Genomic DNA, 57,671 nt, shown 5'->3' with positions numbered 1-57,671 from the left:
GCCCGGCAGGCGCTTGCGTTGCTTCCCATCGTCAGGGAGGCCGTGAGCGGGCCGACGAAGCCTCATGTCTACATCGATACCGACACGGCGAACGAGATCGACGATCCGTACGCAGTCTTTCGCGCCCTGGTCGCCCCGGAATTCCAGGTCGTCGGCCTGTCCTCAATGAGTTGGGGAGGCAATCCCGACTTTGCCGCCGGCACGCGCAAGAGCCAGAAGATGAACGAGGACGTGCTTGCGCTGATGCAGCTCACGGACCGTATTTCGCATCCGCTGGGGGCGCTGAGTCCGATGCCGGACGCGTCCAAACCTGTTGATTCGCCCGCCGCAAGAGACATCATCGCCAAGGCGAAGGAGTTGCCGGTTGGTGAAAAGCTCCAGGTCTTCGTGCTCGGGGCGTACACGAACGTCGCGTCCGCACTGCTGCTCGACCCGAGCCTCAAGGACAAGTTGGCCGTCCATGTGATGGGGTACAACTTCGTTGACGGCCGGCTCAAGACCGACGAGTTCAACTGCCAGGGCGACCTCAACGCCGCCTCCTACCTCCTCAAAAGCGGCGTTGAACTGTACGCGATGCCGGCCAATATCCTCTGGGGCTTCCTCTGGACCAAGGCCGACGTGGACGCGCACTTCAAAGGTAAGGAAGGAGTCCGCGACTATCTGGTCAAGCGGTGGGAGGCCCACGCCCCGAACGACCCCAGGCGCATCCTGTGGGACATCGCCGTGTTTGAAGCGATCTTGCGTCCGAAACTGGCGATCCGGACCGAGGTCGTTCTCGAGGGCTCCCGAATTCAGGTCTGGACCAAGGTCGACGGCAAGGCCATGCAGGCCGACTACTGGGCTGCGACGCAGCCGAGCAAGATCGAGCCGGTGCCCGCGCCCTCACCAACACCTGCAGCCGTTACGTCGAAGCCGCAAGCGCCACCCGAACCGATCGTGATTTCCAAGGGTAAAGAAGCGTATGGGTATCAAGCCTTTCCCGATGCCTGCCGGCTGAAAAACGGCGACATCGTTGCGGCTTTCTATGCCGGCTATACCCACGTCTCACTCGCCGCCGACGATTTTCCGCTCGGGGGCCGCCTCTGCATCGTTCGCTCGTCCGACGAGGGACGCACCTGGACGGAGCCGGCCGTTTTGTTCGACGATGAGGATGACAATCGCGACCCTCACCTCGCGCAACTCGATGATGGCTCGCTGATCTGCACCTTCTTCTCGATTGCGGAAAAGGACCACAAGCGTCTGAAGAGCTTCAAGGACCCGAAACTCTTCGACCAGGTGCGGAAAGACAGTGGCGTCCAGATGATCACGAGCCGCGACAACGGCAAGACGTGGGACACCAAGGCACGCTCGGTTTTCCCGGATTGGGTCTGCTCCGCTCCGGTCCGCCAGCTTCCGGACGGCACCTGCGTGCTGGGTCTTTACCGCGGAGATGAAAAAACAGGTCTCAGCATCGCCGGTACCGCGCGTTCGACCGACCGCGGTCTGACCTGGGAAACGCCCGTTGCGATCAAAGCTCCGCCCGGCATCGGACTGAATGCCGAGACCGACGTCATCCGCCTCAACGATGGCCGACTCTATGCGGCAATGCGTTCCTTCACGGACGATATGTACGATGCGATCAGTGATGACGAGGCCAAGTCTTGGTCGGAGGCCAAGAAAGCGGGCTTCCCAGCCCATGCGCCGCATCTGACCCGGCTCGGCACCGGCGCGATCATTCTGAGCCATCGCCTTCCAAAAACAGCGATTCATGTCAGCGGCAACGACACGAAAACATGGAAAGGGCCATTTCCAATCGATTCGTGCATCGGCGCATACACCGCGACGGTCGAGTTAAAGGATGGCAGCGTCCTGATCGTTTATTATACCGAGGGCGGAGGCAGCGTCATCCGGGCCCGTCGATTCAAGCTCAACGCGGATGGGATCGAGTTCCTGCCCCTCTAAACGAAGAAGACGACGTCCCCCTGTTTCGATCAGCAGGGCGAACCGCTCTGGGAGGGTGCGAGCCATGCGTGTCCCGTACTTCCGTGTCTTGGAAAGGACGATCAAATCGATGAGTGTTGATGTTCGTGCTTTGTTGGGTCTGGTGATTCTGTGTGCCGTCAGTCTTGGCCACGCCGCGGCGTCGGAGCTGCAGTGGAAAGATGCGACGTCGCTTGAGATCGAAGGAAAGGGTTGGGCGAAGACCGCCGGTCCGTTCGATCGGCTGCCGGATTCCGCTCAGCCTAAGGTCAATGAAGTCGCCAGGGCTCAAAGTAAGGATAGCGCCGGCATTTGCATTCGCTTTGTGACGGAAGCCCCCTCGGTCAGCGTGCGATGGTCGCTGAGGAACGTCGCGCTGGACATGCCGCATATGCCCGCGACCGGATGCAGCGGCCTGGATCTTTATTCCCGGGTCGGCTCTGGCGCGTGGCGGTTTGTCGGGAACTGCAGGCCGGGCAAGCAGGAAGGCAATCTCGCGTCGATTGAGTTTGCCGACGGCGGTAAGGCGAACCGCGAGTGCCTGCTGTACCTTCCTCTGTACAACGGCACCACCTCGCTGGAAATCGGGGTGCCGCCGGGAAGTCATCTGGACAAACCCCCCGCGCGTCCCGACGCTTTGCGCAAGCCGATCGTGATCTATGGGACATCCATCACGCAAGGCGGGTGCGCGTCGCGACCGGGGATGGTCTGGACCTCCATTCTGGGCCGGATGCTCGACCGGCCGGTGATCAACCTGGGGTTTTCCGCCTCCGGCGATATGGCCGCGCCCGTGGGCGAAGTTTTGGCCGAGCTGGATCCGGCGGTCTATCTCATCGACTGCGCGTGGAACATGGGGGATTCGCAGGATGTGTACTTTGCCCGCACCACTCAGCTCGTGCAGACCCTTCGGAAGGCGCATCCGGTCACGCCGATCCTTTTCATCGGGCAGTCGCTGATCCGACCGGAGGCGCATCCCACGGAGCTCACCCGGAGGCAGGAAGTCGCGGTGCAGCGTCTGCAGAAGGAGGGTGTCGAGGGACTCATGATGATCGGCGGGACGGACCTCATCGGTACCGATGGCGAAGGGACCGTCGACGGGGTTCACTACAACGACATCGGGATGCAGCGCCAGGCTCAGTACCTGTTTCCGATCGTCAGCAAGGTCTTGAGCGAGCCGACGACGACTACGTCGGCGAAACCACGCGTCTACATCGACACCGACATGGCGGCCGAGGTCGATGACCCATATGCCGTGTTTCGCGCCCTGGTCGCGCCGGAGCTGAACGTCGTCGGCTTGTCCGCAATGGGTTGGGACGGTCCGCTTGACTTCGTGACGAACACGCACGCGAGTCAGAAGATGAACGAGGAAGTGCTCGCGATCCTGAAACTGACCGATCGGGTGTCACATCCGATCGGTTCGCTGCATGCGATGAAGGACGCGACCACGCCGGTCGAGTCACCCGCGGCGCGGGACATCATTGCCAAGGCGAAAGAAACGCCGGCCGGTCAAAAGCTTCACCTGTTCACGCTCGGGGCCTACACGACGGTGGCCTCCGCGCTCTTGATTGACCCAAGCATCAAGGACAAGGTTGCGGTTTATGTGATGGGATATCTCTACAAGGACGGGCGGCTGATCCCGGATGAGTCCAACACGATGGGTGACCTGCATGCCGCGGGCCATCTCCTCAAGTGCGGTGTTGAACTTCACGTCATGCCGAACACCTCGCTCCGCAAATTCCAGTGGTCCAAGGCCGACATGGATTCCCATTTCAAAGGCCGGCCCGGGGTTCCCGACAAGGCCAGCGCGCATAGCTGTACGGTTTAGGCGGTCTAGCGCGAGAGGATTCAACTCGATATCCTGAGATACGGTTTTCGTGATCGCCTGCCTCGACACTTGGCGCGTGGAGGTTGGACACGGACCGAACTCAGGATCTCGTCTCATGGCCAAGTTTGTCGACGTGGCTTCGATCGGTTCCTACTTCGAATCGCTCTCCGATCCCCGTCATACACGCAATCGCAAGCACTTGCTGGTCGATATCGCCGTCATTGCGGTCTGCGCCGTCATCTGTGGCTGCGATGGACCCACCGCCATCCATCGATGGGCCAAGAACCGAGAATCCTGGCTGGCCCTGCATCTCACTCTGCCCAACGGCATCCCCTCCCGGGACTGCATCCGACGCTTGCTCATGACGCTCAAGCCCGAAGCGTTTCAACGCGTCTTTCAAGCCTGGATCTGTGAGGCGATTCCGGTCGACGTCAACAATCCCCACCGTCTCGTCGCCATCGACGGCAAGGCTTGTCGCGGGTCGCACGACAAGGCCAAAGGCCTCGGCAATCTCCACATTGTCAGCGCCTGGGCCAGCGAGGAGGGCATCGCACTGGGCCAGGTCGCCACCGACGCCAAGTCCAACGAGATCACGGCGATACCGCAACTCCTCAACCAGATCGACCTCGCCGGTACGCTCATTACGATCGACGCGATGGGCTGCCAGAAAGAGATCGTCAAGCAGATCGTCACTGGCAAGGGCGACTGCGTGATCGCCGTCAAAGACAACCAGCCGAAGCTTGCAGCAGCGATCCAGTCGTTCTTTTCCGACCACATGGAACGCGACCTGGAAGACCTCCGGTATCAATATCACGAGACCCGCGATGACGGGCACGGCCGCATCGACGAACGGGCCTATCTTCTGGCCAAGGTGCCCAGTGATTTCGCCCCGGGGAAAGAGTGGCCGTGGGTCAAAGCGATCGGCTATTCGGTGCGAGTCACGCGGCATGCCGACGGTACGGAGTCGGAGGAGATGCGTTACTATCTGAGCACTTGCGATCTCAGTGGCAAGCGGTTCGGCGAAGCGGTGCGCGGACACTGGGGCATCGAGTCGATGCATTGGGTCCTGGATGTCAACTTTCGCGAGGACGAGCACCGCACTCGCGAGCGAACTTTGGGGAACAATTTGAGCTGGCTTCGGCGGTTCGCCGTGACGCTCCTGAAGCGTCATCCCGACAAGGATAGTCTTCGCGGCAAGATGATGTCCTGTATGATCAATACGGACTATCTTACACAAGTTCTTTCATTGCAGCCACTTTGATATGCGCTGGCCTTGGGGTTCCCGACTACCTCATCAAGCGGTGGGAAGCGTACTCCCCGAACGATGCCCAGCGCACCGTGTGGGACATCGCCGTGTTCGAGGCTTACCTGCGTCCCAAATTGGCGACCGAGACGCAGGTCGTTCAGGATGGCGTGACGATCCATGTCTGGACGGCCGTTGATATCCCAGGCATGAAGGCCGACTACTGGGCCGCGACGAAGTCGGAATGAATGATCCGATCTGTAAAGGATTGCCGTACGTCGAAAAGGATAAAGCACTGTCCGTTTCAGCGGTCTACCGTCTGTTGGCCTTCGCCCTGAGGTTGGAGACCCCAGCGACAATGACGCCGCCTGTTCTGAGCGTTCTCTGTCGCCGGGGTCCGTGCCCCCTGGTCTGTTGGCTTTCGACCCGGGGTCGGAGACCCCAGCGACAAGGACGTGAGCGACTCGAGGGCAAACCGCTGTCATTCCACGAAAGTTGTCTGGGGCGAGACCCCGCCTCCTTGGCTCATCCGTGATTCGGTTCTGGAATCGGGAAGTGCTTGCTTGTTGAGTCGTTCCGCGTGGCGGAGTCAGCGATCTGGGCTGCGTTCGGCATCTTGGGACGGCCATCGGGAAGTGATTTGCGTCCCGTTCCGAATTGCTCCTCAAAACGACAGGACGTCTATGACTGTGACGAAAACCGATTGCGCGGCGTTATCGCAAAAAAACACGATCTCAATATCATAGACTGAGCCATCGCCCGATACCGCACGTAGGACTTGCGTTCTCATCTGTCCTGATGGAGTGGGAGCGTGAGCTACTGTGTCCAAGAAATCATCAACCGATTGTTTGGCATTGTTTGGAAGACTTGCTCGTGCGGTCGCAGCGTCGGGAGCAAGTTGAATGTCATAGGGCATTCTACGCTTCCGACCGCTGAATCATCTGGAGCGATGATGATCTACCGGCTGTAATATCTTCGGTGCCTTTTCGAATCGCAGAGGGATCGATATCAAAACGCCGCTTGCCGTCTTCCCCGTAGATTCGCCCCTGGGAGTCGACTGTAATCGTCTGAGACTTGTTTTCTCGCTTTGGTTCGGCAGCGGCCAATCGGCGGGCGAGCTGGAAAATGGACCTTTGTTTAGCCTGAACGTTCCAGGCTTCGGCTTTCTCAAAGACCTGGTTTGCGGCATCGATTACCGAGGGAGGCAACTCGATAGGATGTGAGAGCTTGCTCCATGTAAGTAGCACATCAGTCGCGTGCGACAAGCTTTCAAGAAGCATCCTCGTGCATTCGCGAGTATCATCATCCACTTCTGTTTTCTGGGGATCGCTTTCCTCTCCGCACTCCTGGATCAGACTCTGAACGTTTATGGCCCAAATCAGAAGGGTATAAAGGAGGTGGTGTTCCTTCCACGCAAGCGATGGAACATCATTTTTCTCGTCAACATCGTCGGGTGAGAAAATTGACCAAGTTCTTTTGTACGCGAGGTATTGGAGGATATCTGGCGATGGAAAGTGTGCGAGCATTTCAGTTCCCCACCTCGGGCGGAGTGCCTTCTGTTGGCTACAGCCATTGTCGGCGATCTGTCGCCTTAAATCAAGTCAGGCCCTGGTCTTGTTTCGAGGGACACGCGGTTGCCGTCCGAATTTTTGTGGTTTGCTGATCTGCTGCTCGTGGATCGATCAGCACCCGCTTCAGGTGGGCATTGTCCTTGTCCACATGCGAGTCGACCGACCCATCCGCATGCCCCATCAGGGCCGCGATGGTGAGGTGACCGTGCCCCTGGATCAGCTTCCTGGTCACCGGTATCCCGACCAGAATTCCCATGACCATGACGACCTTGCCAGGGCGAATCGGGCTGTGAGCGACTTCTCGTCGGACCATTCCCAGAGGATTGCCACATCGATTAGCCCCTTGGGAACGGGACGTAAATCGCTTCCTGATGGACGCTCCGAGATACCGAGCGCAACCCGATCGCTTACTGCGCTGCGTGCGCGGCTCGGTTTAAGAAAATGGGTTGCTTACCCTTCGGTGAGTTGACGGACGGGTTCGACCCTCCGGGGTCCGGGTCGGCCGTTCCTCCTCAACGCATCAAGCACTCACCCGGTTGCGGCCCGCGCGTTTCGCGGAGTAGAGTTGCAAGTCGGCGAGCCGGATCAGCTCCTCCGGCTCGAGCGGTTCGTTCCGGACCACCGTGGCCACGCCCAGGCTGATTGTGACCTGGAAGCGACGTCCCTCGGATTCGAACGGGTGGAGTTCCACGGCCCGGCGCAGCTTCTCGGCAATCTCGATCGCGTCGTGCCGGGAGGTCTCGCTCAGGACCACGGCGAACTCCTCTCCGCCGTAACGGGCCAGCAAATCATATTTGCGGACGTTCGGCCTCAGGCAGAGCGAAAGCTCGCGCAGGGCCAGGTCGCCTGCCAGGTGGCCCATGGTGTCGTTGATGGTCTTGAAGTGGTCCACGTCGATCAGGATTAGCGCCAGTGGGCGTTCATGGCGAGTGGAACGGTCGATCTCGCGCTCGAGGTGATCGAGCAAGTAACGTTTGTTGTGCGTCCCGGTCAGGCCATCGAGGATGGCCATCCGGTACAGTTCTTCGTGGTATTCCGCCTCCACGTTACCGCCGGCCAGGAACCGGAACAGGCAGGTGCCCAGGCGGACGTAATCACCATCGGTCAACTTGGTCCGGTTCGCTGGAACATTGTTGACGAACGTGCCGTTGGTGCTCTGGAGGTCGGTGATCCGATAGCCTCCAGCGGTCGATTCCAGGCGTGAGTGGCGGCGAGAGATGGACGGGTCATGGACCGTGATGTCGCAATCATCGTCACGACCGAGGATGGCGTCCTTCTCGTTGAGCGGGTGGCGCGTGCCGATGGTCAGTCCGGTCGGATAAATCTGGATCAGGCAGGCATCTTTGTTGGAAGGAGACGTGGGCCGGGTCACAACCACGGGCCGTGTCACCAATCGACTATCGGTGGGATTATCGCTGGGCACGATGCACTTCCTTCTCCAGAATCGCCCTTCTCAGCCGATCATCGTCTCTCGATCCAACGACGGGGCGAGCGAGCCAGGGCACGCGCCCAGCCATTATAGCGCAGGGTGGGGGGAGAGGAAAATGGGCGGAATCTGATCAATTAGAATGTTGTGATGATTTGCTGGGTTTGGATTGGGCCGCATTGGCCAAGATTGCCTGGAATCGGGGATCCTGTCTGATTGCGGTCAGGTCGGGATCGTTATCGGCCGTCAGCTCGGTCCCGAGTTCCAACGCTTTCTTCAAGAGGTCGAGTGCCTTGTCGATCGCTCGGGGATCTGGGTTGCCTCGCGCAGCCAGGGCGGAGACGCAGGCGGCCGTGTAGACCGAGTCGCCGGAGTCGGGCTCATGCTCGAGGCACCACTCGACGTCGCGGTTGGCTCGCTCGTGATCGTTGAGCCGGGCCAGGACCACCGCGCGACTGCGCCTGGCTTGGGTGAATCTCGGGTCCGAGTCGAGGGTTCGACTGAAAAAATCAAGGGCTGTGTCGAGCTGGCCATCGCTCATCGCCAGCATGGCACGGCCGTAGAGGGCCTGGGGGTGACGTGGGGCGTCGCGGAGGACTTCGTCGAACGCTGCCGTCGCGGCTGCGGGCACCCGGTTGGCCACGGCGAAGCCGTACGTCCAGAGGAAGCGAGTGCGCTCGGCACCAGGACCGGGCGCGACCCGGTCGAACGCCTCGCGAAATTCAAAGTCGGCCTCGACGTGACGTGCCAACGCTTCCAAGGCGATCCCTCGGCCGGCATGGATCACCGCGGTTCCTTTGGCCAGCGCCAGGGCTGCGTCGAAATCGGCCAGGGCGGGGGTGTACTGCCTGAGCTCGAGGTGGGCGAGCCCCCGGTTGGTCAGGGCCGCCACAAACTGTGGGGCTCGTTCCAGCGCGGCGGTGTAGTCGGCGATGGCCTCCACCTTCATCCCGCTCCGGTCGAGCACGTGGCCACGATTGAAGTAGCTCCAGGGATGTTCCGGCCAGAGTCCCGTGCCGATCCCGAAGTCTCGGACGGCCAGAATCCGTTCGCCCAGCTCCATATGACAGATCCCGCGTTGGATCACCGACCAGTAATGCCGCGGATTCAAGCGGAGCGCCTCACCCAGCTCGGTCACCGCATTTCGATAGCCCGCAATTGTCCGCGTGCGGGCATGTGAGATTGCCAGGAGATAGTGGTCGCGGGCCGATGTGGGCTGGATTTGATCGGCCAGGCGCTGAGCGGTTTTCGCCTCGTCGTGGTTGCCGAGTTGGTCGAGGTAGGCCGCGCGGTCGAGCCAGAGCGCTTTGGAGCGCTTGAGGCCGTGGAGGGCCTCCGCCCTATCGAGCAGGGCGAGCGCTGCTTGCAATTCTCGAGGGTCGTTCGGGGCGAGCCGGACCCTGGCCCCCGCCAGCAGGAGCAGCAGCTCCCGACGATCCTCCGCAAGCGTGAGCCGCTCGGCCGGGGCAAGTCGGACCCAGTCGGGATGCTCTTGCGCGGACCGCCCATCCGCGAGGGCGTAGAGGGCCAGAGTCTGTTCGCAGACGGCGATCCCCTGACGAAGGTGAGTGTCGTCGCCCAGGATCGTGTTAACGAGGCCCTGGCACTGGAGAACCCCGGAGTCGTGGGCACGTTTTCGGTCCCGCGCCTGGGCTTCCATCAAGCGCGTTCGGGTTTCGGCCAGGTGGGTTTGCGCTCCGAGAAACGCCCAGCCAACGGCCAGAAAAAGGACCAACGAAACCGCCGAGACCGAGCTAAATGTGAGCAGTCGTGGATTCCGGCGGAAGAACTTCCGGACGCGCTCCACCCGGCTCAATTCGGGGGCGTAGGTCAAAGGGCGATCGTGAAGGAATTGACGGAGGTCGGCCGCCAGGTGGCCCGCCTGCTGATAGCGCTTGGCCGGGTCGGGCTCGAGGCAGCGGCGGACGACGCTCTCCAGGCTCCAAGGGATGTCCGGGCGGCACTGTCTGAGCGAAGGGATCCCCTTGCTCCGGTCGGCTACCATGGCCTCGAGCTGAGCGGTCGGGACCGAGTAGCTCCCGTCGCGCGCGAAGGGGCGTTGGCCGCTCATTGCCTCGACGAGGACCATGCCGAGCGAGTAGATATCCGACCGCCTGTCGACCGCCTGGAATTGATCCAAGGTGCAGAGGGAGAGCGCGCGAAGGTGCTCCGGGGCGGCGTAGGCGACGGTCCCGCCCAGCAGCATGTGATCGGCGTCGGAGGTCGCGTCGATCGAGACGTTGAAGTCGAGCAGGAGCGGTTGCCCCTCGGCACTCAGCAAGATGTTGGACGGTTTGATATCTCGGTGGATGACCCCACGTTGATGGGCATGGTCAAGGCCTTCGGCAAGTTGGGCCACGACCCAGGCAACCGCCTGGATGTATCCGAGGCTCTCCATCAGGGTGAACGGCGTGCTGGGTTCGCTCGGTCGTTCCCGCGCGCTGAGCCGGCTCCCACTTCGGGGCTCAAAGGCTTCTCCCCAGGCTTCGGACGCGGGCGAGCCAACGGCTTTCAGGGCTCCGACCAACTGGTCGCCACGGGTCGGCCGTTCCTGGCCGGACCAAAGTTGCTCCAGGACGCTGGAGAGATTGGCGCCTCCGAAGTAGGGCATGCATACGGCCCGGAGCCCGGTCCTGGAATCCTCGTGGACCGAGTAAATCGGCACGATGTTGGTGTGCTGCAACCGCGATAAGGTCTGGGGCTCGATCCCCTCGATGCCCGAGATCTTCAGCACTACCGGCCGATCGGCCAGGTCGGCCTGCTGAGCCACGAACACCCGCGCGAACGCCCCTTGTCCCAGGAGATGGGACAAGTGAAATCCAAAGAGGACATCCCCCGCCTGGATGAGTTCCAGCCGGTTGCCGGTGAACGGTGGTCGGCCGCGTCGCGCGACGAGCGTGTCGTGCGGCCGGAACGGCGCGGTGGCCCGGTCACCATTCGCGGCGGCGGCCCATTCCGCCGCGTCAGGAGCCGCTTCGACATCATGTCGCCGATGCGCGTGGGCCGGCGATGCCTCGGCCGCCGACTCCGGAGCATCGTCCCGCGGCTGGCGGTGGAGCCGCGTACGCTCGGCCGTCGGCGCTCGGACACACAGTGTCTGGGCATCATCCTTGGGGGCAATCGGGTCGCTCATGCCGATCTCGTACCTCGGTGAGCCCGCCTCGGCTCCAATCTCACCGCCCGCGTAAGTCCGCGCTGCTTGGCCGATCGATTTCGCCTGGGGCGTTGACGCCGGTCCCCCAGGGCTTCTCCGCCACCAGGTCATTTGCCGGGATCACTGCCGAGCGACGCACGGCTCAACCAGCGGGGTCTGAACGACTCCCAATACCTGAGGTACGCGAGGCTCGACAGGCCGGTGATCGCCAGCAAGGCCCATCCCAGCTTCCAGGAGGGATGGACCTCGGCTCGGTCTTCATGTTCGGAGCGAGTCGCGGCGCTGGTGCCGGCCGGTCCGGCGGCTTCCGGATCGGTTCCCAGGTTGTCGTCCCCGGCTGGCACGGGAACAGGGGCCGGCTCGGCCGTTGCCTCAACGGGGACGACGGCACGTTCCGCGGCCTTCGCCGCGGCCAAGGGCTGACTCACGACCGTCGGCGCGTTGAGCTCCGGAGTCCGTGTCTCAAGGCCGCTTCCAGCCATGGGCCGGTGAGTGTCGAAATGGTCGGGATCCGGAGCCCAAGGAACGGGCGTTTGGGGCACAATCCCCTTGAATCCGGCGGAGTGCGTGCGAATTGCGTTCCCCTGCTCGAGACGAGGGGACACCTGGCCGGTCGCGACCTCGGAGGGAACTGTGGGCGCGAGGCCGAGCACCATCGGCGTCCGCAGGGCCACGCCCTGGCTCGAGAAGGTGGAACCGGCCATGACGACAACCGACGTGGGCACGGCCCGCCCGGGTTGCGTGGCCCGTTCCGGTTCGATCCGGCTTGCGCCACCCACCGGCTGGAAGGCCAAGACCGACAGATCCGTGGAGGATGAGATTGCGGCCGCCGGCTTGTTCTGGAATGGGGGCGTGATGGCGGGCGTCCCCCCGCCCGGCGGTCTGTCGATCATCACGGGAGCCGAGCTGTTGCCCGGGGATGTCGGATCGTGGATCGAGATGCCGCTACCCGTGCCGGGTTGGTTCGGCAGCGGGGGGGCATCATGACCGACGATGGGGCGATCACCTCCCGAGGTTTCGCCCTCTTCTCCGTCGTCAGGAGGGGAAATCGGAATTCGGCTATAGGGGGACACGGCCAAGGAGTCGGAGCTGGTGTCGGGGCTGAGGAAGAGGTTCAAGACATACGGGCCCGTGCCCCCGCCCATGAAGTTGCTATGCGAAATGCTGGGATCATAACCCCAAGGATTCCCCGACGAGACGGCGAGGTAGTAGTCTCCCGCATCCAGGTCAGCGACCATGGTCGTGTCGCGCAACTGGGGCAGGAAGTCACGGTCGGAGCTGGGGACGAGATTGTAGAGGAGAGCCGTGACGTCGAGGAGTTCGAGCGGTTCCGTCGCGGCATTGCGTCGGTAGAGACGCAAGCCGGCGCCCAGGGGGGAGCCGATCCGACCGGCAAACACGTCGGCCGCGAACCGGTGCGGTCCCGGCCCGTTCAGCCGAAAATGGTAGAGGTCGACATCATTCCCGAGGTCGAATCGCCAGGAAAAGTCGTTGGGATCCAGGGGGGTTGCAGGATTGTAGTAGGGATCGTCGCCGATTGCGCCCTCGACCCGAATGGGCGCCGACGAAGTCAGGTCGCCCAGTTCATCGGCTCCCGCCGGTGTATCGTTGGCAGGTCCGCCGAGACTGCTGTTGCCCTCGATTCCAACCACTTGAAACCGGAAAATCGAATCCTGGCCGGCTAGGTGCAAGTGGTCGCTTCCCAGAGGAGTCCCATCGACGCCGGTCAGCCCCAGACCGCCAGTTCCGGCGAGGACGACCCGGTAGAACCCAGGAGCAAGGGGGGCCGCGGGGGAAAGTTGGAGTTCACAAGCGGAAGTTGAGAAGGTCAGGTCGGCCAGGGGGATGACCTGGGTCCCCTCGGTGCTGAACGTTCCGTCGGGGCTGTACGCCAGTTGGACGGTCCGGCCCGCTTCGATCGTGGACGGATCGAGCGGACGGCTCAGATCGATCCGAATCACGAGCGGAGCACGGGTCAGCGAGGCCTCGGGGGCGGGATCGCTGGACAAGACCGAAGGCCCATCCGTGGACGCCGAGCCCGCATCAATGGCACTGAAGCTCAGAGCGAACTCGCCCGTGGCGCCGGGCAGCCCGGTGTGGGCCACGACCGGACTAAAGATTTCATTCCCCGCGCCGCTGACAGCCAGGTTGTAGGTGCCGGGGCCGATGATCCGATCGATCGCGGCGACCCCGTCCCCCTCGTTCGCAACGGCCAAATCGAGCCGGCGAAGCCCTTGTGGGTTTGTGAAGTCCACAAAATCGAGGTCCGTATTGAACAGGCTGAGGGCGCCTCGGAACGAAGAGTCGGGCTGCGCGGCTTCGAGCCGTAAGGTCACTCGGGCAGGACGATCGAGCACGAAGCGATACCATTCGACATCCCCTGCGCCTGCGTCATCCGCGCTCAGGGTTCCGTGCCGCGTGATCGCGGGGGTCGCCCAGAGATCACCCAGGTCCAGGGCCTGATCGGAGGTCTGGTTCGGCGAGTCGAACGTCGGTTCGTCGACGGCTGGGTCCCCGAACGAACTGGGGACTCGCCTCGCTTCGAGTGATTCGAACCGTGGCGTCGTGGCGGTCATTTGTCTCCGACGTGACCCGGCCCGAGACCGGGCGTCACGCAGAACTTGCGGTTTCGGCTGGCCGGTGTGCATCTGTGGAAACATCTTCCTGAATTGGCCCACTCCGGAGCAACGTCGCTCGGAGACCTCGGGCCGGCAACCACGGCGACCCGAGCAGACAACGACTGGACCCGGCCGTTCGCAGCAAACCTGCTGATCTCGGAGCCGTCGATCCTGCCGCGGACTTTTCCTTCTAAGAAGGTTACACCATGTTTTTCAATCGTGTGCGATTTCTCCTGAACTTTCAGAGTCGGGACACTCGTGCCCGTTCAACATGCAAGGAAAAGCGTGAGCTTAGGGTTCATTCGGCACGAGTTCACCAGTGGGATCATTCCCGAACGTTTGGAAAGCATCGGACGGAGCCTGGTTCGGGTCTGGTCGCCTTGGGGTGGTTTTGTGGAGTTCGCGACGCGGGTTGTGGCGAGCGTCCGGTCGCGATCCCGAACGCGAAGGGTTTGGTCTGGAGGCTTTAAGTTAGCCATTTTGGTGAGACGATGAGTGGCTTCACGGTCTCGAGTGTGCGTGCGTAGGACGGTGGCACGCGACGTATTGGCTCACTCTGCTTGCCTGCCGGTCAAGCGGGCCGTTGCGCTCCGCCCGTGCCGTGCCGAGAGCCAAGCCCGTTGGTCCGGAGTCGATGAACAAAAGAGGTTCGTCGCGGTCGTCAAATCGGTCAGTGGTGGCTCCGGAAAGCACGAAAAAGTTGAGAGTGTCGCCACCTTGCCGGGTTTTTCGCCCGCCCCAGGCCACCTGGATTCATCCCCCCTGGTGCCGTTGCAATAGGGACCGTAGTCCGAGGAATATTGAATTTTTCATTATTCAAAACATTGTGAATTTTTGCATTGAATTGGATTTGCAATCGTGAAAAAATGTTGAATTGTTATTTGTCGAAACCTGGGCGAAGTCAGGAGGTGCGGCACGATCGCAATGGGAAGGCAGAGCCGTCAGGTTTGGTTTGGTTGGCCAGGAAAATGGCAGGGTATAGGCAATGTTGTTAAGTGTGTGTTTGATCGATGTCTGTTGGTGGATGCAGGTTTCTTAAAAGCAACAAAAATATTGGCCTGTTAAAACAATGGATATCCTGTTTATCATGGTCGATTACTTCTCCGGCCGGTATTGGGTAGGGCTGAAATCGGCACCGCGCCGGACCCTAACCCTTCGAGTTGGAGAAGGGGGGCCATGTCATGAGCTTGAAATCTCACCTCTTGTTGACGGCCACTCGTGCTCGTGGGGTCGTCGGTATGCTCCTCGTGCTGACCGTGATGGCGACGCCCGCGCTGGCTTGGGATCATCACGGTCACCACAGAGACAACTGCTGCGACGACAGAGACGGGTGCGGTCCACCGATCAGCGCGCCCGAGATCGATCTCGGCTCGATGCTCGGGGGGATGACTCTTTTGGTGGGCGGGGCCTTCATCCTCGCGGATCGACGTTGTCGGAGTAAGCCGCGGGTCGGGCTCAACTGACCAACCAACGGACACCTCGTCGCACCTGGAATGTTGGGGTGTCCCGGGGACCTCGGAATGGGGCCGTGACCGCCAAGAGTTCTCGACTGCGGGACTCCTTGGACTTCACCCTGGCCACGACCCCATGGATGTGTCTCGGCTGGAAACCGGGAGGTGCTGGGCCAATCGGCCGGGTTCCCCTCTTCATCGTCCCAATCTGCGGGGGCGAGCGAACCGGATTGAGCGCCCGGGCCTTGGCTGTGGAGGGCCTTGTGACGTGATGGCAAATGTCCGGCTCACCGATCCTTGTGATACTCTGCTTGCGGCCCCCGCCTCCCCCCTGACCGGAACCCGGTTCGGCGGCCTCATGATCCTCCTCGTTGCCGAGGGGGTGCTCCTCGCCGTCCGCTATCACTGGACTGTCGTCGACGAGGAGCGACTGCAGGCGATTCGATTGTTAGTCGAGCCGGCCTTGCCGGCGGCGCTGGCGACCGCGATTTTCAGCACCTCGCTTCGGCGGGGCCAATCCCGGAAGACGCCCGAACCGCAACGCTCATCCCTCCCTCGGTGGCCGTTCCTGCTCGCCCACCTGCTTGCCTTTGTGAGCTTCGCCCGGGCGGTCGCCTATCTCGTGGCTGGGGACTTGGCCACGTCGCCCTATCCCGATGCCTGGGTGGTCGCCCGGCTGTTCGGCGATCCCTGGTCGCTTCCCCTTCGGACGTACTGGATCGGGGGCACGATGCTTCTGGGGGTGGTGGTACTGTTTCTCTGGGAGGCGACTGTTTTCCCCCTCCCTCATCGGCGCCGCCAGTGGGGGAGTTGGCAGGGATGGGAGCCTTTGCTGGGTGGAATCACGATCGGGGGCGCGATCATCGCCACCGGTTGGATCACGCGAGGCGCCTGGAAGGGACTCGGTGGGATAACACTCTGGACAGTGCATCATATGTTGGGGTTGATTTTTCGGGATGTCGTCTATCGGGTGCCCGACGGAGTGGTCGGCACCCCCGCCTTCACCGTCTGGATCGCCCCGGCATGTTCAGGGTACGAGGGGATCGGCCTGGTCCTGATTTTCCTCGGCACTTATCTCTGGCTCGACCGCCGCAACCTCCGGTTTCCGCGGGCCCTCTTGTTACTGCCGATCGGCGCGGCGGTGATGTGGTTCGCCAACGCGATTCGCATCACGGCCTTGGTGGCGGTCGGCGTCTGGGTGTCGCCGAAGGTGGCCGGCCAGGGCTTTCACGTGCAAGCGGGATGGCTTGCGCTCAACGTCGTGGCCTTGGGGTTGGTTGGGGTGGCGCAATGGACTCGGTTCGCCCAGGCTCGGCCGGAAAAAGTGGGAGACTCGCCCGCCACCGCCGCCTATCTGGTCCCGCTGCTCGCCTTGGTGGCGACCGGGATGATCACCCGCGCGCTCTCCGATGGTTTTGATTCACTCTATCCGCTGCGCGTGCTGGTGGCGGTTGCGGCTCTGGTCTACTTTCGGCGGGCTTACGTCGGACTGCGCTGGTCCTGGTCCTGGCCCGCGTTCGCGCTGGGTTGTCTGGTGTTTCTCCTCTGGGTGGCGGTGGAGCCGTCCGGTGGCGGTACGGGCGGCGGCACTCCCGAGGCCTTGGCGGGCCTGTCGCGAGCGTGGGCTGTGGCCTGGCTGATCGGGCGTGTGGTTGGATCCGGTTTGGTGGTGCCGCTGGCTGAGGAGTTGGCGTTCCGCGGCTACCTGGTTCGCCGCCTAATCGGGGCCGACTTCGAAGCCGTCTCGCCCAGCCGGCTCACCTGGTCGTCGTTGCTGATCTCGTCGGCCTTGTTCGGGGCGCTCCACGGTCATTGGCTCGCCGGAACGGCGGCCGGCGCGGCGTACGCCCTGGCCCAGCGGCAGCGCGGGCAGTTGGGCGACGCGGTCCTGGCGCACGCGACGACAAACGGCCTTCTGGCGGCCTACGCCCTGGCGACCGGAAACTGGTCGTCGTGGTCCTGACAGGCCGCCGCAATCGACGTGGCGCACAAAGCAACTGTGTCACACGATTGGTTTGATTCGATTCAGTTCGTTGAATTCCCCTGGGACCGCGGGCGTCCCGCCCGCATTTCAATTTCAATTTCAATCCAAGAGCGGGCGGGCGCCCGCGGTCCCAGGGGAATTGAATGAATTGAAGCGTGGGCGGGGCCCCACGATCCCAGGGGTGAGTCCCGTGCGTCATTTTATCGTATCAACCCACTTCTCACATACCCAGGCCGGCCGTATGCTGATCCGGGGCGCGGGCCGTCTGCGCCGACCACCCTCTCCCCCGATCGTGAGGCGATCCTATGAAGTGGTTCCTCGGAGCGGCGCTCGTCGCGGTGTTTGCAGTCGCGGGCGGCAGTGTGCGGGCCGATGAGCAGGAGGCCAAGGCCATCATCGAAAAGGCGATCAAAGCCGTGGGCGGCGAAGAAAAGCTGGGCAACGCCGAGGCGGCCACCTGGAAGACCCGGGGCAAGATGACCTTCAACGACAATACGAACGACTTCAACAGCCAGGTGACGGTTCAAGGGGTCGATCACTCCCGGTCGGAGTTCGAGGGCGAGTTCAACGGCAACGCGATCAAGGGCGTGACCGTGCTGGCCGGCGACAAGGGGTGGCGGAAGTTCGGCGACAACCTGAACGAGTTGGAGGGGAACGCCCTCGCCAACCAGAAGCGGACGGTTTACCTCCAGGTCATTCCGGGAAACTTGGTGTTGCTGAAGGCCAAGGGCTTCAAGGCCGAGTCGACGGGCGAGGAGAAGGTTGGCGACAAGTCGGCCGCCGTGCTGAAGGTGACGGCTCCGGACGGCAAGGACTTCAAGCTCTTCTTTGACAAGGAGAGCGGCTTGCCGGTGAAGTTGGTGGCGACGGTGGCCGGCTTCCAAGGTGGTGAGTTCACCCAGGAGACAACGTTCGACGCTTACAAAGACTTTGGTGGGCTGAAGAAGGCCACGAAGATCGAGAGCAAACGCGACGGCCAGCGGTTCCTCGAACAGGAGGTCACGGACTACAAGGTCTTGGACAAGGTGGATCCGGCCACGTTCGACGAGCCGAAGTGAGGTCGAAGTCACCGAGTCATCATCGAGACGCCCGGCACTTCCCTCATGGTGGGTGCCGGGCGTTCCTTATTAGGATTCGTTTCTCATCAAGTGATTCTCTATTAACACCGTGCCCAACTCTTGGGCCTTGGGCGACCGGCACCCGAGCGATCCCCCACCGGTCGCTTTCGTCGCGACTTACCTCAGCGCCACGCATTCCGAAAGTCGGCGCTCGATCTCGGCGAGCACCCGGGCATATTCGACGCCGTTGATGCCTCCGTATTGCGACTGGAGTTCGGCGGCCGTCAGGTTTTCGGGAAGATCAGCGGCTTCCGGGAAGACGGCGTCGATCGGGAATTCGACCGCCGGCCGGGCTTGCATCGCCCGCGCTGAGTCAAGATTATATGGCGAGGCGCGGGCGAGCAGAATCCCTGCCCGGTTGGCGGCGAGATCGCTGAACGAGAATCCCGTGCCGCCATCTTCCGCATCAAGGGCCTCTTTCAGTAGGCCGATCTTGCCGCTTGTCCCCTCGCAGGCAATGAGCGCGATTGCGGCACTGACAAAAAAGTGTTTTGTCCAATCGCCGCGGCCACGCAAGGTGATGCCTGTCAAATGACGCCCGGCGAGCGCGCTGAGCCGGTCGTCGAGCACCGGTCTTCGTCGATTGACCGATTCAACAGTGGCAACCCAAGGGACGATTCGTCAATACGTCCACGATCTCGTCGGAGTTGGCCAACCGGTCCCTCCTGCAGATCCGGCCAAGGTTCGCGCCCCTGCGTTCCGAAGCGACAGAAGTCCCAACTCGTGAACGCGTACGGAATTGAAATGTTAAGGCATGAACAGGAAAATGGTTTTGGATTTTGAGTCAATTGGATGTAACGGGGAGGACGGCAAAGCGATGGAAATCTTGTGCAGCGGCGGCCCTACCATTGACCGGAAGTTTCTTTACGATGAAGAGCAGACGCTGATCGCTCCGTAGGCGAGAAAGCAACGCGGCGGTGAAAGTCCGCGCGTCCGACCGAGAGACGGGACCAATGACGGATCGGAGGCTGGCCATGGCAGAAAGAACGGGAGATGATCCGCACGAATTGAGCCGCTTCGTGGATGCTCAAGTCGTTGATTACGACCAGGCCCTCGCCGAGATCAAGAGCGGGCTCAAGCGTTCGCACTGGATCTGGTACATCTTCCCGCAGATCGAGGGGCTGGGGTTCAGTTCGATGTCCCGACGCTATGCGATCAAGTCCGTCGCCGAGGCCAGGGCGTACCTGGATCACCCACTGCTCGGGCAACGTCTGGTCGAGTGCGCCGAGGCGGCCTTGGCAGTCGAGGGGCGGTCGGCATCCGAGATCTTCGGTACGCCCGACGACATGAAGCTGAAGTCTTGCGCGACCCTGTTCGAGAACGTTTCGCCCACGGATTCGGTCTTCGCCCGCTTGCTCGACAAGTATTTCAAGGGCGAACGGGACGGCAAGACGCTTCAGCTTATCGGAACCGTGTCGGGTGATTGAGCCGCCTACCCAACTCAGCCGTCAGTGGCCCGACCACTCAACTCAGGCCTTCACTTGGAGTTTGTTCGCGAGGTAGAGCCGCGTCATGTCTCGCAGTTCCGTCGCCACCCCCGGGTCGTCCGCGAATTCCTTCATGGCCTTCATGTTGTTCAGCAGGATCACCGCCATGTGCTCGGCCGTCTCGGGGGGATCTGAGGCGATCGGAGCGTCAGGGTCCGGGCGATGCGCGTGAGGGCCGCATCACGGAACTCCTGCCGCTTTGCCGAGAATTCGGCTCGGGCCTCCAGCAGAGCACGCATGGCCTTCGACTCCCCCTGGATCTCGACCAACAAAGAGACCAGGGCGTCCGCCAGCGACTCGTTCGTCATCGCACTGACCTCGCGATCGATCCTGGTGAAAGCCTCGTCGACGATTCCGCCATAGCGCTGGATTAAGGCGTCGGCGAGCACTTCCTTGTTCGGGAAGAAGTGGTAGAGCGAGCCGACCAGCGCACCGGCCCGTGAGGCGATCTCCGCCATCGTCGCGGCCTCAAAGCCCCGCTCGGCGATCACGGTGGCGGCCGCCTCCATCAGAGCGGCGACACGCTCCTTACCGGGCCGACGCTGGGGTTCCAGAGCACCACGCCCCGAGCGGGGCCTTGACTTATTTGAGGCCATAGTCAATTATTCCGTTGCTTGAGTCATTGCTCAAATAGTCTAGCGGGAAGTTTCGTTTTTGTCACCTCAGGCGGTTGGGCGTGCGACGAAGTCCTGGCTTTAGGACAGAAAGATCGCCCCCACGCCCCCAACGGAAATGGAGGTTTCATGCAGTCAGAGAGACGTTGGTATCACGATATTGCTTACTTCTTCGGCGGCGTCTTCCTCGCCAACACGATCCCCCACCTGGTGGCTGGCATGTCGGGCAGCCCGTTCCAGACCCCGTTCGCAACGCCGCCGGGGAAGGGCCTATCCTCGGCGACGGTCAACGTCCTGTGGGGGATGTTCAACCTGGTCGTGGCGTACCTGTTGGTCGTCCGGGTCGGTCGCTTCGAACTGCGCCGGACGAGGGACGTCATTGTCCTGGGACTCGGGGCGCTCCTCATTGCGCTGAATCTCGCACGTCACTTCGGCGCGTTGCACGGCGGTAACCTCTGATGGAATCAAACGGAGATCATCATGACCACTCAGCAGAAGCCGATTCCGTCGAAATTCGGATTCATTTCGACCGCCGAGGAAGTGCTCGGAGGTCAAGACCTCTCCGGCAAGACCGTCATTGTCACCGGCGGCTATGCCGGACTCGGGCTTGAGACGACGCGCGTCCTGAGCGAGGCAGGCGCAACCGTGATCGTGCCCGCACGCTCGGCTGAGAGAGCCCGCGCCAATCTCGCAGGCTTGCCACGAGTCGAACTTGGGGCCCTCGACCTTTTGAACCCGGAGTCGATCGACGCCTTCGCGGAAGGTTTCCTCGCCAGCGGCCGGCCGCTCGACCTGCTGATCAACAACGCCGGTATCATGGCGTGCCCGCTCGCGCGCGACAGCCGCGGGAATGAAAGCCAGTTCTCGGCGAACCATCTCGGCCATTTCCAGCTCACGCTCCGGCTCTGGCCCGCACTGATCCATGCCGGCGGGGCACGGGTCATCTCGCTGACGTCACGCGGCCATCGCTTCTCCGAGGTCGTTTTCGACGACCCGAATTTCGATCGCCGGCCTTACGACAAGTGGAAGGCCTACGGCCAGTCCAAGACCGCCAACGCCCTGTTCGCCATGGGCCTCGACCGGCGCGGCGAGGCGCAAGGCGTTCGGGCCTTCTCGGTGCATCCCGGCGGCATCCTGACCGATTTGACACGTCACCTCACCATGGACGACCTGAAGGGCTTCAGCCTGTCCCGCCAGCCTGATGGCAGCCTCCTCCAAGATCCGGGGAGCGATCGCCGATTCAAGGACATCCCGAAGGGGGCGGCGACGACGATCTGGTGCGCGACCAGCCCGCAGCTCGACGGCATGGGCGGCGTCTATTGCGAGGATTGCGACATCGCCGAGGTGATCCAAGGCGATATGACGGTCCAAACGGGCATGGCCCCCTACGCGTGCGACCTCGAGCTGGCAGAAAAACTCTGGACATTGAGCGAAGCGTTGACCTGCGTGCGAATCTGAATCCGAAACCCGCAAGTTTGCCGAGCCTCCGCGAAACACGAACCCATTCATCAAACGAAGGGGAAAGGGAATCAAAGGGTTCGTTGCTCGTAAAGCTTCGCCGAACCCGTTTCCCCCTGGTTCGACGCGATCGGCCGAGGTGTCATCCCGAGTCCAACGATTCCGGGAGCAAGTGGCCAGGCACTTCGATCCAGGCCCCCCCCGATTTACCCGCTTTGGGTGCCTGACCATTGATTCAGTTTAGTAGACGATTGTAGTTGTTTGTGTGTTGTTGGTGTGAGAAATCAGAGTTGGAATGCGAACCTTCGACGTTCATCCCGGCTCTCAGAATGTGGAGGGTGGTGCAGATAAGGGTTACTTAGGCTGTTAACCTCGTGGTCGCGGGTTCGAGTCCCGCCCGGCAGATCGACCTGCCGGTAGCTCAGTTGGTAGAGCACGTACGTTCCTTTATCGTCTCTTCCCCCTCCGCTTGAACCATCGTGCGGGGGTGCAGGATCGGCATACTTTGTGTAACAGGTTCGAATCCTGTATCGACGCAAGTCGATTCGCTCAATGGGTCGAGCAAAAGTCCCGAAAGGGAATGCTGATTCGAACCTTCCCCGCACGGTTTCCGCAACAGGGTGGTGGTGCAGGATCGGGTTACTTTTTGGTAGACACCGGCTTGCCGGTGGCGGGTCCAAACCCCGCGAGCCCCTTTCCGGTTCTACTCCGCCCGCTTTTGATGTGGGTGTTTTTATGGCTACGCTGAACCGACTCCCAAAGATTTTCACCCATGAAGGCGCTCCCGCCGCCCGAATCGACTCGCTGGCTCAGCTCGAACGCTCCGTCATGTCCTGCCTGCTCTGGGAGTCAGAGTTCTACGAGGGCGGCCAGACCATCGGCCAGCGGATTGCGGAGCTGGTGAAAGTGATCCCCGCTGAAGATGTCGCTCGCGTCGCCATTGAGGCCAAGGAAGAGATGCGCCTCCGCCATGTTCCGCTCCTGCTCGCTCGCGAGCTGATGCGGACCAAGGATGGCCGCACGCAGGCCAAGGGTCTGTTCCCTCGCGTCGTTCTCCGGCCCGACGACATCGCCGAGTTTCTGTCCATCTACTGGAAGGACAACCAGGACGAGCCGCTGGCCAAGCAGGTCAAGCGTGGGCTGGGCGACTCTTTCCGTAAGTTCGACGAGTACCAACTGGCCAAGTACAACGGCGGCCAGAAGGCGGTGAAGCTGCGCGACGCCCTGCGAATCACCCGTCCCAAGCCTGCCGACGAGGCTCAGGCCGAGTTGTGGCGCAAGCTTGTCAAGGGCGAGCTGGCTACGCCGGATACCTGGGAAGTCGAGCTTTCCAAGGGGGGTGACAAGAAGGCCTCGTGGTCGCGGCTGCTCGCTGAGAACAATCTGGGCGGTCTGGCCATGCTTCGCAACGTCCGAAACATGACCAAGGCAGGCGTGGCCGACGAGGATATCCGTGCTGGAATTCGTGGTGTGAAGGCCGGACGACTCCTGCCGATCAACTTCATCGCCGCGGCGCGGCACAACCCTCAGTTCGAGCCCGAGTTGGAGGCCAAATTCTTCGAGTGCTTCGCTGAAAAGGAGAAGATCGCGGGTCGCACCATCATCCTGGTGGATATTTCGCCATCGATGGCGGCCAGGCTATCTGCACGGTCGGAGCAGTCTCGAATGGATGTGGGTTGCTCGCTTGCCATGATTGCTCGTGAGATGTTCATCGACGTTCGGATCTTCAGCTTTTCCAACCAGCGCATCGAGGTCCCTACTCGTCGTGGCTTCGGCCTTCGTGACGCGATCCTGAACTCCCAGCCGAGCAACGGGACCTTGTTGGGGGCTGCATTGAAGGGGTTGCCGCAGCACGATCGTCTCATCGTTCTCACGGACGAGCAGAGCCAGGACGGCGTCCCCCAGAGGAAGGGCTACTTGATCAACGTCGCGAGCAACCAGAACGGTGTGGGCTACGGCCAGTGGGTTCACATCGACGGCTGGTCAGATAAGGTGCTCGATTATATCGTCAAGTACGAATCGAATGTCGCCCCGTGAACTTCGCAGCATATGCGACTCTCTGAACGACGAACCCGGAACGGAGGCCAGCCGAGCTTGCAAAATGGCTCGGCTGGTCGTCCCGTACCATGCGCCGGAAGTTGGCGGGGGATTCGGCTTTTGATGGGGATGAGGCGCTAGCCGTCTTGGGCCTCCGTCATTTCGCCAGGCGGGCTTGCTCGAGACGATCAGGTCGGACGGCGAACACGGCGGGGCCGACCTGGATGGTCCGGTAGCCTCGCCTCGGCAGGAACTGAGAAAGGGCAGCCACCTGGCCCGCCGTGTAGGAGACCATCCGCCAGTCGCCCGCGATGGCCACGACGGCGGGAGGATGGGCCTCCAACTCCTGGAGGAACCGGCCCGGGGCGACGTTCTCCCGATAGGTCGGCAGCCTCGACAGGATGCGTTCCGAGTCGAACCCGCCAGGGTCCGAGGTGTTGAACCAGACGAAGAAGGTGTCGAGCCGGTCGATCGGGTGGAGCGGTGGCGATCCGATCACTCGGTCCTCGGGGGCCGCGACCTGGTTCATCCAGCGGATCCGCTCTTCTTGCAACCGGGCCTCGTCCTGGTGGGACCAATCCAGGGCCGACTGGACCGTCCCGAATCCGGTTGCCACGCACGCCGCGAGGAACGCGACCATCCGGGCCCGCCCCAGCCAGGTCGAAGACCCCTGGCCGAGGTCCCCGAGGTAGGTGGAGGCGAACAGGAACCAGGGCGCGAAATACTGTTTGTAGGGATAGGCGACGAGTATGGCCTGCGCCGACAGCCAGGCGAACAAGGCCGTCTCATAAGCCCCGGGCCAGGCCTTCCGGCGGAGCCGATCGATCGCCCAGGCGATGACCCCGGCGAGCGTCAGCCACGCGAGCGCCTTCTGCTGGAGGATGCCCTGGGCCAGGCCGAGATGGAAGCTCGCGTTGGATCCCGAGACGGCATGATATCGGACCAGCAACTCGAACATGCGGCCGAAGTCGATTCCCTGCGACGTCAGGAAGAGGACGAAAAGGCCGACGGCAACACCGACCCCCGCCGAGTAGGCCAGGATGGACCGGAATACCCGCCGGGGCGTCCTCAAGGAACCTGTCTGTCCGAACGCGACGACCAGCGCCGGCAAGATCGTCAGCTTGGGGCAGAACAGCAGGGTGGCGATCCCAGTGAGGATCCCAACCTCGAAGTCGCGGTAGGAACGATCGGGGGCAAGCCGTCGATGGCGGTAGAGGCTCCAGGCCGCGAGGGCATAACCCCACCCGTCGATCCGGAATTCCACGAGGTACTGGAGGACGGCGGGATGAAACGCCACGACGGCCAGACCGAGCCAGGCCCATCGCCGCCCGGTACCCACCAGGGACGCCCCGAGGGCCGCAAGACCCCCGAGGAACAGCAAGTTGCCCACCGCCGCCACGCCCCGGAGCGTCTGGAGAATGTCGACGGGAGCCAGGCCCCGAACCAGCGGACCCAGCAGCGCGAAATAAGGGGGATGACATTCGAAGAAGTCGTTATACGGGCGGAGTCCTTGCGAGGCCAGCCAGGCCGAGTGGGCGCGAGTGACCTCGTCATAATCGTACCCCAGCATCCGTAGACCTACCGCCCAGGCCCCGAGTCCGCAGGCGATCGTCAGCGTCAGCGACGCGACCTCGAGCCGGACGATCGGACTCCGGGACGGTCGGGGTGAGTCGAGGGCCGCGGTCTCGGTCGTGGGTTGTTGGGTCATTTCGGGCAATACCGGTCTCCGTTCTCGGCCAATAAGGGAGCGCCCAACCCGTCGGACCCGCAAGGGTCGAGGCGGAGGCCTCCCTCGTCGAAGAGCCGATCGCGGCGGAGGCCCCAGCGATGGAGTCGATATCGCCAGGCGGTCTCGAGCACGCCCAGCCCGTAGATCACCGATCGCCGGAACCCGATCGAGGAGGCCTCGGCGAAGTAGCGCGTCGGGCACGAGACCTCGCCGATCCGGAAGCCCGAGGCAATGATCTGGGCGAGCATCTGGTTGTCGAAGACGAAGTCGTCGGAGTTCTCGCCCAGAGGGAGCCGCTCCAGGACCTCCCTCGAGAACGCCCGGTAGCCGGTATGGAACTCGGAGAGCTTGGAACCCATCAACACATTCTGGGCCAGCGTGAGCATCCTGTTGAAATAATACTTATAGGTTGGCATCCCGCCGGATCGGGCCTGCCCGCCCAGGATCCGGCTGCCGATCACGCAGTCGTAGACGCCCGACGTGATCATCGTGGCCATGGCCGGAATCAGGAGCGGGGTGTACTGGTAGTCGGGGTGGACCATCACGACAATGTCGGCGCCGAGTCGCAAGGCTTCGAGGTAGCAGGTCTTCTGGTTCCCGCCATAACCCCGATTCCGGGGATGGACCAGAACCCGAAGGCCGAGCCTTCGGGCCACCTCCACGGTTCGATCCCGGCTGGCGTCGTCCACCAGGATGACCTCGTCGACCAGTCTCCGGTCGATCTCCTGGTAGGTCCGGACCAGGGTCGCCTCGGCGTTATAGGCCGGCATCACGACGACGATCTTCTTGCGGTTATACATCGTCGTGCGTTGATCCTTCGCCGGCCCGGGCGCACACGATCAGCGTCCCGCCCTGCCCGATCCGGCTCTCGACCCATGCCGGCAGGGCCGCGAGCCCCGAGAGGCCCAGGCCGGCGACGACCTGGAACCGGCCGAAGCGGCTGGTCGTCTCGCGGGGCCGCCCGGACGCCGCCTTGAAGAATTCATTGCGGCCTCCGAGCCAACGGTTCAGAAGGCTTTGCGACCAGCCGATCACGTCGTACTCCCACTCCCCCTGGAAGGTTCCGGCGACCCGGAAGCCCGCCGCCTCGAACGTCCTCGCCAGCGCGCTCGGCGTGAAATGGGACAGGTGCCGTGGGATGTCCAGGTGGATCCAGGAGGCGCCGGTCGCCCTTGCCTGCCACGAGCCAAAATTGGGCACCGCCGCCAACACGACGCCCCTCGGCTTCATCCAACGCCTGAGGTCGCCCAGGGCCCCGACCGGGTCCTCAAGATGCTCCAGGACGTGCCAGAGCGTCGCGCAGTCGAACCGCATCCCCTCGTCCAGCTCAGCAAGGCTCGAGACCACGGGCAGGCCGTCCCGGACCGGCTCCCGGCCATGCCGCTCGATCCCCCGGCCGTTCCACCCGCGAGCGCGAGCCTCGGCCAAGAAGCTGCCGTCGCCGCAACCGAAGTCCAGTAGCCACCGACCTGCCCCCGCGCTCGGCTCTGCCCCCTGTCCCACGATGCGCTCGACGATCCGGAGCCGCCGGCGCAGGCACAACCGGGCCGTCAGCCCGTGCCGTCCCCCGTAATACGACGCCCCGTAGTAAGGAGCCAGGTCGGCCGGAACCGGCACGGTACGCCCCAGGCCGCAACGCGGGCATGCGTCGACCCCAAACCTCGCTCCTGTCTCCTCCGCCTCGATTTCCCGGAATCTCTCCCGCAGGTTGAGAGAACAGAGGGGGCAAGGGCCTCCAGCCACATAGGTCGCGATCGATCCTCCGGACCAGACCTCGCTCGCCATGAGTCGTTGACTCTATGAGTGTAATGAATTTGGAATTAACATAACAAACCACATCCTAGAACCCTGGTCAAGTAGGAGGTGAGCAATTGGCCAGGCACCTTATTGGTTTTTCGACCCTCCTGTCTGGGAGAATGCTCGACTGAGGATTGTGATTGTCAGAGAACTGCTGTCACCCTACTTAATTGTCGAAATAACCTTGGTCCAGCTCGCGATCCCAGAGTTCATCCGTCCTTGAATCCGCTCCCGATGACTCCCTTAAGGGCCAGGCACCTTGTTTGGGTGTGCTGAGAGATTTAGAGAAGCTGGGTGCATGGCTGCAGACCCCGTTGTACTGTCCAAGCCCCCTGATTCACCTCCCCCCACCCCTTTTTTTTGGGGGGGGGGGGGGGGGGGGGGCTGGCCACCGACTCCGTCTCAATTCCAACTGTCAAGACGCTTGCTGCCGAAGATCGGTTCAAAGCAAACCTTCATTGGCGTTGATGACGGTCTCTGTTAATGTCGGGGAGCATCGGCTCGACCGATCCCTTGCCTGTCCCGGATCGGAGGGGGTAATCGATCGCACGACAAAAGGGGTGTAGATGAGTTGGGAACCCGTGATCAGGCAGTCGGGCGAGGGTGAGAAGATCCTTTTCAAGATCGGCTTGATGACCTTCAAGGTCTCGTCTGCCCAGACCAATGGCCATTTCATGATCAGTGAGACCGAGTTACCGCCGAAGGCAAGTGTGGAACCACACCATCACCCCGAAGCCGAGGTCTTCTACATCCTCAGCGGCCAGTTCATCTTTTATGTCAGCGACATGAACCGACCGACCCCGTGCGGCCCCGGAGCGTTCGTCTGCGTTCCCCCTCACGTCCTCCATGCCTTCGCGAATTCGGGGGATTCCTCGGGTCGAATCCTTGGCCTTATGATGCCTGGCGGGTCTGACGGCCTGGAGAGCTTCTTCAGACAGGTCGGCGTGCCGGTGGTTTGGGACAAGGACGTTCCGGACCTCAACCAGCCCGTCGAGCATCTTCAGGCGGTAATAGCAGAACGCAAGGGCGGGAACCGACCCGAGTCCGTCCCGGCCTCTGGTTAAAGCCGAGAGGAGCGGCCCATTACCCTGCTTCCCGCCAAAGGTCGGCGACGTTGATGGGCTTCTGCATGAGGGCTTCCGGATGGAGGTCCTCAATCTACCTCTCCTGGCGGGCATCATCCGTACCTGTGCAGGTGCAAGTGGCCAGGCACTTAATTAGGGAGGGTTGAGAGATTTAGGGATGCTGAGTGCGGTGCAGGTGCAAGTGGCCAGGCACTTAATTAGGGAGGGTTGAGAGATTTAGGGATGCTGAGTGCGTGACTGCGGACAGGGTTCACTATTCAGGCCTCCCCACCTTGGGTGTCTGGCTACCGACTCCATAATAAACTGCCCAGAATCCCTTTCGTGCCTGTCTTGGGTGCCTGGCCTCGGATCCACATGGAGAAACCATCTGGAGGGTCATATCAAGGCGAAGTCAGTTAGATGTTCTCGGCGCTGTCGACTGCAGTTATTTGCAGGTAAAATCCGATCTTCGGCCGGAGCGTTAAGCACGGGGATTGAAGCGTTGTCGACTCAGGGTTCGGAATCTCGTTCGGGAGCGTCGGGCAGAAGAGCGGCTTCCGCAGTGTTTTCGGCATCAGGAGCGAGGCCACATGGGTTCTGCGATCTGGATCGAGATCGTAAGCGCTCGAAATAGCCAGTCTTGTGCCGCCTGATAGCCTGGAAGACGGACCATTTTGTTCGTCCTCCGGAGTCAGAAGATGCCACGTGCCGCCAATCCTGCCCTCCCAGTCCTCTGGCGTCGGCGACTGCAACAGCAGTCCGACAGCGGTCTCACCATCGGCCAGTTCTGCCACGGCCAAGGGATCTCGACCGCGTCTTTCCACGCTTGGAAGCGACGCCTCGCCTCGGATTCGCCTGGCCCTGTCCCCTCTCCGGCTCGCGAACCGGCATTCGTGCCGGTCATCCTCGCCGCCGCCCCCGAGTCGCGATCCGGCGATTCCGCTGAATTCCTCACCATCCGACTCCCCGACGGCGGACGAATCCTCCTGCCCATCGCCGCGGGCGACGAACTCGTCTGCCGGGTCGTCGAGACCGTCGCCCGCGTCGCGGCGAGGATGGAGGACACCTCATGTTGAGCGTCCCACACACCGTGCGGATCCTCCTTCACGCCGACTCCGTCGACCTCAGAAAAAGCTTTGACGGGCTCTCGGGAATCGTCAGCCAAGCCTTCCCTCAGGAGGAGCTCCTCTCCGGCCATCTCTTCCTCTTCCTGAATCGCCGACGTGATCGCATCAAGATCCTCTACTGGAATGTCGATGGCCTGGCGATCTGGTACTATCGCCTCGAAGCCGGCTCGTTCCAGGTCCCCCTCCGGCCCTCCTCCGACGCCCCGATCGAACTCCGGTCCGCCCAACTCGCCATGCTCCTGGGCGGCATCGACCTGGGGAACGCCCAGCAACGAAAACGATACCGGAGGCCTGAGAAAAACAGGGAGAATCCCGGGAAAACCACTTGAAATCAGAGGTGAGCATGCGATAATTCAAGTGATGACTATTCCTCTCGGTCGAAATGCCCAATCCGGCCCCGAATCGCCCGCGTCGCCGCCAGTCTCTGGCGACGCGGCCCCTCCCGTCGATGCGATGCAGCAACGGATCCAGGACCTGCTCGCCGCACTCGATCAAGCCACCAGGGCCAATGAGGAGTTGGCGCAAGAGAACGACCGCCTGCGCCAGGAGTTGGAGCGGTACCGCCGCTATGTCTACGGGCGACGTAGCGAACGATGCGACGATCCCGGACAAGGTCATCTCTTCGCGTTCGGCGAGGACCTCGAGGTGACTCCCGAGGCCGAACCGGAGGCCCCGACGCCGGCCGCTCCGAGGAAGTCCCGGCCATCGCGGACGCTGGATTTCAGCCGCCTGCCCCAGGTCCGCATCGAACATGACGTGCCCGAGGCGGACAAGACTTGCTCATGCTGCGGCCGGTCCAAGGCACGCATCGGCGAGGATGAGCGGCGTGAGCTCGAATTCATCCCGGCTCGCCTGGAGGTCCGGGTCCACGTCCTTCCCAAGTACGCGTGCTCGCACTGCCACGACGGTGTGAAAAGCCCCGACGGACCGGAGCGGCCGCTCCCGGGGTGCATCGCGGGAGCGGGTCTGCTTTCGCAATTGCTGATTTCCAAGTTTATCGATCACTTGACCCTGTACCGCTTCGAGGACATCTCGGTTCGCTACGGTTTGCACCTGCCGCGTGCGACGCTGTGCGATTGGGTCCGCAAGGCCGCCGAGTTGATGGGGCCGCTCTACGACCTCCAGAAGCAGCTCGTGCTCCAATCTCCGGTGATCTGGACCGATGACACCCCCGTCAAGGCGCTGGGCGGCGAGGCTCCCGGGAGCCTGACGACACGGTTCTGGCTCTATCATGGGGACGAGGATCATTCCTACGACGTGTACGACCATACGGCGAGTCGCAAACGCGACGGGCCGGCGACGTTCCTCGCCGGCTTCGCGGGTTATCTTCAGGCTGACGCATATGCCGGATATGACGGACTCTATCTCGGGTCGCCTTCGGCGATCCTTGAAGTCGCTTGCTGGGCGCACGCCCGCCGCAAGTTCTACGATGCGCGGTCGTCGTCGCCGGGGAACGCGGGTTTGATCCTGGAAGCGATCCGCCGGTTATACGACGTGGAGGATCGCGCCCGAGGGTTGTCCGTTGAGGCGAGACAGGCCCTGCGTGCGCAAGAAGCGGTGCCGATCCTGGAACGGCTTCGAGGGGACCTCGATCGGCTTGCGGACCAGTCGCTGCCGAAATCGGCGTTGGGCCAGGCTCTGACCTATGCGCGGAATCAGTGGAAGGCGTTGTGCCGCTACACCGAGGACGGCCGGCTGACGATCGACAACAACGTGGCGGAGCGTCGCCTCCGCGACCAAGCCATCGGCCGGAAGAATTGGTTGTTCCTGGGGAATGTGGATGCGGGACCGCGAGCGGCGGTGTTGAGCACGATAGTGGCAGGGGCGAAGCGTCATCGTCTGGAGCCGTGGGCCTACGTCAAGGACGTGCTGATGACGCTGAGCGTGGCCCCGGAACGAGTCGAGGACCTCTTGCCCGATCGGTGGGCTCGGAACCATCCGGGACACGTGCTGACGCATCGCCTGGAGGAATCACGTGAGCGGGCACGGCGTCGCGACGCAAAACGAGCGGATCGTCGCAAGCGGAAGTGATCCAAGGGCGGTCCGATGCGCGGAGTGACGGGAGTGCCAATCGCGGCCTCCCCCCTGGGAATCTCGAGCGCTTACTCGAGATCCGCTGTCGTCCATTCAAGGAGACGGCCGACGACTGCTGTAAGATGATGCGTCTATCGGACGAACTGGATCTGCTAACAAAGGCGCTTGCTGTCCCTGAGCTTTCATGTTATTTCGATTGGACAGAGATGTCTACCGCTGCGGATTCCGAAATGGCGCAAATGGAGTATTTCGAGGGTTTACGCGAGGAAGAGCCGGGCCTCGAAATCCGAGATATTACAGGTGAACCGCTCTCCGTTCGAGATCAAACTGGCGAATGGTTTGACTCGGTTCAGGGATTGAGAACAATGCAGGCTCTCCGTGGTTACCTTGAAAATAACCGCGATGCCATCAAGTTGCCCACGCATTCGGCACAGGATTTCGAACGATATCACAGGGAACTTTTGGAGGAATTCCAGCTCTGCGAGCGGTTCCTCCAAGAAGCCGTTGAATCTGGTCAGCAGTTTCGGTTGGTCATTGTGCCGTAGTCTGCCACTCGATATGCAATTTTGCTAACATGTATATCTTAATGATGTTTGGGTGAAAGCCTCGGGCGTTTACGAGCTTGTTCGCGGTTTGCCGATGGACAGGCTTGACTGCCGGGCGATGCAGGCTCAAGGGCAACGATGATATTATCCAGTTCGTGCACCCTGTGCGCGCATTGAGTCATCCTGAAAGGAGCGTCAGTACGTTCTGGACCGCGGGCGAGAGTGCTCTTCTGTCGTACGATCGCGTCACCCACACACCGTGGTCAGAGAAGGCGATCAGGACGATCGGGCCGGGTTTGAAACCTGCATTGGAAGGCGGGAGTGATGTGATGATTTGCTTCACCCGGTCGAGCGACGGCGCGGGGAAGGGGCGGGCATATCGCCAAGCACTTCAGTGGGGAGTTTTGGGAGGTTTCGGGAGAATAGCCAAAAAGCCGACCCCAATAAATTGCCCAGAATCCCTGTCGTGCCCATCCTGAGTGTCTGGCCACTAGTAGTCCTCCGACTCCAGGCGATCAAGAAATCGGCGGTTTACGTCAACACCTTCGCCACAATTAGTGCAAACAGCACAAAAACGACCAGAACGAAGCATGCAATTAGAAGGTACGCGGACAAATGTCCAATAAATCCATCAGCCGTAAGCGAATTAATAGCAAAAATGGCTATGATCAAAAATAAAATAAAAAAACATCCGGATATTACGTATTTCATTCTCTCCTCACTCATTTCCCAAAAGCCAAGCGTCCTTGCCAGATACTAGCTCAGAAGTCAGGTTGCCGGCCGAGTCTCACTATTTCCTATACCTGACCATCCGGGTGTGGGGCGAAGCCCCACCTTAACACCAATGGATTTAGTCAATAATACCGCGAGGAGATTCGAGGACCGCAACCAAAGCGAGCGAGGGACGCGACCCTGGGATGAACACTGCGTCAGCAGGCGTATATATTGTGTCTGTTTGCATGTCAAGATTTAATCAAATTGGAGGTTCGTCAATATGGTCGCTGATTGCACAATATGGGGCATTTCTCCTCGTCGGTTGTTGTCCCGTCTGGATGGGTCGAATGTGTATGTGTTGGATTTAGTTGTTTTTTGTGTTTAATGATGAGTTTGGACGCGTTCCTCGGTGCCCTCGAGCCATGGGGCGGCCTCGGGTGGCGTGTTGCCACCCGAGGCTCGTTGCGACCCAAGGAATTCGCTGGCCACGTCTTGCTGATCAACTTCAGCAGGCGTGTCGGATTGGCTTTGGAAGAACCGTTACTCGTCGACCCCGCGGTTGCATGATTCGACGGCGGGCGGAGGGGCAGGTTGGGTCGAGAGTTTGGGATTCGGGGGAGTTCGCGAGGGGGGATCGAACCGAGGGAACTCGATCGGGGTCAGGGAGATTCGGCCGGATGAGTCGAAGCCCGAGTGGACCCGCAGCTCGTGGCGGGGCAGGGGGATCTCGATCCCCTCGGCGGTGAATCGGCGCTGAATTTGGGCGAAGAGGCGGTGGCGAACGCGGGCGCCAAGGCTTGGGTCGGGCACATGGACGTGGAGTACGAAGTTCAGCGCCGAGTCGCTGAAGTCCTCCATGAACGCGACGGGGACCGGGTTTCGTAGGACGTCGGCGTCTTCGCGCGCGATGTTCAGGAGTTGGTCGGCGACGCGGTCAGGATCGGTTCCGTGCGCGATCTTCATCCGGATCGAGACGCGGATGATCCGGTCTTTGAGGGTCCAGTTGACCAGGTCGCTGGTGATGAAGGCTCGGTTCGGAACGATGATGCTCAGGTTTTCACCGTTGGTGATGGTGGTGGCGCGGATATTGATGAATTCCACCTTGCCGGTCATTCCCGAGACCGTGACGGTATCACCGACGCGGATCGGCCGTTCGAGCAGGAGGATGATCCCGCAGACGAAGTTCGAGACGATCTCCTGCAAGCCGAACCCGAGGCCGACACCCAGGGCCGCCAGGACCACGCCGATCTTCTCCATGCCGAGATGGATCGCCGAGAGGCCGGACAGCACGCCGATCCCCAGCACGACGTAACGGCAGAGGGTCACGACCGCGAAGCGGACACCGGGATCGTCACGCATTCGCGGGAAGACGACGAGCGCGAACAGCGTGCTCATGTGTTTCCAGAGCGCCAGGGTCAGGGCGATGGCCAGGGCAAACTTGGTGAAGTCACCGACCCGGACCGGCGGCGTGGCGGAGTCGATATTCCAGAGCGGTTGCGACCCGATGAAGCGGAAGAAGGCCCAGTCGATGTCCCAGATCCAGGCGGCCAGCACCAGCGCCAGCACCGGGGTCAGATAAGCGGTAATCTGGCGGAGCCGGAGTGCCAGGTCGTCTGGCATGGTCGCGTCAATGGGGGCCTCGATCCCGAGCTGGGCGTTGCCCACCCGAATCCAACGCCAGGCGTGGTGGTCGATCGCGGTGAGGACCATGCGGTAGACGCAGAAGCAGATGCTGAGCACGACCAGGCCCTGGCCGGCCCCCAGCGCCAGTCGGCGCGCGGAGTGGCTGTAGCCCGCGCCATCGAGGATGATCACCCCGCCGATCGCGGCGAGCACCGACCAGCAGAGGGTGCGTCGTCGCTTGGTCAGCCAACCGAGCCGGGTGGGGAATTGCTGGAGCCACTGAATCAAGGGCGAGCGACCCCGGGCCAGTCGGAAGACGACGCCCCACACGATGAGCTCGAACACCAGGCCGAGGATTTGGCCGAGCGATCCGGACGCGACCGGCCGCCCTTCGGGAGTGAGCCAGCCTCGGGTCAGGAGCCACGACGGCAAGAGCAGCGGGACTCCCGCCGCAAGCAGCGCGAGGACGGTCGTGCAGAGCTGGCGGGTCACCTCCGCCGGCACTTTCAAGGTTTCTTCGGCCCAGCCTTTGGGGCGGAGCATCCAACGGACCAGGCCGGCGATAAACGCGGGGGGGGCCAGCATCGCCAGGCCGTAGGCGACCGGCACGGCCAGGGTCCGCGGCCAGGCCGCCTGCCGCGCGGTGTAGGCCATCAGGCATATGTAGCTCGGCAGGATCGCCGAGTAGGCGATGCTGACCAGGATCCCTCGCCAGACCACGATCCCGGCGCCGAGGCGTTGGGTCTCCCCTGACATGCGGAGGAGCCGTTTGCGGAGCCGGAGCAGGGGCAAGACGAGGATCAGGAGGCCGAGCAGACCACAGACGAATTCCACGGAGACCCGGCCCCAGAGTTGGCGATCGCCCGCCTCTTGGGCCAGCCGGATCAGCGACTTGCCCACGAGGAACGTCTCGCGTTTTGCCTGCACGAGGGTGGCCAGTCCGACCGGCTCCTGGTCGCGCAACCAAAAGATATGGGTGCGGATGAAGCCGTACTGGTCGTCGAGCGCGCGGAGCCGGCGGACCACCTGGGCGTGAGTCTGCTCGGCCCGCCTGGCGAGCTTTTCGAGCACGACCCGGTTCCGTGCCAGCAGGAGCTCGTGTTGCCGATCGAGGTCCGCGAACAGCGCGGTGGCTTCCGACCAGCGCGACTTGGGGATCTGCTCGAGCAGGGTCTCGTGTTCGTATTCGTCGTTACGCCGGTCGTTGAACTGGTCGAGTTCCACGCTGGTCAGGGCGTTATCGTAATGGGTCGACCACCATGCGGCTTGCTTCAGGTCCTGGCTTGCGATCTTCGCACGTTGTGGGCCAATGAGGCGGAAGTCGTTATTCAGGCGGAGGGCGTCGAGTTGGCTGATGAGGTCATCGTCGAGCAGTCGTTTGATGTTCTCGAAGTCGGTGACCGCGCGATCGGCCAGGCTCGTTTGTTCTTCCAGCGAGGGGGACGAGCTCGAAGCGAGCGCCTTTTCGTACCGCAGGGCCTCGGCCTCGAGTTCGAGCAGGGCCGCCTTGGCGCGGCTCTGATACCGCGCGAGCGGATCGACCGTTTTCGCGGCGCGCGCTTGTTCGCTGGCCGCGTCCCGCTTGAGTTGGTCTTCTTGGCGGTCGGTTAAAAACTTGTAGCGTGCCTGCATCAGCTCAAGCGTCTTGGACGCTTTCCGGACGTGCGCCCCGCAAACCTGCTGATCGAGGACTTCAAGGTCGGTCAACTTTGACTGGAGGGCAATCTTGGCTTCCTGGGCCTGGAGCCGATTATTCTCGACCCGGGTCTCCCAGCCGATGTTGGCCAGGCGCTCGGAGGCGAGCAAACGCTCGTCATCGGTTTTGGCGTCGGCCAGTTCGGCCTCGCGTTCCGTCTGACGCGGGGGCAGGGCCGCGACCCGCTGCTGGATCGCGTCGCGCTCCGCCTGCAGGGCCGTGAGGGGGTGCGCTGACTTTCTTGCCGCGTTCGATTGGAATTTGTCGAGCCGCGCCTGCCACTTCTTGAGGTCGTTCTTGGCGCCATCGATGGCCTCATTCATCTCCGCCAGGATCGCGTTCGAGGCGACCTTGTCGGTTGCTTTGCGGAAGACCGAGGGGAGCAAGTCGTCGGGCTGTTCGACCGCCTGCTTGAGCTGCGCGGTGATCCGCTCCAGGTCGGTCTTCCATTCGGCGGCCTGGCTCTCAGGGGTCTTCTTGGGGTTCTTCGCCTCGTTGAGTGCCTTGGCGGCTTCTTCCATGGCCGCCAGGAGGGCGATCCGATCCTCGAGCACGACCTTGAGGGCCTTGGTCGAGGAGGGGGCCTCTTTCTCGGAGAGCTTACCCAGCTTGTCGAGACGCTCCTTGGTCTCGGTGAGGACCTTCGCGGCCTCAGCCAACTCGGGATCGGGCTCGGCGGGGGGGGAGGGCGGAGAGAGGGCCGCCGCCGCGGGAGGGACAGGCGTGGCCGGAGCCGGCTCGCCGCCCCGAGTCGAGCCGGGAATCCAGAGCACGCCGAAGGCCACCGCCAGGCATCCTGCCCAGGTCGCACGCATCCTTTGGCTCGCTTTCGAATTCGCGTGTCGCATCGTACGGATTGGGCCCTTGACCGATCCAAACGTTCCATTTCAATGGATCGATCCAGGGGCCGGTAAGCTAGCTCAAAGTCGACAAAGCGACAAGGTGAAAACCGGGGTGGACATGAGTCGGGCTTGACCACACGGGCCATGTCTCTATCATTCAATCACTCGCGATAATTATGTCGTACCCGGACCTTGGGTGCGCCTCCGTCCCCAACACTCCTTGCCTGCACGTAAGTTGGTTCGAGGCATGGGGTCCGCGTCTGCAATGGACGCGATTTCGACGGTTACGCTCCCTCCGTTATATTAAGGAATTCGGTTAATCTATGGGCTTCCAACCCCGCTTGGCCCTGGCGACCCCCGCGTCTGGGCCGGAGCCTTCGCCGGCGAGCCTGGCGTGGCTTGCCGGCCTGACCGATCGGCGCTGGCGAGTCCAACACTTTCGATCACGGGCCTGTCCGTTCGGGACCGAGGCGGTCGGACAGGTCACGGGGCTTCCTGGCCGGCACCTTGATGCCTGGCTGATGCCCGACGACGTCTGTCGCCGCCTTTTCTTGCGAGGGGCGCGGCAAGCCGACCTCTGTTTAGTCGAAGGGACGCTGGAGGAGCCGACAGCGCCTCTCGAGAGTGCGCAGCACGATCGACCCGGGGGACTCGCGCCGATTGCCGAGGCCCTCGACCTTCCGGTCGTGGCCCTGGTCTCCTGCCTGCCGTTGGATCAATTTCATCTGCCCCACCTGCCCGCGGGCGTGGATGCGGTGCTGCTCGACGGCCTGGAGAACCCCGACGATTACGAGGCGTACCGCAACCTGGTCACTCTGATGGCGCGGAAGCCGGTCCTCGGCGCGGTCGAAGCGCTCCCCGAAGTGCGGGCCGCGATCCGGCAATCGCCTCGGGACCAGCCCCTGGACGACGACCTGTTCCGCAAGCTGGGGGCGAGCTTTCTGCGGTTCGCTGACCTCGGGGCGATCCGAAACCTGGCACAGAGCCGGCCGTTCCCCTCCGTCTCGGCCGAGCCCGAGCCGTTGCCCTACCGTCGATTTCGGGTCGCCTACGCGCAGGACGAGGCGTTTGGGTCTTATTTCCCCGACACGCTCGAAGCACTCGAGGCCCTGGGGGCGGAGCTTGTCGAGTTCTCGCCACTCCGGGACGAGTCGCTGCCCGAGGCGATCGACCTGGTCATGATCGGCTGCGGGTTCCCGGACCGGCATGCCGACGCCCTGACCGAGAACCTCAGCCTGATCGCGGCGCTTCGGTCGCACGTCTGCCGAGGGCAACGGATCTATTCCGAAGGAGGAGGGACGGCCTATCTCGGTCGCACCATGATCCTCGGAGATCGCCGGGTGCCGGGCGCCGGGATCTTGCCGTTCGACGCCGAGGTTCGGGCGATCCCCCGACTGCCGATGCCGGTCACACGGACCTTGACCCGCGACGGTTGGCTCGGGCCCAAGGGAACGACCGTGCGGGGCTACAAGTCGGGGCGTTGGCGTCTGCTGCCCGGGGCCGATCCGTTGGATTGCCCCAGTTGCTTCGGAACGCTCACGACGCAGGGGGACATTTCCTATCATCATCACGCGATCGGCAGTTTAGTTCACCTTCATCTGGGGGCGCTCCCCGAAGTCGTTGCGGCCTTCGCCGGTCCGCATCGAGCGTCGCTCACCTTGCCGTTCGCCCGCCCTTGATCGAATCGGCCACAACGAATGAACCCAAGAAAAAAGACGGGGAGGGAGCCGGAGCGACGGCTTCCTCCCCGTCTTTTTTTTCTTGGGTTGGACCGGCTCAGCGGATCTTCTCGATGCGCTGGCGTTCGGCTTCGATCACGGGTTCGGCCGGGGTGTCTTTCAGCCGGCGGCCCATGGCGATCAGCATGGCTCGCCACGCGGCGCGGTGGGTCGGGGAATCGGCGAGCACACTCATTCGGCCGGTGATTTGCTCGAGGATGTCGGGCGGTCGCTCCGAGCGAATCAAGTCGCTCCAGACCCGTTCGGCCCTGGCGAACTCCCTGCGCTTCAGGTAGTGCTCCAACATCAGGAACTGGCAGGTCTCCAGGATCCGCGTGACGGCCGGGGAACGCTCGGCCGTCGGAATCAGGGCGAGCAGGGTGCCCAACTCGCCCGGCTGGTTCTTCTGGAGCAGTGCGTCCGCCAAGAGGGCGTCGAAAAAGGGCGTCAAGCCCGGCCCGAGTTGGGGCCGTTGGATCGCCGTGAGGACTTCGGCGAGGTTGGCGCGGGGCGATCCACCGGACGCGTGCTCGAGCTGGGCGACCGCCGTTTGGACGGCCCAGATCAGTCGAGCGTCGTTCGAGGCATCGGCCGCGGGCTGAGGCGTCGCGGCATAGCGAGGCCAGGAGGCGGCGGCCGGCCAGTCCTTCGGGGCGAGCCGGGAGGGCGAGGGCCGGGTTGCCGACTTCACCTGGTAGAGCGGATCGCCGAGGAAGACCAGCTTCCACGGTTCGCCACGCGCCTCAAAAGGCGACTGGCGCATCGCGGCGACCAAGGGCATTCCCGCCTCGATGAGCGTCGCGACGAGCTCGGGGGTCCGGAATGCGGGAAGGAACGGCTCGTGTATCGAGCCGAAGAAGACGAAGGCGCCGTTGGCGAGCCAGCGCCCCGCGACCGTGTTCGGGTCGTTCGGTTCGGCGGCCGAGAAGCTGTGGATCATCAGGACGGCCGCCGGTTCGGTCTGCGGCACGTCCCCCACCAGGCCGTAGCCTCCCACCAGGCCGAACCGGTTCGGTTCCCCGTGACTGTTGATCATGACGAGACCGGAGCGATTGACCGGGTCGAAGGTCTGGTGCCATCCCGCGAGATTGGCGCGATCGCCCGAGCGGTGGGTGACCGGCAGGAGCCGGGCGAGGCTTTTCGAGGCTCCGCGCATCGCATAGGGGGCCCAGTTCCGCTCCTTCTCATCGTATGTGTTCATGAGAAGGGCCGATTTCGGCTCGAGGAACAGGCTACACATCGCCCGGTAGACGCTGGCGGAGGCATCGCCGATGAGCCGGCCGCCAAACGCCCAGCGCATCCGGCCGCCGCCCGATCTCCCGATCAAGTCATCGAACGCCTTGGGGCCTTCCTGGGCCGACACTGGGTTGTATCGGTACGGCCAGTCACCCGCCAGGGTCACGAAGTCGCAGTCGTCCCCCAGCCCCCGAAAGTTCGGGATGCAATCCGCGACCTTGGACTCGAGCGACGCGGCAAGCTTGCTCGCCTCATCGCTTGTGAGGACGTCTCCAAACCGGGGCTCGACGTCACAGCGGAGGATCGGTTGAAATCGCCCCGCGGCCAGAGCCACCGCGCCGGCCAGCGAGGGGCTGTCTGGTTCGGAAAGGACGACGCCCGGTGGAGTTGCGCCCAACTCCTTGGGGACCACGTTTCCCGCGAAGGGGGCGGGATCTTGCTCGTTCTGTTTGCTCCAGGCATGCCCGACGGCATGGAGGACCCGAGTCCAGACCTGATCGTTGGGGATTGCCTCGGCCTTGCGAGGAAACCGCACGATGCGGGCGGGTTGAAATGCGCGGAGGAATTTGAACGAGAGTTCGATGTCGTCGATCAGGATCGGGAAGTAGTGTTCCTGATCCCAGGTCGCGATCGCTTCGAGGAAGGTTGCGAAGTCGGGGACCAGGCAGACCTGGTCGACCACGAGCCGGTTGGGGCCGGGCCGCTTTTGCCAGCGGGAAGCGGCGGTTCGGAGTTCGTCGATCCCGTTGGGCGGTCGTCCGTTGAACGAGTTTGGGGCTTGCCCCAGAGTCACCGCGGGAATCAGGGCGAGTAAGCTGAGGCACGCAAGGATCGGCGAATGCCAGGTCGGCCGGGTCATCAAGGCTCCTTCCCCCGGTCAATGGTGTGGAGGCCGGCGGAAAGAACGGTTATACTGGATTCGGTGGGCGTGGCACCAGTTCATCGTTCTCGATCGAACCTGAATGTGTTTACGCAGGTTCCGCGCCGATAAGGAATTTGTACTGATGAAAAAAGGTGGCATCCTCAACCCGGCGATCTGTTCGTTGCTGGCCGAGCTGGGACACATGGACGAATTACTCATCGTGGATGCCGGTTACCCCCTTCCTCCCGATGGACACGTGATCGACCTGACTCTGACGCCGGGGATTCCGCGGTTCCTCGACGTGCTTCGCGCCGTGGCGGAAGAACTCGTGATCGAATCGATTACCGTCGCCAGCGAGATCACGGAATTCAGCCCGAAGCTGTATCAGGAGATCCTCAAAATCGTCGGCGACGTGGATGTCGACGAGATTCCGCATCATGAGTTCAAGGAACAATCACTGGGGGTCAAGGGGATCATCCGGACGGCGGAGTTCACGCCCTACGCGAACGTCCGCCTCCTTTCCGGCTCTGCGTTCTAAGACGAAGTGAAGTCAAACCGTCAGGGGGAACCGGCCGGCAGTTCGGGGACCGCGACACCCAGTTGCTCGGCCAGTTCCGCCAGCTTGGCCCAGTGTGCGTCTTCAAGCGGGACGCCTTCGGCCGACCGTTGCTTGAGGGTCTTGCGCTCGGGGTCACCCGGTAAGAGGATGGCCTCGACGCCGGCTGCGCGTGGGGTATTCCGCACGTAGTCGGCCACCTGGGTCGACTCGCGGACCAAGGCGTCGCGGCCCGAGAACCGCTCGGGGTCGAGGACGAGGAAGACGACGTTGTTCCCCTTGACCGGGGGGGCGTCAGGGTGGCTCGACCGCCCTCCCGAGAGCCCACCCGACAGCATGTCGAGCACGAGACTCAGGCCGAATCCCTTGTAGGCCTGCGTTCCTCCCATGGGGAGGATCGACCCGAGCGGCTTCTCATAGAGCACCGACGGATCGGTGGTGGGGCGTCCTTGCGGGTCGAGGAGCCACCCTTCGGGGACCGGTCTCTGGTTGATGTGGTAGACCCGGACCTTCCCCTCCGCGACCACGCTGGTGCCGAAATCGAGCACGACCGGTTCGTGGTCGGTCGGCACGGAGGCACAGAGGGGGTTCGTGCCGAGGCGGGGCTCGAGCCCGCCGGGAGGGGCGACGCGCTGACCGGCGCCACAGTTATTGACCGTGGCGAGCAGGACGAGTCCCTCGTCGGCCGCCCGTTCGGCATACTCGCCGAGGCGGCCGATGTGGCCGCAGTCGCGCGCGGTGCCCGCCGCCAGTCCGAGCATCTTGGCGCGGGGCATGATCAGGTTCAAGAGTCGATGCGCCTGCACCTGGCCAAGGCCCCATTGGCCGTCGCAGACGACGACCGCGGGGGTTTCGCTCACGACTTTGAGCGGGACACCGATCCGGTACGCTTCATTCTTCAGGAAATCGACGTACTGGGGGACCCGCATCACGCCGTGCGAGTCGTGGCCGCGGAGGTTGGCGCCTACCAAGCTCCGGGCGACCGTCGCCGACTCATTTTCTGGGACCCCTACCGCCGTGAAGAGACGGGTGACAAACGCGGTCAGGGTATCCGCGGCGAAACTGGGCATCTCGGAAGCTCCGGGGGTGCGTGACAACGAATCCGAATCTTACGCGACCGACGGACATTTGCAATCCTGCGCCGTTCGCGATCGAATGGTTGCAAGTCCGGGCTCCGCGCCCGCTTCCCTCTCTTCGACGCTCAAAGGCACGAGGTTTTCCCAATCATGGCGTACCGGGTCAGCACCGAGGCACGCGGCGGTGGCAAGGTCTACACCCTGCACGATGACGCAACGGGTTCGTCCGCGTCGATCTTGCCCTCTTACGGCTTCAACCTGTTCGACCTCCGGCTCCCGGTCGCCGGCCAGGTCCGTCCGGTGATCGTGTCGGAGGCCAACTGGGCCGATCAGCCGCGCAACCCGGCCCGCAACGGAGTTCCGATCCTCTTTCCGTATCCCAACCGGGTTCGGGACGCGACGTTTCAGTTTCATGGAAAAACCTTTCGGCTGCCGGTCGGCCTCGCTCCCAACGCCATCCATGGCTTCGCGCTCGACGCCCCCTGGGAGGTGATCGAAGAGAAGGCAGACGCGTCGGCGGCCTCGTTGACGGGGCGCTATCAGATTTCCCGGGCGACTCCCAAAATGCTCGAGAACTGGCCGACGGATGCCGTCCTGGAGGTCCGCTACGCACTCGCCGGCCGGACCCTCACGATGACGATCACAGTCAATAACCCGACGGCCAGCGAGCTGCCGTACGGGTTCGGGATTCACCCGTACTTCCGTCTTCCCCTGGCACCCGGTGGCGGTTCGGAGCAGACGCAAGTCATTCTCCCTGCCTCGAAGGAGTGGGTGCTCGAGCAGTTCCTGCCGACCGGGGAACGGCGCGAGGTCGAGGCCCGGGTCGATTTCCGCAAAGGGCAACCTCGAAAAGGGTTGCAACTCGACGACGTCCTGACCGGGCTCGCGTTCGAGGGCGACCGTTGCGTCTGCCGGCTCGTCGACCAGAACCTGGCCGCGGAGTTCCGACTGAGCTTCGATCGCAACTTCCGGGAACTGGTCGTGTATACGCCGCCCCGCGAGGACGACGTGATCTCGCTGGAGCCCTATACCCAGACCACCGACGCGATCAACCTGGCGAGCAAGGGCGTCGACGGCGGGCTGAGGATCTTGGAGCACGGCGGCCATGAGGAGATGACGATCGTCATGGAGACGGTGGGGTAAACGACAGTCCAAAAGGGGCATTGCGCGTCGCGCCGGTCCTTTTCCGGATTTGGTGATGCGTCCCCGCGCCGGTCTCGCCTATGATGGAGTCGTCAAAGGGACTTGGAAGGGCCGTCGATTCAAGGGGGCGATGCCCGGGTTGCCCTCAATTCTTGAGTGGCGACGCGATGGCCTGGTTCCTGTCTTTGAAGGTCGACTCGCTGTCGTTGGGAGCGATCATGGAGCCGCGCGAGCCGGCTATTTCAGACGAACTTCAAGGCTTGCGGATCGATATCCTCCGACAAGCCTTGGAGATCTACCTCGTTCAGGCCTACCCGGCGGGCTCACCTCCCGAGGTGGTCCGTCGTCGCCTGGAGTGGCCCTCGGACGTGGAGCCGTTGGCGCTCCTGACGCGTGCTCCGTTCGAACGCGTGGATTCCGCGGCAGGCGGAGGCGGAGGGTCGCCGATCTATGCGCTTCGGTTGGGCAACCTCCGCTACCCGCATATGAAGCTGCAAATCCAGCCTTGGCCCAACGAAGCCGGCTTCATGCTCTCGGTCAATACCCACGACCAGGTGCTGGCGATCGACCCGGCTTCGAGCGACGCTCAGGCGTTTCGCGACCTCCAGGCCGAGAACCAGCGACTCAAGGAAGCGATCGAGGCGGCCTGGGATAAGGCGGGACTGCCCACCTTCCTGAGTTACCTCAGACGCTACATCGAAGCGCGAGCGGGAGCGGACCATCACGCGCCCCCTTGTCCCGAAACTCCGGAGCCAAGGCCCGGGGCTGACGTGACCGAGCCACACGCCTAGCGTGGCGATCTCAGTGAACCGGCGGCGTTCGGTATCACCGAGCGTCCGCCTTCGACCGCTGACTCCGCGACACGGCTCGGCTCATGACGATCCAGGGATCCCATCCCTCAAAATGAGCCAGGCTTAGACCGGAGCGGAGGTGACGAGCTCGGCCGGAACGCCGCGCGGGATGATGAAGGCGAACGTGGAGCCTTCCCCGAGCGCGCTCGCGACCTCGATGGTCCCGCCGTGGAGTTCAACGAAGGTCTTGACCAGGCAGAGGCCCAGCCCCATCCCTCGCTTGCCGAACTGATAGTCACCCGACGAGTGGTGCATCGTGTCGAAGCTGGTGAAGAAGGGCTCGAAGAGATGCGGGCAATCGGACTCCTCGATCCCGATACCGGGGTCGGCGACCTCGAACCGGACCTGATCGGGGCCGTGGGGGCCGGCCGCGATTCGGAGCGCTCCGCCGTCGGGAGTGAACTTGATGGCGTTGATCAAGAGGTTCGTCAAGATGTCGGCAAACTTCGCCGCGTCAACCTGGGCGATGCCGAGTTCGGGATCGAGGACGAGCGTCACGGATTGCCCGCGCGCTTCGAGGTAGGGGTGCAAGCCCGCGACGACTTCGCGAACCAACGGCTCGAGTACGGTCGGCTCGAGCGAAAGCGTGTGGCCGAACTGACCACTGCGGACCAGCTTGAGCAATCGCTCGACCGTGCCCGCAAGGCGTTTGCCCGCCCCTTGGATCCGCTCGACCCAGCCTTTTTCGGTGGGAGTCGCGTTCGGACCCTGGGACATCTTCCAGAGCTCGGTCATCCCCAGCACGACCGCCACCGGGGTGTTCAACTCGTGGCTGGCCACTTCGATGAACGCGGCCTTGAGGCGGTTCGCCTCGACGAGTTGGCGGTTGGTCAGTTGCAACTGGTCGACCAATCGCGCCTTCTCGACGATCAGGTTGTGCTGGTCGACCGCCTGGCGAATCACCGACTCGAGCTCGATCGGATCCCACGGCTTGGCGATATAGCGAAAGATGTTTCCCTCGTTGATCGCGTCAACGACGGCGCGGATGTCGGCGTAGGCGGTGAACAGGAGCCGGGTCGCGTCGGGGCGGATCAGCCTGGCCTGATGGAGCAGCTCCACGCCCGACATCTCGGGCATCCGCTGGTCGGACATCACGACGTGGATCTCTTCGGTCGACTCCAAGACTTTGAGGGCGTCGGCCCCGCGGCGGCAGGTGAGAACTTGGTAGTCCAGCCGCAGGAGGTCGTGGACCGATCGGAGCACTTCGGGCTCATCGTCGACGACCAGGAGGGTGGGCAGCGTCGGGTTCATCGGTGGACCGTTTGGAAACGTCGCGCGGAGCGTCGCATCAGTCGGGATCCCGCGGATTGAACTGCTTGATCAGGGTCACTTCGTTGCCTGCGTCATTATAGCGCAACTCATCGACCATCCCCTTGCAGATCATGAGTCCGAACCCCCCGGCGCGGAGGCCGAGTTTATCGCGGACGTCGAGGTGCGAGAACGGGTCGTCCGGAATCGCGGCGTGGGGCAGGTTGTTGAGGTCGAACCCGGATCCTTGGTCGCGAACCTCGATCTCGATCCGTTCGTCGAAGATCCGGTAGATGATGTTGACCAGGCGGTCCGACTGGTGGCGGTTGCCCCATTCAATCGCGTTCTGGGCGATCTCCATGACGGCCTGGCGCAACTGCATGACCTGGTCGTTATCGAGCGGGGTCGACTTGCAGAGGCTCATCAAGAAGTCGTTCAGGTCTTGGAGCAGGGTAATCTCGCTGTTCAACTCGACGTGGATTTCCCCTTGCATCTTCTCGAGCTCGAGATCGGCCCGCCAGGCGCGTGCGGCCTTGATGGCGTCGAACAGCTCCTGCATCCCGTACGGCTTGGTGAGGTAAGCGTTGGCCCCCACGCGGAAGCCCCTGAGCCGGTTCTCGGAACCGCCCAAGGCCGTGAGCATGACCACGGGAGTCAACATCGTGGCGCGATCGCTCCGGAGCCGGCGGCAGACGTCGAACCCGTTGATGTCCGGAAGCATCAGGTCGAGCAGGACCACGTCCGGGTCGAGCCGTCGGGCCATCTCGAGCCCCGACTCGCCAGTTTCGGCGACAATCGGCACATAGTCATACAGGCGGAGCAGTCGTGCCACCATCTCCGCCTGATCAGGGTGATCTTCAACGATCAGGGCCGTGCCCATTGGATCCGTTCCCTCGCCAACCCGAGTCGAACTGGACGGTCGATTCCCGACCCGCCCCGTTCCTAGACGTGCAACTCCACGACATCGGCCTCGTGGAGCTCATGGTCGCGTTTGACCGTCTGCCCTTCGAAGACCCCCGTACCCCACACCTTCGCGAATTTCAATGATTGCTCGAAGTCGCGATGAATCTCCCTTGCCAAGTCGAGGACCGTGCCTCCAATGGGAATGGTGAACGGCTTGGTGCGGTCGACCGGCTTGCCGGGCAATTTGGTGTAAACCCGCATCACACCCAGTAAATCGTACGAGGCGAGCCTCAGATCGTCCAGGCCCTCCCCCCGCTCGAGGGAGATCGGCAAAATCGGAAACTTGGGCGCAAACCATTCTTTCAGCACGTCGAGCCGGTCGTCGGCCCCCTCGGCGTCGGTCTTGTTGGCGACCATCAGCGTCTTGACGTGCTGGATCGTCTCGTCCTCGACGTCGAACGGGAGCGTCCCCACCAGCTCGGTATGGACGTAGGCGAGCCGGGCCAGGGCCACCTCGGTATCATCGGCCACGTCGTCGCTGCCCAGGTCGGCAACCAGGATCGCGGCGTCGGCCGAGCGAATCAGACTGGGCACCCAGGGCTCGAAGAAGTCGGCCGAGATCGGCGGCAGGTCGACGAGCTGGATCCGGACATCCTGGTAGAACATGATGCCGGGGTAGGGGGCTCGGGTGGTAAACGGATAAGGAGCCACCTCGGGCTTGGCATTGGTCAGGGCCGCCAGCAATGCGCTCTTGCCCGCGTTGGGAGCACCCACCAAGACGATTTGGCCTGCCCCCTCGCGCGGCACGCGATGGCTCACTCCCCCCTTCTTGCCTCCGGCTTTCCCCCCTTCGATCTCATCCTTCGCCCGGCTGATCTTCTGCTTCAGATCGGACTGAAGCTTTTCCGTTCCCTTATGCTTGGGCAGGAGGCGAAACATCTCGCGGAGCTTTTCCAGCCGCTCCGCCGGGCTCACCGCCTTGCGAAACTCCTCCTCGGCTTTGCTGTATTGGGGAGGAAGGTTGGCGGGCATTTGCGGCGTGTGCTCCTGTAGTCAGTCCAGCCACCGGCCTGCGCAACCTAGCGAGAATAGCGCTGCAAATCAAGTCCGCAATGCCTCCGGTGATCGTCGGCAACGTCGTCGCATCAGCGGAGCATGGAGGTGACGACCTAACGAGTGACCCTTGCATCGACCCTGACGAACGTCGAGTGGACGTCTTCGTCAGGGGCAGGATCTACGCCTGTGAGGCTCGAGCTTCAGTTCAGCCAGGCTAGGGGGCTCGCTCCATTCATCCAGATGCCCAAACGTCCTCCAGTTACCGATCCTTGGAACGCCGGTTGTCGAGCGACGATTCCGCGGCGCGACTGTCACACTCCGATCGTTGCCGCTCTGAGGATGCGGAAGGCGGCGCAGACGTCCGAGGCCAGACGCGCGGCTTCGCCGTAGACGTAGGTAGACCACCGCTCCATGGTCGAGCAGGTCCCACGCATGGCTGTTGTATTGAGTGTTGCGCAAATTTAAATCTGTCGTTTGTGGTCGCGTTCTCCATGTCTCGGGAATGGAGTGAAGGGCGATTCTTTGCTTCGGCGAGATTCCAAGTCATGGGCCACCTCCCAAATCAGCGAGACAGTCTAGCCATCATGACTCATCTGTAAAGGATTGGCAAAGCATGATCGCCTCACCGAGGTTGTCAACCTGGCTCTCACCGAGGGGCCTCAGACCATCACGCGACGAAACGACACCGTCGTCGTCATCTCGGCTGCCGAGTTCGCGAAGCTCGCGGGCAAGCGACCCGGCTTTAAGGAGTACCTCAGCCAGGGAGAATCCTTCGAAGGTCTTGAGCTGACGCGTGACCAATGTCCAAGCCGAGACGTCCCTCTATGAAAGGCCTGCTCGATACCTGCACTCTCGCCGAGCTTCGCAATCCCGATTGGTGAAGTCTGGAAGTGGTCAAGCCGTTGGAAACAGCGACGAGGACAGGGGATGAAAAGTGTTTCGGAACGGGCTGGCTATCCGTTCTCGGGGCCCAACTCGGAATCTAAATCACGGTGGCCGTGAATTACGCGGACGATTTCGACACCGCCGTCAAACGGACGATAGAATATCAAGTGTTTATTGAAGCCGGACACACGCCAAACGCGGATTTCGGTATGGGCCGGATTCTTCGATTTGCGAAGTACCCCGACGCCCGAATTGCGAGCCAGGAAGGTGAATGTCTCGGCCGCTGCGTCATAAAAACGAAGGGCGACCTCAAGACTTACTTCTTCGTAAGGTATGCCGCCAGGTTATCGAGGTCTTGGTCTGCCGCCGGAAGCATAACGTAACGCGGCGTCACTTCCCGTTCGCCTTGGAGAGCCGTTCAGCGAGTTTCCGTTTCTTGGCTTCCCAATAATCCGGCGTCACCTCGATCGCCTCGCCGGAGTTGAGGCCCTCGAGTAGCAGGGTATCAATCCGCTCTTCGAGCCGGTTTTTCTGGTCCGCTCGAATCAACTCGCGGATGTACTCACTCACGCTGCTATAGCCGCCGACGGCGACCCGCTCCTGAACGAAGGTCTTCAGGGACTCAGGCAGGGCGATGTTCATGGTATCCATTGGGCGGTACTCCTCATTCCGAGAATCTACCACGATTGGCAAAAATTGGCAATGGATTGCCAGCATATTGGCTGCGCAAACGAGGAAAGGGGGGTGGCTCGGCCCGTTATCCAGAGGCCTCTATGACTTTCTTGTGCCGATTGTTAGAGGGCGGTTCGTCGGAAAGAGGGGGGCAAATCGCCAGGCCCTTCGGTGAGGGAGGGATGGGAGGTTGGACGAAAATGGTTGGATGATTGCTGGTCTCGCTGAGCGGTTCAGATTCCCTGCCTCGCTCCTTTTGGGTGCCTGCCCGCGGACGGCACGCATCCACTATTACGATATAAATATAAATAGAATAATTAATTAAGTTGTGTTTTGAATTCAATGATTTATGTCATTCGTGGTTGAAATCTTAAGAGAGTCGGGCGATATGGCTACGGATCGATCACCTCGCCCCCCGCGATCGAATTGAGGGAAATCCAATTCGCGGGGTTGATCGTGTCCTTGACGAAGCGGACCGAGCCATCGCCGTACAGGGCGTTGATCCCTCCAGGGTGGCGGCTTCGGGCGCCTGCGAAGCCACTGGCCATGTCACCGCTGAAGATGCAAGGGAGCTTCCGGCCCGGCTCGTCGGTGCAGAACCAGGGGACGATCAATTCGTCCCCGGTGGCGCCTGAATGATAAAAATCCGTGAACTGGTTGGGGGTGAACCGGGTGATGTAGGACCCCGCACCGGAGGTGGTCGTCCAGATCGTGCCGCGAATGTCGTTGCCGCTCCCCTGGACGATTTCGCCGAGGAAGACGGTGTTGCTCAGGCCGTCCAGGACCGACCCCAGCGTCAGGTTGCCGGCGTGACCGAACGCCGAGGGCAAGAACGGGATCGTTTTTCCGTTCACGGTCACCGACTGCTGGCCCCACTGGGTGTTTCCCCAGTTGACCGCGTAATTCCCCTTGGTGAAGACCACGGGACTGAATGCGGCGAGCGGCGGCGGCGCGAGGGCGGTCGAGAATTGGTAGCTCATCGCGCTGTCGCTGGGGCACTGGAACAGGCCGATCTTATTCCGCACGACGGTGCTGTTCGGAAAGAGCCCCCCGAAGTTCTGGCCTTCCGCACCGAGGTTGAAATTGAAGGCGTCATAGAGCGGCTGTTGCTCGAACTGGGGAAGCATCAAGATGAACCAAGGGGTATTTTGGCAGTGGCCGTCGATGTTCAGCCCGCAGCCGAACGCGTCCGGCTTCCAGATCCGCCCCGGCGGGAGGGCGTTGGTGGCGGCGTGGTAGTTGTGAACGCCGATGCCAATCTGCTTCAAGTTGTTGACGCATTGCACCCGCCTCGCCGCCTCGCGGGCCGCCTGCACGGCGGGCAGCAAAAGCGCGATCAGCACGCCAATGATCGCGATCACCACCAGCAATTCGATCAGCGTGAATGCACGACTCGGCGCAGTTCGTCCGGCACCGAGAAGACCAGGGGCACCGCCGCCAGTTCCGAGCGTCGTCACGCGGTTCATGAGGGATCCCCACTCGTCGGTTCAAACTCGGGTCGATGTGAGCCCTGCCTCGTCGCGAACCGAAATCTGAAATGGGGGGGCCTGTCGACGTCGACAGCGTGCTCGAAGCGCCTCCCTCCATCCATTAGCGTTGTTTCGCGTTGTGAATCAAGACGATAACAAACGAAAAACAACAGGAAATCACGATTGACTTGCGAGAGCAGAATCGCTGGACCAGCGCGCCGGGTTCCGGCAGCACCGCCTCCAGGGGATCGCCGCGAATTTCGTGATGAACTATGGTCCGTGCCGCTTGGCCTGGGCGACTTGCCATGGTATGAACGCCTTGTGGGGCGATTGCGGGTTCAGTGAAACGGACTGGGCTCGACCAGCTCCGTCCGGAAATTCGGAGTCCACGCGATGTCGATCTCATTCAACTGTGAATGCGGCAAGCCTCTGAAATCCAAGGAAGAGATGGCGGGGCGGAAGACCAAATGCCCCCATTGCGGGGCGATTCTGACGATCCCCGGTACACTCGTCCGGGCCGCGACCGCGCCCAGGGTCGAGTCGGCCAACCCGGCCCACCCCGATGCCCTGAGAGTCGAGGGGCTGGACTGGACGAGTCCCGAAGCGTCGGCGACAGCGACGGTGACCGCAATCGCGACCGAGTCGGCCTCGGCCTCGGCTATGGCGACGACCCCAGCTTCGGGCGTCGACTCGTTGAGGCGGCCGGATCTTCCCCGTCCGGACGACGGATCGAAGCAGTACAAGGTGCTCGGCCAGCGGGACCACAGCGCCTCGGGAAAGCTCAACTTCGCGAGCATGGAAGCGACTCTCAACGAGCAGGCCCATCACGGCTGGGTCATGAAGGCGGCGTTTGTGGTCAACGTTCCAGGCCATTCGGGCAGTCATGACGAGGTGGTCCTGATCCTCGAACGGTAGCGGCCCCCGATCTCGATCCGGGCTCGGCGATGCTGAAGGCAGCCCCAAGCCGCGAAGGCCGTGCCTTGCGCGGCCTTCGGCACGTCCCGCGTGGCATGATCATGAAACCCGCCACCGGCTGAGGGTCTGGTCACCAGGATTGATGAGTCTCCAGGCTCGATAAGGCGTGGTCCTGTTCAGGGACGGATTGCTTTCGGACTCAACCTCAACGGATTCGCCCACCCGATGTGCGCAGATTCTTTCGATCGGCGGGAAGGATTTCAGCCCGATCGGGCATGTCTCAGTGAGACAACGGATGGGAGGGGCCAATGGCGATGAGGGAGTCTTCGGCTGTGATGCCGCATCTTCGCACCGTGCTCGGCTTCGGAGCGGTCGGCAGTGCGTGCGACGCTCAACTGTTGGAACGGTTTCACGATCACTCCGGCAAGCCTGAGGCCGAGGTCGCGTTTGCCGTGTTGGTGGCGCGGCACGGCCCGATGGTTTGGGGCGTTTGCCGGCGGGTACTGCGTGATCCCGACGATGTGGCCGACGCCTTTCAGGCCACGTTTCTGGTCTTGGTGCGTAAGGCGGGATCGGTGCGGGTCGAAGACTCGCTCGGGCGCTGGCTCTATGGGGTCAGTCGCCGGGTGGCCGCCAAAGCGCGAGCCGAGCGAGCACGGCGATCACGTCGCGAAAAAAGGGGGCCGGGGGGCGAGCCGGCGGTGGCGGACTGGCCTCACGATGCCGAGCGCCGGGAGTTGCTCGCGGCGATCGATGAGGAAGTCGAACGGCTCCCGGGACCATTCCGAGCCGCGGTTGAACTCTGTGATCTGGGGGGCCTGACCCACGAGGCCGCGGCCTGGCAGCTTGGCTGTCCGGTGGGGACCATCGAGAGTCGGCTCGCTCGAGGCCGGAAACGACTGCGGGAGCGACTCGCCCAGCGCGGTCTCGCGCCCTTGGTCGTCGGCCTCGAGAACTTGCTCCCTCCAGGGGTGCCGGAGTCGTTGTCTCATGCCACCGTCGCGGTCGCCATGCAAAATGCGATCGTCTCGACCTCCGCCGTGATCCTGGTCGAATCCGCAATCAAGGAGATGACGATGAGAAAATTGATGACGATGGCGCTCGGTTTCGGGGCGATTGCCGCCTGCGGCCTGGGGGTGGCTTTCGGCCCTCGAGTGATGGCCGAAAATGAACGACCGAAGCCAGTGTCACGTCCTCACGCGGCTGCTGAACAGTCGAGTCGGCAAACCGCGTTGAAGCTCCAGCCCCCCGCGCGAGTCAAGCCTGGGGATACTCTGACGATCGAAGTCCTTCAAGCATTGCCAGGACGTCCGATCACAGGGGACCGTGTCGTGCGTCCTGATGGGACGATCTCGTTGGGGTTTTACGGCGATCTTGAGGTGGCCGGATTGAATCGGTATGAGATTAAGACAAAACTTGTGAATTATTTGAGAAACTTCTTGGCCGATGATTTTCTCGGCCTTTGGAGAGATGAGTTGGGCGATCTCGAGAATCCCGACGACGTTAAGCGGATACCAGTCGAGCCCAAGGATTCCCACCGTGTCTTCGTGGACGATACTCCGATTTATACCTCGCCACCGGTCGTTCCCCTTGCCATTGCCGGCGGGCCACCCAGGGTTCAGCCTGGAGATCGATTGCTCATCGAAGTCCTGAAGCCAATCCAGGGTCGTCCGATCGCCGGTGAGCGCGTGGTACGCCCTGATGGGACGATCTCACTCGGTTTTTATGGTGATGTCCAAGTGGCCGGTTTGTCTCGTCGAGAGATCAAGGAGAGGCTCGTCGGTCACCTCCGCCGGTTTCTCCCCAGTGAGGATCTCGGCCTGACTCGCAAAGATCCCCGGTCCGGTCGGTTACTCAATGTTGCCCCGGCGGACTCCGATCATGTCTTCGTCGACGAGGGCATCAACTTCGAAGCTGCGATACGCAAGCACTCCTCGGGGACGGCTGGAGCGAAGCTTGACCGAATTCTCCAATCACTTGACGAGCTCAAGAGTCCAGGCTCCGCAGGTGAACGGCCCGAATCCGAGATCGCTCAGCGCCTGGGTGACCACGATCGAAGGCTCGGAGAGATCGAATCGAAGCTCGACCGCCTGATCCAGGCGATTGAGGGTCTCAAATGATCGGTTGTAAATTTGAACGAAGCATTGGTAGTTAATGATTGTGTGTGCAGGTGATCGAGGATTGTGAGGACGGAAGCCGCGAGGCGGCCGGGCAGGCGGAGGGGGCGAGCGGTTCGGTTCTCCCCGCCTTTGTCCCTCAAATCTTCGTCACCCGCCTCGGTTTGACCTCCTCCGAGTCGATCAACCAAACCGGGATCCCCGCCTCGAGGCAACGTCGGACGCGGTCCTTGGTTTCTCGGCTCCCCGCCAGGTCGCGATGGACCGCGATTGCCAACTCGGCGCCGAGGTCGACCATCTCCTGGCTTCGGATCGGTCCTGCTTTCCGCCCATGCTTTTCCCAGTCCGGCTCGTGAACCTCGGTCGCGAGTTCCTGCTCGCGGGCCGCGAGTTCGAAGGACAGGTCGACCCCCTTGGCTCCACCGTGGACGATCACCAGTTCCGGGCCGTACCGAGCGGTCAATCGCGTCACAATCGCTTCGGCGATGCCGAGGCAGGCCCACTCCCGATCGCCAGTGACGAGAACTCGAAAAGGCATTGGTGAATGCTCCTGGAACGGGCTCATGGGTGCTGCTGGGCCCTGGGTTCGGGTTCGGGCGCGGCATTCTTGGGAATCGTCGTCTCCTCCCCGGAGGATTCCGAGATCATCAATCGGAACAAAGGCTTTGCGGGAGCTTTGATGGGAGCGGGGACCCTTTCGCCGAGCGCCTTGATGCGCTCAGTGGCCGTCTTCGCCTCATCGGAGTCGTCGTGATGGATGACGATCTCATGATAAAAACCCAACGCCCCCGCCTTTTTGCCGAGTTTTTCCAGATTCAGGCCCGACTTCAGCAGGGTCGCGGCTCTCGGGTCCCCGATCCCTCGGACGATGGGTGAGACCTTGGCCGGATGAAATAGAAACTGTCGCTCAACCCAGACAAGGCGATCCTTGTTGGGACCTTCGTTCAGCCGGACTCGTGCGGCGGTTCGAGGAGTCTTCGAGGTCGCGAGGTCCTTGTGGCTCACGAACTTGACGCGTGTCCCCGCCCTGATTTTCGTGGTGCTGCCTTCGGCGTCGAGCTCGGCGAGGGTCACTTTATCGCGAAAGGCATTCGCGTACTTGATCCATGAGGCTTCGTCCTTGGCGGCAATGACATCATTCCAAGTTTGACGCGCCGGATCGAAGTCGCCTACTTGGCAAAGGTCTCCAACCTTCGGCTTGAAACGCGGGTTTGGAGCGAATGATTGGGCCTCGGCCGTGAGCGCGACGCACGGGAGCGTGACGAGCACAAGACGAATCAGCCGTTTCATCGGAATTCCTCTTTATTGGGATTCATGAGGAAGCGGATTCAATGGTCGTCTTGGGCAACGTACCAGAGTGAGTGCCCCAGCCCGACTTCGCTGAGAAAGCCGATGTCGTCGAAGTCACCCATCGGTTCGGGGAGCGCACCGCTGCCGTAGAATCCGACGACGACCGTATCGTTTCGGGCCGGGTCGGCGTCGCGCAGGCGGTTGGCGTAGGCGATGTCGCCTCCGAACCCGCAGACTCCGGGGGCGGACCGGCTCATGAAATATTCGCTCGGCTGGCCTGGCTGGGTGTAGTACCGCCGGTGCAGCCAACCACCGCCCCACTCAGGGGCGCCGGTCTGCATCGAGACGATCTGCTGGGCCCACGGGTCACGGGCCCGGCTGACTCGGTTGTCCATCTCGTAGGTCCCGCCGCCGAAGTGGAACAGTCGACCGTCGGGGCCCAACCCGCGCTCGGGCGCCCAAAGCAGGATCGGCCGGTGGGGGGCGAACGAACCTGGGATCGGTTCGCGGCCCGTCACGCGGAAATCCTTCCCGGGGCGACCCTCGAGTCGGTGGATGAACGTCCGCGTGTCCCCGTCTCGCGGTCCGTCCATGGTCGCCACCCACAACGGCGCGAGGCCCTTCCGGACCGCACCGGCCGTCGCGGCGACCGGGACCAGGCTCGTCAACGGCGTCGCTTCCTCACGGCCAACCGTTGGGGACGCCCCGGCGGTCCCCAGCACTCGGACCCCAATCGGCTGATCCGGCGACCTCCAGAGAAGCAGCACCAGGCGGCTGCCGAGGGCCGCCAGCGTGGGCTCTGCTCCTTGACTCGTTGGGATCGCGGTCGCGGGACCGACCGAGGGATTCCCGGCCGGGTCCAGCGCCACGCGGCGCAGGCGGATTCCCGCTTTGGTCGGGTACGCGACCCATGTCGCTCCCCCGGCGTAGGCCGCGGACGGGTCGCCCGTCACGCCCGACTGTTCGACGGTCAGCTCCTTCGACCACCGCGCACCATCCTGGTCCCGATCCTTCCCGACCCAGACCCGGAGCACCAGTTCCCCGGGCCGTTCGGGCGCGAGTCCGGCCGCGTCGGGGGAGGCTCGCGGCGATTCGGGGGCGGGCCGTCCGAAGATCAGGAGTAGCCGCTCACTGGCCCCAGGTGCGTGAGTGACCAGTACCGGGGCGGTCGCCGCTCGCCCGACCTCGTAACGCGGGCCGACGTCAGTCCCGTGGCTGTAGTTGACGTCGGCAGTCACCCCTTCCTCGCCAAAAAGGCCGTTCCAGTTCCAGTCGATCAGCGTCTCCTTTCCCGCCGGTCTCAACCGGAAGTGGTACGGCGGCCCATTGAGGAACGCGACCTGCTTGATCGGAAGCGGCAGCCGCTCCGACAGGCACCGCTCGTTCAGCGCGGTCCTTCCCAGCGAACCGTCCGAGAATCGCTTCTCCTCGGGGCGGTCGTTGAACCCGTTCTGATAGCAATAACTCATCATGCTGGCGTAGGTGAGGCTGTTGTGCGACTGGAAGCCGTCGTGGTTCAGACCGAGCTGGTGGCCGAGCTCATGCGACATGACGTCCTGAACTTGCGGGTTGGTTGTGAACCGACCGTTGTCGCCCATCATCTTCGCCACCCCGAATCCGGGGTCCCCCGGCGCGCCGCAGAACATGGTGTGGACGACGCCGCGGTGGGACCGCGGTGGATAGCGGGCGTCGAATCGGCGGAGCACGTCGTCGAACTCGCCGCGCGGGGTGGGGTCGCGGTAAATGGCGTGCAGGGCGATGCCCTGCGAGCCGTCGCGGTTTTTGACCGGCAGTGACGCGAAGTAACGGACGGTGACGTCAACCTCCGCGCGGAGCAGCTTGATGTCGACGTTCTCGAACCGTTCGACCTCGACGATCAAGTCCTTGCGTCCCGGCTTGCAGCCGAGGGCCGGCAGGTCGAGCCCGCCCGGACGGACCGCACCGGACTTCCAGGCGTCCAGCAAGCCGTCGCCATCGGAACTGAGAAACCCTTGGGCCGGGTCAGTCGCGAGCGAGGCGAAGTGGATAAGCACGTCGTGGCCCGTGCCCGTGCCCGAGTCGGACGTGGATCGTTGGCGGATGAGGTCGTCTCGTCCATTCCCGTCGACGTCGGCCATCCGCCAGCGGAGGTCTCCGCGGGCCTGCTCGGGGCCGGGCAGGGCCGGCAAGTCGACCGCGTTCGCGGGGTCGCCCGCGACCAGCAGCCGCCGGCCCAGGATGATGTCGGCGGTCTTCGCGCCCCGAAACCGGCCCACGGCCATGCGGTCGTCGGCCCCGGCCTTGAGCAGCGGGGAGGAGTCCTCCAGGCGGATTGGCCCACCGGCATCGAATCGGAGTCGGGCGCGGCGGAGGTCGCCGGTTTGGTCGATCCAGACGAGGCTGGCCCGCGAATCGTCGCCGAACCGGCCGACCTCGAGTTGGCGTACCGCCGACAGTAGGTCGCCGACCGGCCTGATCGCGAAGCGGACGCTCGCCCCGTTGTTGCCCTGCTCGTTGATCAAGACGTGGAGCCGGCCACGCGCCCCCCGGATGAGGATGTCGGAGTGGCCGTCGCCGTC

The 57,671-nt window shown here is 62.7% G+C and carries 46 protein-coding genes (2 of these 46 running past the window's edge); 23 read left to right on the top strand and 23 right to left on the bottom strand.

Annotated features, from left to right (window positions below):
• From BUS42_RS41895 to BUS42_RS42705, 4 genes are all read left to right on the top strand, one after another.
• Window positions 1-1,941 carry the 3' portion of an SGNH/GDSL hydrolase N-terminal domain-containing protein gene (locus BUS42_RS41895; protein WP_254053490.1) on the top strand. The gene continues 999 nt to the left of window position 1, outside the view, so 1,941 of the gene's 2,940 nt are visible here — the last part of the coding sequence; the start codon falls outside the window, past its left edge; the stop codon is at window positions 1,939-1,941.
• Window positions 1,942-2,005: 64 nt separating this feature from the next.
• The gene (locus BUS42_RS13585) at window positions 2,006-3,784 is read left to right on the top strand and encodes an SGNH/GDSL hydrolase family protein (RefSeq protein ID WP_074307371.1); all 1,779 of its coding nucleotides are present in this window, start codon (window positions 2,006-2,008) and stop codon (window positions 3,782-3,784) included.
• Between the two features lie 115 nt (window positions 3,785-3,899).
• A complete protein-coding gene (locus tag BUS42_RS13580; RefSeq protein ID WP_074304534.1) occupies window positions 3,900-5,045 on the top strand; it encodes an ISAs1 family transposase in 1,146 nt (381 codons plus the stop codon).
• The gene (locus tag BUS42_RS42705; RefSeq protein ID WP_143206320.1) at window positions 5,042-5,275 is read left to right on the top strand and encodes a hypothetical protein; all 234 of its coding nucleotides are present in this window, start codon (window positions 5,042-5,044) and stop codon (window positions 5,273-5,275) included. Before BUS42_RS13580 ends, BUS42_RS42705 begins: the two co-directional genes overlap by 4 nt.
• A 669-nt stretch (window positions 5,276-5,944) precedes the next feature.
• Here the strand turns inward: BUS42_RS42705 and BUS42_RS13575 are convergent.
• The 5 genes from BUS42_RS13575 to BUS42_RS13555 all read right to left on the bottom strand — a co-directional run bounded on the left by BUS42_RS13575 (window position 5,945) and on the right by BUS42_RS13555 (window position 13,754).
• Window positions 5,945-6,553 (bottom strand): hypothetical protein, encoded by a 609-nt coding sequence (locus BUS42_RS13575; RefSeq protein ID WP_074307370.1) that lies wholly within the window; start codon window positions 6,551-6,553, stop codon window positions 5,945-5,947.
• Between the two features lie 70 nt (window positions 6,554-6,623).
• The gene (locus BUS42_RS13570) at window positions 6,624-6,911 is read right to left on the bottom strand and encodes a hypothetical protein (RefSeq protein WP_074307369.1); all 288 of its coding nucleotides are present in this window, start codon (window positions 6,909-6,911) and stop codon (window positions 6,624-6,626) included.
• Window positions 6,912-7,118: 207 nt separating this feature from the next.
• Window positions 7,119-8,021, bottom strand: a complete 903-nt coding sequence (locus BUS42_RS13565) for a GGDEF domain-containing protein (protein WP_083670188.1) — start codon at window positions 8,019-8,021, stop codon at window positions 7,119-7,121.
• 136 nt (window positions 8,022-8,157) lie between these two features.
• Window positions 8,158-11,157 carry a protein kinase domain-containing protein gene (locus BUS42_RS13560; RefSeq protein ID WP_074307368.1) on the bottom strand — a complete coding sequence of 1,000 codons (3,000 nt, stop codon included), beginning with the start codon at window positions 11,155-11,157 and terminating at the stop codon, window positions 8,158-8,160.
• A 128-nt stretch (window positions 11,158-11,285) separates the two neighbouring features.
• Complete coding sequence (locus tag BUS42_RS13555; RefSeq protein WP_254053489.1) at window positions 11,286-13,754, bottom strand: hypothetical protein; 2,469 nt, start codon at window positions 13,752-13,754, stop codon at window positions 11,286-11,288.
• Window positions 13,755-14,977: 1,223 nt separating this feature from the next.
• Between BUS42_RS13555 and BUS42_RS13550 the strand changes: the two genes are divergently transcribed.
• The 3 genes from BUS42_RS13550 (at window position 14,978) to BUS42_RS13540 (ending at window position 18,289) form a co-directional block, all read left to right on the top strand.
• The gene (locus BUS42_RS13550; RefSeq protein WP_074307366.1) at window positions 14,978-15,259 is read left to right on the top strand and encodes a hypothetical protein; all 282 of its coding nucleotides are present in this window, start codon (window positions 14,978-14,980) and stop codon (window positions 15,257-15,259) included.
• A gap of 259 nt (window positions 15,260-15,518) precedes the next feature.
• Complete coding sequence (gene xrtE, locus BUS42_RS13545; RefSeq protein ID WP_074307365.1) at window positions 15,519-17,210, top strand: exosortase E/protease, VPEID-CTERM system; 1,692 nt, start codon at window positions 15,519-15,521, stop codon at window positions 17,208-17,210.
• A gap of 326 nt (window positions 17,211-17,536) precedes the next feature.
• Window positions 17,537-18,289, top strand: coding sequence for a hypothetical protein (locus BUS42_RS13540; protein WP_074307364.1), 753 nt, complete (start codon window positions 17,537-17,539; stop codon window positions 18,287-18,289).
• A 177-nt stretch (window positions 18,290-18,466) separates the two neighbouring features.
• Here the strand turns inward: BUS42_RS13540 and BUS42_RS13535 are convergent, their stop codons facing one another.
• Entirely contained in the window at window positions 18,467-18,919 is a 453-nt protein-coding gene (locus tag BUS42_RS13535) for a hypothetical protein (protein WP_074307363.1), read from the bottom strand.
• A 404-nt stretch (window positions 18,920-19,323) separates the two neighbouring features.
• On the opposite strand from BUS42_RS13535, the gene BUS42_RS13530 reads away from it, so the two are divergent.
• Window positions 19,324-19,776: a DUF1810 domain-containing protein gene (locus tag BUS42_RS13530; RefSeq protein WP_074311025.1), complete on the top strand. Its 453-nt coding sequence runs from the start codon at window positions 19,324-19,326 to the stop codon at window positions 19,774-19,776.
• A 42-nt stretch (window positions 19,777-19,818) separates the two neighbouring features.
• On the opposite strand, the gene BUS42_RS46010 is transcribed toward BUS42_RS13530, so the two are convergent.
• Both BUS42_RS46010 and BUS42_RS13525 read right to left on the bottom strand, forming a co-directional pair.
• The gene (locus tag BUS42_RS46010) at window positions 19,819-19,944 is read right to left on the bottom strand and encodes a hypothetical protein (RefSeq protein ID WP_256386142.1); all 126 of its coding nucleotides are present in this window, start codon (window positions 19,942-19,944) and stop codon (window positions 19,819-19,821) included.
• Complete coding sequence (locus BUS42_RS13525; protein WP_254053488.1) at window positions 19,935-20,432, bottom strand: TetR/AcrR family transcriptional regulator; 498 nt, start codon at window positions 20,430-20,432, stop codon at window positions 19,935-19,937. The genes BUS42_RS46010 and BUS42_RS13525 overlap by 10 nt, the downstream gene beginning before the upstream one ends.
• Window positions 20,433-20,579: 147 nt before the next feature.
• On the opposite strand from BUS42_RS13525, the gene BUS42_RS13520 reads away from it, so the two are divergent.
• The 3 genes from BUS42_RS13520 to BUS42_RS13510 all read left to right on the top strand — a co-directional run bounded on the left by BUS42_RS13520 (window position 20,580) and on the right by BUS42_RS13510 (window position 23,945).
• Window positions 20,580-20,909 (top strand): hypothetical protein, encoded by a 330-nt coding sequence (locus BUS42_RS13520; RefSeq protein WP_074307362.1) that lies wholly within the window; start codon window positions 20,580-20,582, stop codon window positions 20,907-20,909.
• A 21-nt stretch (window positions 20,910-20,930) separates the two neighbouring features.
• Window positions 20,931-21,908, top strand: a complete 978-nt coding sequence (locus tag BUS42_RS13515) for an oxidoreductase (protein ID WP_074307361.1) — start codon at window positions 20,931-20,933, stop codon at window positions 21,906-21,908.
• 735 nt (window positions 21,909-22,643) lie between these two features.
• On the top strand, window positions 22,644-23,945 hold the full coding sequence (locus BUS42_RS13510) for a TROVE domain-containing protein (RefSeq protein WP_074307360.1): 1,302 nt from the start codon (window positions 22,644-22,646) through the stop codon (window positions 23,943-23,945).
• A 157-nt stretch (window positions 23,946-24,102) separates the two neighbouring features.
• Here BUS42_RS13510 and BUS42_RS13505 read toward each other — a convergent pair whose 3' ends face one another.
• Genes BUS42_RS13505 through BUS42_RS13495 form a run of 3 tightly spaced genes read right to left on the bottom strand, consistent with a single transcriptional unit; the run spans window position 24,103 to window position 27,459 of the window.
• Complete coding sequence (locus BUS42_RS13505; RefSeq protein ID WP_074307359.1) at window positions 24,103-25,653, bottom strand: hypothetical protein; 1,551 nt, start codon at window positions 25,651-25,653, stop codon at window positions 24,103-24,105.
• Complete coding sequence (locus tag BUS42_RS13500; protein WP_083670186.1) at window positions 25,650-26,474, bottom strand: glycosyltransferase family 2 protein; 825 nt, start codon at window positions 26,472-26,474, stop codon at window positions 25,650-25,652. The genes BUS42_RS13505 and BUS42_RS13500 overlap by 4 nt, the downstream gene beginning before the upstream one ends.
• Complete coding sequence (locus tag BUS42_RS13495; RefSeq protein ID WP_254053487.1) at window positions 26,467-27,459, bottom strand: class I SAM-dependent methyltransferase; 993 nt, start codon at window positions 27,457-27,459, stop codon at window positions 26,467-26,469. The genes BUS42_RS13500 and BUS42_RS13495 overlap by 8 nt, the downstream gene beginning before the upstream one ends.
• Window positions 27,460-28,037: 578 nt before the next feature.
• On the opposite strand from BUS42_RS13495, the gene BUS42_RS13490 reads away from it, so the two are divergent.
• The 5 genes from BUS42_RS13490 (at window position 28,038) to BUS42_RS13470 (ending at window position 32,241) form a co-directional block, all read left to right on the top strand.
• Entirely contained in the window at window positions 28,038-28,535 is a 498-nt protein-coding gene (locus tag BUS42_RS13490) for a cupin domain-containing protein (RefSeq protein WP_074307358.1), read from the top strand.
• Window positions 28,536-29,233: 698 nt separating this feature from the next.
• Complete coding sequence (gene tnpA / locus BUS42_RS13485) at window positions 29,234-29,611, top strand: IS66 family insertion sequence element accessory protein TnpA (protein ID WP_074306042.1); 378 nt, start codon at window positions 29,234-29,236, stop codon at window positions 29,609-29,611.
• Window positions 29,605-29,991, top strand: a complete 387-nt coding sequence (gene tnpB / locus BUS42_RS13480; protein ID WP_074306044.1) for an IS66 family insertion sequence element accessory protein TnpB — start codon at window positions 29,605-29,607, stop codon at window positions 29,989-29,991. The genes tnpA and tnpB overlap by 7 nt, the downstream gene beginning before the upstream one ends.
• Before the next feature lie 31 nt (window positions 29,992-30,022).
• Window positions 30,023-31,693, top strand: a complete 1,671-nt coding sequence (tnpC, locus tag BUS42_RS13475) for an IS66 family transposase (protein ID WP_074306046.1) — start codon at window positions 30,023-30,025, stop codon at window positions 31,691-31,693.
• Between the two features lie 125 nt (window positions 31,694-31,818).
• Complete coding sequence (locus BUS42_RS13470; protein ID WP_074307357.1) at window positions 31,819-32,241, top strand: hypothetical protein; 423 nt, start codon at window positions 31,819-31,821, stop codon at window positions 32,239-32,241.
• A 1,254-nt stretch (window positions 32,242-33,495) separates the two neighbouring features.
• Here the strand turns inward: BUS42_RS13470 and BUS42_RS13460 are convergent.
• The gene (locus BUS42_RS13460) at window positions 33,496-37,089 is read right to left on the bottom strand and encodes a mechanosensitive ion channel domain-containing protein (RefSeq protein ID WP_074307355.1); all 3,594 of its coding nucleotides are present in this window, start codon (window positions 37,087-37,089) and stop codon (window positions 33,496-33,498) included.
• A 350-nt stretch (window positions 37,090-37,439) separates the two neighbouring features.
• Between BUS42_RS13460 and BUS42_RS13455 the strand changes: the two genes are divergently transcribed.
• Complete coding sequence (locus BUS42_RS13455; RefSeq protein WP_074307354.1) at window positions 37,440-38,795, top strand: cobyrinic acid a,c-diamide synthase; 1,356 nt, start codon at window positions 37,440-37,442, stop codon at window positions 38,793-38,795.
• Between the two features lie 97 nt (window positions 38,796-38,892).
• On the opposite strand, the gene BUS42_RS13450 is transcribed toward BUS42_RS13455, so the two are convergent.
• A complete protein-coding gene (locus tag BUS42_RS13450) occupies window positions 38,893-40,929 on the bottom strand; it encodes a hypothetical protein (protein ID WP_074307353.1) in 2,037 nt (678 codons plus the stop codon).
• A gap of 145 nt (window positions 40,930-41,074) precedes the next feature.
• Here BUS42_RS13450 and rbsD point away from each other — a divergent pair, with 145 nt between their 5' ends.
• Complete coding sequence (gene rbsD / locus BUS42_RS13445; RefSeq protein ID WP_015249798.1) at window positions 41,075-41,470, top strand: D-ribose pyranase; 396 nt, start codon at window positions 41,075-41,077, stop codon at window positions 41,468-41,470.
• Between the two features lie 20 nt (window positions 41,471-41,490).
• Here the strand turns inward: rbsD and BUS42_RS13440 are convergent, their stop codons facing one another.
• Window positions 41,491-42,558 (bottom strand): Ldh family oxidoreductase, encoded by a 1,068-nt coding sequence (locus tag BUS42_RS13440; RefSeq protein WP_074307352.1) that lies wholly within the window; start codon window positions 42,556-42,558, stop codon window positions 41,491-41,493.
• Between the two features lie 156 nt (window positions 42,559-42,714).
• On the opposite strand from BUS42_RS13440, the gene BUS42_RS13435 reads away from it, so the two are divergent.
• A complete protein-coding gene (locus tag BUS42_RS13435; RefSeq protein WP_074307351.1) occupies window positions 42,715-43,707 on the top strand; it encodes an aldose 1-epimerase in 993 nt (330 codons plus the stop codon).
• 167 nt (window positions 43,708-43,874) lie between these two features.
• Window positions 43,875-44,498, top strand: a complete 624-nt coding sequence (locus tag BUS42_RS13430) for a hypothetical protein (RefSeq protein ID WP_254053486.1) — start codon at window positions 43,875-43,877, stop codon at window positions 44,496-44,498.
• Between the two features lie 123 nt (window positions 44,499-44,621).
• Here BUS42_RS13430 and BUS42_RS13425 read toward each other — a convergent pair whose 3' ends face one another.
• The 3 genes from BUS42_RS13425 to BUS42_RS13415 form a co-directional block, all read right to left on the bottom strand.
• Window positions 44,622-45,809 (bottom strand): hybrid sensor histidine kinase/response regulator, encoded by a 1,188-nt coding sequence (locus BUS42_RS13425; RefSeq protein ID WP_074307350.1) that lies wholly within the window; start codon window positions 45,807-45,809, stop codon window positions 44,622-44,624.
• Window positions 45,810-45,846: 37 nt separating this feature from the next.
• The gene (locus tag BUS42_RS13420) at window positions 45,847-46,686 is read right to left on the bottom strand and encodes a response regulator (RefSeq protein ID WP_074307349.1); all 840 of its coding nucleotides are present in this window, start codon (window positions 46,684-46,686) and stop codon (window positions 45,847-45,849) included.
• A gap of 62 nt (window positions 46,687-46,748) precedes the next feature.
• Complete coding sequence (locus BUS42_RS13415) at window positions 46,749-47,741, bottom strand: GTPase (RefSeq protein WP_074307348.1); 993 nt, start codon at window positions 47,739-47,741, stop codon at window positions 46,749-46,751.
• A 627-nt stretch (window positions 47,742-48,368) separates the two neighbouring features.
• On the opposite strand from BUS42_RS13415, the gene BUS42_RS46440 reads away from it, so the two are divergent.
• Window positions 48,369-48,593, top strand: coding sequence for a type II toxin-antitoxin system prevent-host-death family antitoxin (locus BUS42_RS46440; protein ID WP_159452221.1), 225 nt, complete (start codon window positions 48,369-48,371; stop codon window positions 48,591-48,593).
• 125 nt (window positions 48,594-48,718) lie between these two features.
• On the opposite strand, the gene BUS42_RS46435 is transcribed toward BUS42_RS46440, so the two are convergent.
• From BUS42_RS46435 to BUS42_RS13395, 3 genes are all read right to left on the bottom strand, one after another.
• A complete protein-coding gene (locus tag BUS42_RS46435; RefSeq protein ID WP_083670185.1) occupies window positions 48,719-48,985 on the bottom strand; it encodes a type II toxin-antitoxin system RelE/ParE family toxin in 267 nt (88 codons plus the stop codon).
• A 55-nt stretch (window positions 48,986-49,040) separates the two neighbouring features.
• Complete coding sequence (locus BUS42_RS13400) at window positions 49,041-49,301, bottom strand: type II toxin-antitoxin system ParD family antitoxin (protein WP_074307346.1); 261 nt, start codon at window positions 49,299-49,301, stop codon at window positions 49,041-49,043.
• A 413-nt stretch (window positions 49,302-49,714) separates the two neighbouring features.
• The gene (locus BUS42_RS13395; RefSeq protein ID WP_074307345.1) at window positions 49,715-50,788 is read right to left on the bottom strand and encodes a DUF1559 domain-containing protein; all 1,074 of its coding nucleotides are present in this window, start codon (window positions 50,786-50,788) and stop codon (window positions 49,715-49,717) included.
• Window positions 50,789-51,184: 396 nt separating this feature from the next.
• Here BUS42_RS13395 and BUS42_RS13390 point away from each other — a divergent pair, with 396 nt between their 5' ends.
• A complete protein-coding gene (locus BUS42_RS13390; RefSeq protein WP_254053485.1) occupies window positions 51,185-51,706 on the top strand; it encodes a DUF4177 domain-containing protein in 522 nt (173 codons plus the stop codon).
• Window positions 51,707-52,041: 335 nt separating this feature from the next.
• Entirely contained in the window at window positions 52,042-53,826 is a 1,785-nt protein-coding gene (locus BUS42_RS13385; RefSeq protein WP_074307344.1) for a sigma-70 family RNA polymerase sigma factor, read from the top strand.
• Window positions 53,827-53,962: 136 nt separating this feature from the next.
• On the opposite strand, the gene BUS42_RS13380 is transcribed toward BUS42_RS13385, so the two are convergent.
• The 3 genes in view from BUS42_RS13380 to BUS42_RS13370 are tightly spaced (at most 38 nt apart) and all read right to left on the bottom strand, a layout consistent with a single transcriptional unit that may run on beyond the window.
• The gene (locus BUS42_RS13380; RefSeq protein WP_074307343.1) at window positions 53,963-54,361 is read right to left on the bottom strand and encodes a DUF2493 domain-containing protein; all 399 of its coding nucleotides are present in this window, start codon (window positions 54,359-54,361) and stop codon (window positions 53,963-53,965) included.
• A gap of 23 nt (window positions 54,362-54,384) precedes the next feature.
• Window positions 54,385-55,113, bottom strand: a complete 729-nt coding sequence (locus BUS42_RS13375) for a tetratricopeptide repeat protein (RefSeq protein WP_074307342.1) — start codon at window positions 55,111-55,113, stop codon at window positions 54,385-54,387.
• A gap of 38 nt (window positions 55,114-55,151) precedes the next feature.
• On the bottom strand, window positions 55,152-57,671 hold the 3' portion of the coding sequence (locus tag BUS42_RS13370; RefSeq protein ID WP_074307341.1) for an FG-GAP-like repeat-containing protein. The gene runs 483 nt beyond the window's last position; only the last 2,520 of its 3,003 coding nucleotides appear in the window; the start codon falls outside the window, past its right edge; its stop codon occupies window positions 55,152-55,154.

Source organism: Singulisphaera sp. GP187 (assembly GCF_900129635.1).
Classification (GTDB): Bacteria; Planctomycetota; Planctomycetia; order Isosphaerales; family Isosphaeraceae; genus Singulisphaera.
This window is presented reverse-complemented; position numbering and strand designations above follow the sequence as displayed.

Coding starts and splice junctions, on each gene's coding strand:
- BUS42_RS13450 (WP_074307353.1), bottom strand. CDS start 40,929: ATGACCCGGCCGACCTGGCATTCGCCGATCCTTGCGTGCCTCAGCTTA.
- BUS42_RS13440 (WP_074307352.1), bottom strand. CDS start 42,558: ATGCCCAGTTTCGCCGCGGATACCCTGACCGCGTTTGTCACCCGTCTC.
- BUS42_RS13435 (WP_074307351.1), top strand. CDS start 42,715: ATGGCGTACCGGGTCAGCACCGAGGCACGCGGCGGTGGCAAGGTCTAC.
- BUS42_RS13400 (WP_074307346.1), bottom strand. CDS start 49,301: ATGGATACCATGAACATCGCCCTGCCTGAGTCCCTGAAGACCTTCGTT.
- BUS42_RS13500 (WP_083670186.1), bottom strand. CDS start 26,474: ATGTATAACCGCAAGAAGATCGTCGTCGTGATGCCGGCCTATAACGCC.
- BUS42_RS13375 (WP_074307342.1), bottom strand. CDS start 55,113: ATGAAACGGCTGATTCGTCTTGTGCTCGTCACGCTCCCGTGCGTCGCG.
- BUS42_RS13495 (WP_254053487.1), bottom strand. CDS start 27,459: ATGGCGAGCGAGGTCTGGTCCGGAGGATCGATCGCGACCTATGTGGCT.
- BUS42_RS13415 (WP_074307348.1), bottom strand. CDS start 47,741: ATGCCCGCCAACCTTCCTCCCCAATACAGCAAAGCCGAGGAGGAGTTT.
- BUS42_RS46010 (WP_256386142.1), bottom strand. CDS start 19,944: ATGGCGGTGATCCTGCTGAACAACATGAAGGCCATGAAGGAATTCGCG.
- tnpA (WP_074306042.1), top strand. CDS start 29,234: ATGCCACGTGCCGCCAATCCTGCCCTCCCAGTCCTCTGGCGTCGGCGA.
- BUS42_RS13420 (WP_074307349.1), bottom strand. CDS start 46,686: ATGGGCACGGCCCTGATCGTTGAAGATCACCCTGATCAGGCGGAGATG.
- BUS42_RS13380 (WP_074307343.1), bottom strand. CDS start 54,361: ATGCCTTTTCGAGTTCTCGTCACTGGCGATCGGGAGTGGGCCTGCCTC.
- BUS42_RS13560 (WP_074307368.1), bottom strand. CDS start 11,157: ATGAGCGACCCGATTGCCCCCAAGGATGATGCCCAGACACTGTGTGTC.
- BUS42_RS13515 (WP_074307361.1), top strand. CDS start 20,931: ATGACCACTCAGCAGAAGCCGATTCCGTCGAAATTCGGATTCATTTCG.
- BUS42_RS13455 (WP_074307354.1), top strand. CDS start 37,440: ATGGGCTTCCAACCCCGCTTGGCCCTGGCGACCCCCGCGTCTGGGCCG.
- BUS42_RS13395 (WP_074307345.1), bottom strand. CDS start 50,788: ATGAACCGCGTGACGACGCTCGGAACTGGCGGCGGTGCCCCTGGTCTT.
- BUS42_RS13425 (WP_074307350.1), bottom strand. CDS start 45,809: ATGAACCCGACGCTGCCCACCCTCCTGGTCGTCGACGATGAGCCCGAA.
- BUS42_RS13580 (WP_074304534.1), top strand. CDS start 3,900: ATGGCCAAGTTTGTCGACGTGGCTTCGATCGGTTCCTACTTCGAATCG.
- BUS42_RS13550 (WP_074307366.1), top strand. CDS start 14,978: ATGAGCTTGAAATCTCACCTCTTGTTGACGGCCACTCGTGCTCGTGGG.
- BUS42_RS13525 (WP_254053488.1), bottom strand. CDS start 20,432: ATGGCCTCAAATAAGTCAAGGCCCCGCTCGGGGCGTGGTGCTCTGGAA.
- BUS42_RS13430 (WP_254053486.1), top strand. CDS start 43,875: ATGGCCTGGTTCCTGTCTTTGAAGGTCGACTCGCTGTCGTTGGGAGCG.
- BUS42_RS13390 (WP_254053485.1), top strand. CDS start 51,185: ATGTCGATCTCATTCAACTGTGAATGCGGCAAGCCTCTGAAATCCAAG.
- BUS42_RS13520 (WP_074307362.1), top strand. CDS start 20,580: ATGCAGTCAGAGAGACGTTGGTATCACGATATTGCTTACTTCTTCGGC.
- xrtE (WP_074307365.1), top strand. CDS start 15,519: ATGGCAAATGTCCGGCTCACCGATCCTTGTGATACTCTGCTTGCGGCC.
- BUS42_RS13570 (WP_074307369.1), bottom strand. CDS start 6,911: ATGGTCCGACGAGAAGTCGCTCACAGCCCGATTCGCCCTGGCAAGGTC.
- tnpB (WP_074306044.1), top strand. CDS start 29,605: ATGTTGAGCGTCCCACACACCGTGCGGATCCTCCTTCACGCCGACTCC.
- rbsD (WP_015249798.1), top strand. CDS start 41,075: ATGAAAAAAGGTGGCATCCTCAACCCGGCGATCTGTTCGTTGCTGGCC.
- tnpC (WP_074306046.1), top strand. CDS start 30,023: ATGACTATTCCTCTCGGTCGAAATGCCCAATCCGGCCCCGAATCGCCC.
- BUS42_RS13490 (WP_074307358.1), top strand. CDS start 28,038: ATGAGTTGGGAACCCGTGATCAGGCAGTCGGGCGAGGGTGAGAAGATC.
- BUS42_RS13510 (WP_074307360.1), top strand. CDS start 22,644: ATGGCTACGCTGAACCGACTCCCAAAGATTTTCACCCATGAAGGCGCT.
- BUS42_RS13385 (WP_074307344.1), top strand. CDS start 52,042: ATGCCGCATCTTCGCACCGTGCTCGGCTTCGGAGCGGTCGGCAGTGCG.
- BUS42_RS13505 (WP_074307359.1), bottom strand. CDS start 25,653: ATGACCCAACAACCCACGACCGAGACCGCGGCCCTCGACTCACCCCGA.
- BUS42_RS13460 (WP_074307355.1), bottom strand. CDS start 37,089: ATGCGTGCGACCTGGGCAGGATGCCTGGCGGTGGCCTTCGGCGTGCTC.
- BUS42_RS13575 (WP_074307370.1), bottom strand. CDS start 6,553: ATGCTCGCACACTTTCCATCGCCAGATATCCTCCAATACCTCGCGTAC.
- BUS42_RS13530 (WP_074311025.1), top strand. CDS start 19,324: ATGGCAGAAAGAACGGGAGATGATCCGCACGAATTGAGCCGCTTCGTG.
- BUS42_RS13540 (WP_074307364.1), top strand. CDS start 17,537: ATGAAGTGGTTCCTCGGAGCGGCGCTCGTCGCGGTGTTTGCAGTCGCG.
- BUS42_RS13555 (WP_254053489.1), bottom strand. CDS start 13,754: ATGACCGCCACGACGCCACGGTTCGAATCACTCGAAGCGAGGCGAGTC.
- BUS42_RS13585 (WP_074307371.1), top strand. CDS start 2,006: ATGCGTGTCCCGTACTTCCGTGTCTTGGAAAGGACGATCAAATCGATG.
- BUS42_RS13470 (WP_074307357.1), top strand. CDS start 31,819: ATGATGCGTCTATCGGACGAACTGGATCTGCTAACAAAGGCGCTTGCT.